General features: G+C 71.6%; 39 protein-coding genes and 2 pseudogenes (1 of these 41 running past the window's edge). 19 read left to right on the top strand and 22 right to left on the bottom strand.

The features are described 5' to 3' along the window. Positions 1 to 547, top strand: partial view of a sensor histidine kinase gene (locus tag ACIBD9_RS28310; RefSeq protein WP_396722198.1) — the 3' end only. The gene continues 572 nt to the left of window position 1, outside the view; the window shows 547 of its 1,119 coding nt (coding positions 573-1,119); its start codon lies off the left edge, out of view; it ends in the stop codon at positions 545 to 547. Continuing rightward, a complete protein-coding gene (locus ACIBD9_RS28315; protein ID WP_238669590.1) occupies positions 547 to 1,200 on the top strand; it encodes a response regulator transcription factor in 654 nt (217 codons plus the stop codon). The genes ACIBD9_RS28310 and ACIBD9_RS28315 overlap by 1 nt, the downstream gene beginning before the upstream one ends. Positions 1,201 to 1,254: 54 nt before the next feature. Here the strand turns inward: ACIBD9_RS28315 and htpG are convergent, their stop codons facing one another. Then, on the bottom strand, positions 1,255 to 3,183 hold the full coding sequence (htpG, locus tag ACIBD9_RS28320) for a molecular chaperone HtpG (protein WP_396722200.1): 1,929 nt from the start codon (positions 3,181 to 3,183) through the stop codon (positions 1,255 to 1,257). Positions 3,184 to 3,332: 149 nt separating this feature from the next. On the opposite strand from htpG, the gene ACIBD9_RS28325 reads away from it, so the two are divergent. After that, positions 3,333 to 4,031, top strand: a complete 699-nt coding sequence (locus ACIBD9_RS28325; RefSeq protein ID WP_396722202.1) for an SDR family oxidoreductase — start codon at positions 3,333 to 3,335, stop codon at positions 4,029 to 4,031. 60 nt (positions 4,032 to 4,091) lie between these two features. Here ACIBD9_RS28325 and ACIBD9_RS28330 read toward each other — a convergent pair whose 3' ends face one another. Next, positions 4,092 to 5,546, bottom strand: coding sequence for a M28 family peptidase (locus ACIBD9_RS28330; protein WP_396722204.1), 1,455 nt, complete (start codon positions 5,544 to 5,546; stop codon positions 4,092 to 4,094). Positions 5,547 to 5,748: 202 nt separating this feature from the next. Between ACIBD9_RS28330 and ACIBD9_RS28335 the strand changes: the two genes are divergently transcribed. Further along, on the top strand, positions 5,749 to 8,526 hold the full coding sequence (locus tag ACIBD9_RS28335; protein WP_396722206.1) for an ATP-binding protein: 2,778 nt from the start codon (positions 5,749 to 5,751) through the stop codon (positions 8,524 to 8,526). 13 nt (positions 8,527 to 8,539) lie between these two features. Here ACIBD9_RS28335 and ACIBD9_RS28340 read toward each other — a convergent pair whose 3' ends face one another. Together ACIBD9_RS28340 and ACIBD9_RS28345 are read right to left on the bottom strand one after the other, a co-directional pair. Beyond that, positions 8,540 to 9,301 carry a hypothetical protein gene (locus ACIBD9_RS28340; protein ID WP_396722208.1) on the bottom strand — a complete coding sequence of 254 codons (762 nt, stop codon included), beginning with the start codon at positions 9,299 to 9,301 and terminating at the stop codon, positions 8,540 to 8,542. After that, the gene (locus ACIBD9_RS28345) at positions 9,298 to 9,798 is read right to left on the bottom strand and encodes a SigE family RNA polymerase sigma factor (RefSeq protein WP_396722209.1); all 501 of its coding nucleotides are present in this window, start codon (positions 9,796 to 9,798) and stop codon (positions 9,298 to 9,300) included. Before ACIBD9_RS28345 ends, ACIBD9_RS28340 begins: the two co-directional genes overlap by 4 nt. A 137-nt stretch (positions 9,799 to 9,935) precedes the next feature. On the opposite strand from ACIBD9_RS28345, the gene ACIBD9_RS28350 reads away from it, so the two are divergent. Continuing rightward, positions 9,936 to 10,766 (top strand): DUF3152 domain-containing protein, encoded by an 831-nt coding sequence (locus tag ACIBD9_RS28350; protein WP_396722210.1) that lies wholly within the window; start codon positions 9,936 to 9,938, stop codon positions 10,764 to 10,766. A gap of 12 nt (positions 10,767 to 10,778) precedes the next feature. Here ACIBD9_RS28350 and ACIBD9_RS28355 read toward each other — a convergent pair whose 3' ends face one another. Beyond that, the gene (locus ACIBD9_RS28355; RefSeq protein ID WP_396722212.1) at positions 10,779 to 11,426 is read right to left on the bottom strand and encodes a hypothetical protein; all 648 of its coding nucleotides are present in this window, start codon (positions 11,424 to 11,426) and stop codon (positions 10,779 to 10,781) included. A 125-nt stretch (positions 11,427 to 11,551) separates the two neighbouring features. Next, the gene (locus ACIBD9_RS28360) at positions 11,552 to 12,733 is read right to left on the bottom strand and encodes a snapalysin family zinc-dependent metalloprotease (protein WP_396722259.1); all 1,182 of its coding nucleotides are present in this window, start codon (positions 12,731 to 12,733) and stop codon (positions 11,552 to 11,554) included. A gap of 241 nt (positions 12,734 to 12,974) precedes the next feature. Here ACIBD9_RS28360 and ACIBD9_RS28365 point away from each other — a divergent pair, with 241 nt between their 5' ends. Further along, a complete protein-coding gene (locus tag ACIBD9_RS28365) occupies positions 12,975 to 13,538 on the top strand; it encodes a hypothetical protein (RefSeq protein ID WP_396722213.1) in 564 nt (187 codons plus the stop codon). Positions 13,539 to 13,598: 60 nt separating this feature from the next. On the opposite strand, the gene ACIBD9_RS28370 is transcribed toward ACIBD9_RS28365, so the two are convergent. After that, positions 13,599 to 14,576 carry a GlxA family transcriptional regulator gene (locus ACIBD9_RS28370; protein WP_396722214.1) on the bottom strand — a complete coding sequence of 326 codons (978 nt, stop codon included), beginning with the start codon at positions 14,574 to 14,576 and terminating at the stop codon, positions 13,599 to 13,601. Between the two features lie 147 nt (positions 14,577 to 14,723). On the opposite strand from ACIBD9_RS28370, the gene ACIBD9_RS28375 reads away from it, so the two are divergent. The 3 genes from ACIBD9_RS28375 (at position 14,724) to ACIBD9_RS28385 (ending at position 17,703) form a co-directional block, all read left to right on the top strand. After that, on the top strand, positions 14,724 to 15,362 hold the full coding sequence (locus tag ACIBD9_RS28375) for an HD domain-containing protein (RefSeq protein ID WP_396722216.1): 639 nt from the start codon (positions 14,724 to 14,726) through the stop codon (positions 15,360 to 15,362). Between the two features lie 10 nt (positions 15,363 to 15,372). Continuing rightward, positions 15,373 to 16,323 (top strand): NADP-dependent oxidoreductase, encoded by a 951-nt coding sequence (locus ACIBD9_RS28380; RefSeq protein ID WP_396722217.1) that lies wholly within the window; start codon positions 15,373 to 15,375, stop codon positions 16,321 to 16,323. A 111-nt stretch (positions 16,324 to 16,434) separates the two neighbouring features. After that, positions 16,435 to 17,703, top strand: coding sequence for a nucleotide disphospho-sugar-binding domain-containing protein (locus tag ACIBD9_RS28385; protein ID WP_396722219.1), 1,269 nt, complete (start codon positions 16,435 to 16,437; stop codon positions 17,701 to 17,703). Positions 17,704 to 17,718: 15 nt separating this feature from the next. Here ACIBD9_RS28385 and ACIBD9_RS28390 read toward each other — a convergent pair whose 3' ends face one another. From ACIBD9_RS28390 to ACIBD9_RS28415, 6 genes are all read right to left on the bottom strand, one after another. Further along, complete coding sequence (locus tag ACIBD9_RS28390) at positions 17,719 to 18,297, bottom strand: dihydrofolate reductase family protein (RefSeq protein ID WP_396722221.1); 579 nt, start codon at positions 18,295 to 18,297, stop codon at positions 17,719 to 17,721. Next, complete coding sequence (locus tag ACIBD9_RS28395) at positions 18,294 to 19,493, bottom strand: RNA polymerase sigma factor (RefSeq protein ID WP_396722223.1); 1,200 nt, start codon at positions 19,491 to 19,493, stop codon at positions 18,294 to 18,296. The genes ACIBD9_RS28390 and ACIBD9_RS28395 overlap by 4 nt, the downstream gene beginning before the upstream one ends. 20 nt (positions 19,494 to 19,513) lie before the next feature. After that, positions 19,514 to 19,867 carry a YciI family protein gene (locus ACIBD9_RS28400; RefSeq protein ID WP_396722225.1) on the bottom strand — a complete coding sequence of 118 codons (354 nt, stop codon included), beginning with the start codon at positions 19,865 to 19,867 and terminating at the stop codon, positions 19,514 to 19,516. Between the two features lie 350 nt (positions 19,868 to 20,217). Then, a complete protein-coding gene (locus ACIBD9_RS28405; RefSeq protein WP_396722227.1) occupies positions 20,218 to 21,180 on the bottom strand; it encodes a hypothetical protein in 963 nt (320 codons plus the stop codon). Between the two features lie 55 nt (positions 21,181 to 21,235). Beyond that, the gene (locus ACIBD9_RS28410; protein ID WP_396722229.1) at positions 21,236 to 22,063 is read right to left on the bottom strand and encodes a peptidoglycan-binding protein; all 828 of its coding nucleotides are present in this window, start codon (positions 22,061 to 22,063) and stop codon (positions 21,236 to 21,238) included. Positions 22,064 to 22,163: 100 nt separating this feature from the next. Beyond that, positions 22,164 to 22,520 carry an L-rhamnose mutarotase gene (locus ACIBD9_RS28415; protein ID WP_396722231.1) on the bottom strand — a complete coding sequence of 119 codons (357 nt, stop codon included), beginning with the start codon at positions 22,518 to 22,520 and terminating at the stop codon, positions 22,164 to 22,166. Positions 22,521 to 22,686: 166 nt separating this feature from the next. Between ACIBD9_RS28415 and ACIBD9_RS28420 the strand changes: the two genes are divergently transcribed. From ACIBD9_RS28420 to ACIBD9_RS28445, 6 genes are all read left to right on the top strand, one after another. Then, on the top strand, positions 22,687 to 23,367 hold the full coding sequence (locus tag ACIBD9_RS28420; protein ID WP_396722232.1) for a response regulator: 681 nt from the start codon (positions 22,687 to 22,689) through the stop codon (positions 23,365 to 23,367). A 14-nt stretch (positions 23,368 to 23,381) separates the two neighbouring features. Further along, on the top strand, positions 23,382 to 24,851 hold the full coding sequence (locus tag ACIBD9_RS28425) for a sensor histidine kinase (protein WP_396722233.1): 1,470 nt from the start codon (positions 23,382 to 23,384) through the stop codon (positions 24,849 to 24,851). After that, positions 24,848 to 25,747 (top strand): Gmad2 immunoglobulin-like domain-containing protein, encoded by a 900-nt coding sequence (locus ACIBD9_RS28430; RefSeq protein ID WP_396722235.1) that lies wholly within the window; start codon positions 24,848 to 24,850, stop codon positions 25,745 to 25,747. The genes ACIBD9_RS28425 and ACIBD9_RS28430 overlap by 4 nt, the downstream gene beginning before the upstream one ends. Positions 25,748 to 25,883: 136 nt before the next feature. Further along, positions 25,884 to 26,513: a TetR/AcrR family transcriptional regulator gene (locus ACIBD9_RS28435; protein ID WP_396722237.1), complete on the top strand. Its 630-nt coding sequence runs from the start codon at positions 25,884 to 25,886 to the stop codon at positions 26,511 to 26,513. 33 nt (positions 26,514 to 26,546) lie between these two features. Beyond that, positions 26,547 to 28,040, top strand: coding sequence for a DHA2 family efflux MFS transporter permease subunit (locus ACIBD9_RS28440; RefSeq protein WP_396722238.1), 1,494 nt, complete (start codon positions 26,547 to 26,549; stop codon positions 28,038 to 28,040). A gap of 109 nt (positions 28,041 to 28,149) precedes the next feature. Next, a complete protein-coding gene (locus ACIBD9_RS28445; protein ID WP_396722240.1) occupies positions 28,150 to 28,941 on the top strand; it encodes a maleylpyruvate isomerase family mycothiol-dependent enzyme in 792 nt (263 codons plus the stop codon). A 42-nt stretch (positions 28,942 to 28,983) separates the two neighbouring features. Here the strand turns inward: ACIBD9_RS28445 and ACIBD9_RS28450 are convergent. Both ACIBD9_RS28450 and ACIBD9_RS28455 read right to left on the bottom strand, forming a co-directional pair. Further along, positions 28,984 to 30,182: pseudogene (locus ACIBD9_RS28450) on the bottom strand (RtcB family protein). Positions 30,183 to 30,537: 355 nt separating this feature from the next. Then, positions 30,538 to 31,146, bottom strand: coding sequence for a hypothetical protein (locus ACIBD9_RS28455; protein ID WP_396722242.1), 609 nt, complete (start codon positions 31,144 to 31,146; stop codon positions 30,538 to 30,540). A gap of 226 nt (positions 31,147 to 31,372) precedes the next feature. On the opposite strand from ACIBD9_RS28455, the gene ACIBD9_RS28460 reads away from it, so the two are divergent. Continuing rightward, positions 31,373 to 32,380 (top strand): helix-turn-helix transcriptional regulator, encoded by a 1,008-nt coding sequence (locus ACIBD9_RS28460; protein WP_396722243.1) that lies wholly within the window; start codon positions 31,373 to 31,375, stop codon positions 32,378 to 32,380. Here the strand turns inward: ACIBD9_RS28460 and ACIBD9_RS28465 are convergent. Next, positions 32,375 to 33,685 carry an RICIN domain-containing protein gene (locus tag ACIBD9_RS28465; protein WP_396722245.1) on the bottom strand — a complete coding sequence of 437 codons (1,311 nt, stop codon included), beginning with the start codon at positions 33,683 to 33,685 and terminating at the stop codon, positions 32,375 to 32,377. The two genes, ACIBD9_RS28460 and ACIBD9_RS28465, sit on opposite strands and share 6 nt — an antisense overlap. 158 nt (positions 33,686 to 33,843) lie before the next feature. Between ACIBD9_RS28465 and ACIBD9_RS28470 the strand changes: the two are divergent. Further along, positions 33,844 to 35,030, top strand: a pseudogene (locus tag ACIBD9_RS28470) (spore photoproduct lyase family protein). Between the two features lie 18 nt (positions 35,031 to 35,048). On the opposite strand, the gene ACIBD9_RS28475 reads toward ACIBD9_RS28470, so the two are convergent. Both ACIBD9_RS28475 and ACIBD9_RS28480 read right to left on the bottom strand, forming a co-directional pair. Further along, on the bottom strand, positions 35,049 to 35,555 hold the full coding sequence (locus ACIBD9_RS28475) for a DinB family protein (RefSeq protein WP_396722246.1): 507 nt from the start codon (positions 35,553 to 35,555) through the stop codon (positions 35,049 to 35,051). Between the two features lie 63 nt (positions 35,556 to 35,618). Beyond that, the gene (locus ACIBD9_RS28480; protein ID WP_396722247.1) at positions 35,619 to 36,461 is read right to left on the bottom strand and encodes a M15 family metallopeptidase; all 843 of its coding nucleotides are present in this window, start codon (positions 36,459 to 36,461) and stop codon (positions 35,619 to 35,621) included. A 240-nt stretch (positions 36,462 to 36,701) separates the two neighbouring features. Here ACIBD9_RS28480 and ACIBD9_RS28485 point away from each other — a divergent pair, with 240 nt between their 5' ends. Further along, the gene (locus ACIBD9_RS28485) at positions 36,702 to 37,739 is read left to right on the top strand and encodes a LacI family DNA-binding transcriptional regulator (RefSeq protein WP_396722249.1); all 1,038 of its coding nucleotides are present in this window, start codon (positions 36,702 to 36,704) and stop codon (positions 37,737 to 37,739) included. Positions 37,740 to 37,867: 128 nt separating this feature from the next. Here ACIBD9_RS28485 and ACIBD9_RS28490 read toward each other — a convergent pair whose 3' ends face one another. From ACIBD9_RS28490 to ACIBD9_RS28500, 3 genes are all read right to left on the bottom strand, one after another. Continuing rightward, a complete protein-coding gene (locus ACIBD9_RS28490) occupies positions 37,868 to 38,716 on the bottom strand; it encodes a peptidylprolyl isomerase (protein WP_396722251.1) in 849 nt (282 codons plus the stop codon). A gap of 70 nt (positions 38,717 to 38,786) precedes the next feature. Continuing rightward, a complete protein-coding gene (locus tag ACIBD9_RS28495) occupies positions 38,787 to 39,995 on the bottom strand; it encodes a D-alanyl-D-alanine carboxypeptidase family protein (RefSeq protein WP_396722253.1) in 1,209 nt (402 codons plus the stop codon). 47 nt (positions 39,996 to 40,042) lie between these two features. After that, positions 40,043 to 40,771 (bottom strand): MerR family transcriptional regulator, encoded by a 729-nt coding sequence (locus tag ACIBD9_RS28500; protein ID WP_396722255.1) that lies wholly within the window; start codon positions 40,769 to 40,771, stop codon positions 40,043 to 40,045. Positions 40,772 to 40,937: 166 nt separating this feature from the next. Here ACIBD9_RS28500 and ACIBD9_RS28505 point away from each other — a divergent pair, with 166 nt between their 5' ends. Then, positions 40,938 to 43,214, top strand: a complete 2,277-nt coding sequence (locus ACIBD9_RS28505; protein WP_396722256.1) for an ATP-binding cassette domain-containing protein — start codon at positions 40,938 to 40,940, stop codon at positions 43,212 to 43,214. Here ACIBD9_RS28505 and ACIBD9_RS28510 read toward each other — a convergent pair. Then, positions 43,207 to 43,626, bottom strand: a complete 420-nt coding sequence (locus ACIBD9_RS28510; protein WP_396722258.1) for a protein-tyrosine phosphatase family protein — start codon at positions 43,624 to 43,626, stop codon at positions 43,207 to 43,209. The genes ACIBD9_RS28505 and ACIBD9_RS28510 overlap by 8 nt on opposite strands. Positions 43,627 to 44,097: the final 471 nt, after the last annotated feature.

Here is a 44,097-nt window from a genome sequence, read left to right on the forward strand (position 1 = left end):
GGTCCGGCACCAGCCGGATCGCGCCGATGCCACGTTCGCCACGATCGCCGCCACCGGCAGGGACGCGGTCGTCCAGCTCCGCCGCGCGGTCGGCAGCCTGTACGAACCCGCCGACCAACCACTCGACCAGCCGGGTCTGGACCACCTTCCCGTCCTCGTCGAGCGGGTCCGCGCCGCCGGCCTCGATGCCGTGCTCACCGTCTCGCCCATCGGAGGTGCCGTCGAGCCGCCGCTCGCACCGCCCCCGGACGTCGGGGTGGCCGCCTACCGGATCGTGCAGGAGTCCCTGACCAACGTGGTGCGGCATGCCGGGGCACGATCGGTTCGCGTCCGACTGGACCAGACGGCGAACTCGCTGACCGTGTCGGTCAGCGATGACGGTCGCGGCTACCGGCCGTCCGACGCCGGCCTGCCCGGCTACGGGATCGTCGGCATGCGCGAGCGCGCCCACGCCTGCGGCGGCACCCTGCACACGGGCCCGGCCTCCGACGGTCACGGCTTCACGGTGACCGCTACCCTGCCGCTGTCGGCGCCGGCGGTGGTCTGATGCTGCGGGTCGTGCTGGCCGATGACCAGGATCTGTTCCGGGCGGGGTTCGCCACCATCCTCGGCGCCGAGCCGGACATCGAGGTGGTCGCCGAGGCCCCCGACGGCGCAGCCGCCGTGCGGGCCGCCCGCGAACACCGTCCCGACGTCGTCCTGATGGACATGCGGATGCCCGTCCTGGACGGTGTCGCCGCGACCCGCCAGGTCTGCGCGCTCACCCCGAGCCGGGTCCTCGCCCTGACCATGTTCGACACCGACGACTACCTGTACGCGGCCCTGCGGGCCGGGGCCAGCGGCTTCCTGCTCAAGGACGCTCCCCGAGCCGACCTGGTGAACGCGGTCCGCGTGGTGGCCGCCGGGGACGCGCTGCTCGCTCCCGCCGTCACCGCCCGGGTGATCGGCGAACTGCACCGGCGCGGCCATCCGGACCCCGCCCGGGCCGCCGCGGTGACCGCTCTGACCGCCCGTGAGACGGACGTGCTGCGCCTGATCGCGGCCGGTCTGTCCAACGCCGAGATCGCCGCCCACCACCACCTCAGCGAGCACACGGTGAAGACTCATGTCGGCAACCTGCTCACCAAACTGCACCTGCGCGACCGTGCCCAGGCGGTGATGATCGCGTACGAGTCGGGTCTGGTGATCCCCGGCCGGTGACGGGACCGGCCGGCGGGCCCGCTGCTCGGGCGGGCCGCCGGCCGGGGGGTACGCCTACAGGGTGCGCGCCAGCCGGTCGGCGAGCGTCCGGGTGAAGCGGGCCGGGTCGGTCAGTTCACCGCCCTCGGCGAGCACCGCCAGGCCGTAGAGCAGCTCGGCGGTCTCGGTCAGGGCGGCGGTGTCGCTGCCCTGCTCGTGGGCCTTGCGCAGCCCGGACACCAGCGGGTGACCGGGGTTGATCTCGAGGATCCGCTTGGTGGTGGGGATCTCGTGCCCCATCGCCCGGTACATCTTCTCCAGGGTCGGGGTGAGGTCGTGGGCGTCGCCGACGACGCAGGCCGGTGAGGTGGTCAGCCGCGACGACAGGCGGACCTCGCGGACGCTGTCGGCGAGGGTGGTCCCCAGCCAGTCCAGCAGCCCGGCGAACTCCTGTCGCTGCTGCTCGCGCTCGGCCTCGGCCTGCTGCTTCTCCTCGTCGGTGTCCAGGTCGATCTCGCCCTTGGCGATCGAGCGCAGCGGTCGACCGTCGTACTCGCCGACCCGCTCGACCCACACCTCGTCGACCTGGTCGGTGAGGAGCAGCACCTCGTGACCCTTGGCCCGGAACGCCTCCAGGTGCGGGGAGTTCTCGATGGCGGCCCGGGACTCGCCGGTGGCGTACCAGATGTCGCTCTGGCCGTCCTTCATCCGCGACACGTAGCCGGCCAGGTCGGTGGGCTCGGTCGGGTCGTTGGTGGAGGCCACCGACAGGATGCCCAGCAGGGTGTCCCGGTTGTCGGTGTCGTCGATCAGTCCTTCCTTGACCACCGCGCCGAACTCGGTCCAGAAGGTGCGGTAGCGCTCGGCGTGGTTGGCCTTGAGGTCCTTGACCGTGGCGAGGACCTTCTTGACCAGGCGGCGGCGGACGATCTGGATCTGCCGGTCCTGCTGGAGGATCTCCCGGGAGATGTTCAGCGACAGGTCGTGCGCGTCGACCACACCCTTGACGAAGCGCAGGTAGGTCGGGACCAGCGCCTCGCAGTCGTCCATGATGAAGACGCGCTTGACGTAGAGCTGGACGCCACGGCGGCCCTGCGGGGAGAACAGGTCCAGGGGGGCGTGGCTGGGCAGGAACAGCAGCGCCTCGTACTCGAAGGTGCCCTCGCCCTTCATGTGCACGACCTCGAGCGGGTCGGCCCAGTCGTGGCTGACGTGCTTGTAGAACTCGTTGTACTCGGCGGCGTCCACCTCGTCGCGGGGCCGCGCCCAGAGCGCCTTCATCGAGTTGAGGGTCTGCACCTCGCGGGTGGCGGCCTCGCCGTCGGCGCCGGGACGCTCGACGCTCATCCGGATCGGCCAGGCGATGAAGTCGGAGTACCGCTTGACGATCTCGCGGACGGTCCACTCGGCGGTGTAGTCGTGCAGGTTGTCCTCGGTGTCGGCCGGCTTGAGGTGCAGGGTCACCGTGGTGCCCTGCGGCGCCTCGTCGACCGCCTCGATCGAGTACGTGCCCTCGCCGGTGGACTCCCAGCGGGTGCCGCCGGTCTCGCCGGCCTTGCGGGTCAGCAGGGTGACCCGGTCGGCGACCATGAACGCGGCGTAGAAGCCGACGCCGAACTGGCCGATCAGGTCCTGCTTGGCGTGGGCGTCGGCGGACTCGCGCAGCTGGCGCAGCAGCTCGGCGGTGCCCGACTTGGCGATCGTGCCGATCAGTTGGACGACCTCGTCGCGGGTCATCCCGATGCCGTTGTCCCGCACGGTGAGGGTGCGGGCGTCCCGGTCGATCTCCAGGGCGACGTGCAGGTCGTCGGTGTCGGCGACGAGGTCCTTGTCGACGAGGGTGGCCAGCCGGAGCTTGTCCAGTGCGTCGGACGCGTTCGAGATGAGTTCCCGCAGGAAGACGTCCTTGTTCGAATAGATCGAGTGGACCACCAACTGGAGGAGCTGCCGCGCCTCGGCCTGGAATTCCAACGTTTCGGCCTGGTTGCTCACACCGTCTCCCATCTCGGCTCGTACGGAGGTTCGCGGAAAGGATACGAGTCGTCACCGGTCCGGCTGTGGCCGCGTCCGGGTCGTATTCCCGATCCGGCCGGTCGCCCCGGTGACATAGCTGACTTTGCTCAGCAGAAGCCAGGTCGGATAGCGTGGCGGCCATGAAGATCGCTGGAAGCACCGCCCTCGTCACCGGCGCCAACCGTGGCCTCGGCCGGCACCTGGCCGCCGAACTCCTCGCCCGGGGCGCCACCGTCTACGCCGGCGCCCGCAACCCCGACAGCGTCGACCTGCCCGGGGTCACGCCGGTCCGCCTCGACATCACCGACCCCGCCTCGGTGGCCGCCGCCGCCGAGCTGGCCGGCGGCGTGAACCTGCTGATCAACAACGCCGGCATCGACACCCGGACCGACCTCCTCGACGGCGACCTGGACCTCGTCCGGCTGGAGCTGGAGACCCACTACATCGGCACCCTGTCGACCATCCGGGCGTTCGCGCCGGTCATCGCCGCCAACGGCGGCGGAACGATCCTCAACGTGCTCTCCGTGCTGTCCTGGTTCGGGTCCCCGACCCACGCGGCCTACAGCGCCGCCAAGTCGGCCGAGTGGGCGATGACGAACGTCCTGCGCGTCCAGCTCGCCGAGCGGGGCGTCCGGGTCGCCGGCCTGCACGTCGGCTACCTGGACACCGACATGGCCGCCGATATCACCGGCCCGAAGTCCGACCCGGCGGCGGTCGCCCGGATCGGCGTGGACGGCATCGAGGCCGACGCGTACGAGATCCTCGCTGACGACCTCAGCCGCCAGGTGCAGGCCGGGCTGGCCGGCGGCGTCGCCGCGCTCTACCCACAGCTCCCCTGACCCACGACGCGACGGGCCGCCACCGGGAGAACCGGTGGCGGCCCTTTTCCGGGTACGCGGTCAGCTCGCCTGCAACGTCACGTCGTCGATCACGAAGGTGGTCTGCAACGACGAGTCCTCGGTGCCGGTGAACCGCAGCGTCACCGTCTGCCCGGCGAACCCGGCCACGTTGAGGCTGCGCTGCACGTAGCCGGTCGCGGCGTTGAGATTCGAGTACGTCGCCAGGGTGGTCGATCCCAGCTGCACGGTGAGCCGGTCGTACGCCGTGGAGCTGGTGGTCTCGGCGGTGTCGATGTGCAGCCAGAACGACAGTGTGTACGTGGCGCACCCGGCCGGCAGGGTCACCGACTGCGACAGACTCTCGGTGCGGGTGCTGCCGTACCCGTTGAGCCAGGCCTTGTACGACCCGGTCCGGGCGGGCTGGCCGCTGGCATTGGTGATCACGCCGGAGGACGCGGTCCACGGCGTGCTGCCGCTCTCGAAGCCACCGTTTCCGACCACCTGACCGCCGGTGCAGCTCGGGGTCCCGCCGCTCACGGCGAGCTGCCACAGCGCGTACGCGACACCGTCGGCCGCCCGGTTCAGCACGGTGGCGCTGACGTTGGCGGTGGTGTCACAGGACCGGTGATAGCAGGGGTCGTACGCGGAGTTGGCGGTGCCGCCCCACTTGGCCGCCTGGGAGCTGGTCTTGCGGGCGCTGGCGCCGGCGGCGTAACCCGAGGTGGGGATGCCGGCCTGCTGGAAGTAGTAGTCGTCGGAGCGGCCCTGGCCCTCGACGTTCTCCTCCGGCTGCAGGCCCAACGAGTCCCAGTACGCCTTCAGCGGCGCCGCCGTGGTCGAGGTGACCCGGTTGATGAAGTAGCCGCCGTTGATCGAGCCGACCATGTCGAAGTTGTAGTAACCCTTGATGTAGCCGCGCTGGGTGGCGCTGAGCGAGTTGACGTAGAACCGGGAGCCGTTGAGCCCCTGCTCCTCGTCGGTCCACCAGGCGAACCGCACCCGCTTGGTCATGGTCGGGTTCTGCGCGGCCAGGACCAGCGCGTTCTCCAGCAGGGTCGACGAACCGGTGGCGTTGTCGTTGATGCCCGGCCCGGCCGAGACGCCGTCCAGGTGCGCGCCGAACATGACCACCTGGTCGGCCGGGCCGCCGGGCCACTCGGCGATGAGGTTGTTCGAGGGGTACGTGCAGCTGGAGCAGTACTGCTCGCTGACGGTGTAGCCGGCCGACTGGAGCCTGGTCTTGACGTAGTTGAGCGAGGCGGTGTAGCCGGCCGAGCCGGCCCGTCGGTTGCCACCGTTGCTGGTGGCGATGGCGTTGAACTGGGTCAGGTGCGCCTGGACGTTGGTGACGGAGATGTCCGGTGCGGCCAACGCGGCGGCGGCCGCGGCGATCGGCCGGGTCACCGCCGTCGTCGCGGTCGAAGGTGACGCGGTCGCCGGCTGGGCGGCCAGCGTCACCGTCATCCCGGCGAACACGGCGAGCGCGATTCCCGCGCTCAGCGTTCTGCCTCTCATGGGGGCTCCTCGGGGTTGGAGAGATACCCGAGACACTTACAGATATCTATTTCTGGAGCATCGGTCGTTCGTCCCGAACCGCCGCCGGTTCGACGATGGGTACCGGCGTCGGCACAGGTGAGTAGAGGTGTCAGGATGGGTAGGTAACGCGGCAGGGGTCGTCGGGCCCGGAACGGGGGCTTGCGATGGGGTCGGATCGAGCGTGACGCGACCCGACAATGAGCTGTTTCTCGGCGGCGGCGACACCGGGCGGTTGATGGCGGAACTCGACTGGGCCCGCACCCCGCTCGGCCGGGTCGACGGATGGCCACAGAGCCTGCGCGCCGCCGTTCGCATGGTGCTCTCCTCCCGGTACCCCATGCTGCTGCTCTGGGGTGAGAGCTACTCCCAGCTCTACAACGACGCGTACTCCGCCCTGATCGGCGACAAGCACCCCGCCGCGCTCGGCGACGACGTGCGGGTGACCCTGGCCGAGGGCTGGGACGTGCTCGCCCCGCTGATCGAGGAGGCCATGGCGACCGGGGTGGCCAGCTGGGTCCCCGCGCTGCAACTGCTGCTGGAGCGGGCCGGCTACCGCGAGGAGGCGTACTTCAGCGTCTCGCACGCCCCGGCCCGAGACGACGACGGCCGCACCGTCGGCGTGCTGACCGTGTGCAGCGAGGTCACCCAGCAGGTGGTCGGCGAACGCCGGCTCCGTCTGCTGCGCGACCTGTCCGTGCTCGGCGACGGGCGCACCGTCGACGTGGACGCCACCAGCGCTCGGCTGATCGACGTCATCGACGGCCATCCCCTGGACGTACCGTTCGCCGCCATCTACCTGCGCGACGGCACGGCGCTGCGTCGGGTCGCCTGCACCGGCGGCGACAACGGGCACGCCGGGGCCCTGCCGGACGCCGTCGAGCTGACCAACCCGGGCCCGCCCGCGTTCGCCTGGGGGCTGGCGGACGCCGCCGAGGGCCGGGCGACCCAGGTGACCGACGTCGCCGACCGGCTGCCGCTGCCCGCCGGCCCGTGGGACGACCCGGTCCACACCGCGCTGGCGCTGCCGCTGCCCTCGGGCGACGAGGACCAACCACTCGGCGTCCTGCTCGCGGGGGTCAGCCCCAGCCGAGGGCTCGACGAGGCGTACCGCTCCTTCAACCAGCTCCTCGCCCAGCAGATCTCCGTGGCGGTGCGCAACGCCCAGGAGTACGAGGAGGAGCGGCGCCGGGTCGAGGCGATGGCGGAACTGGACCGGGTCAAGACCGACTTCTTCGCCAACGTCAGCCACGAGTTCCGTACCCCGTTGACCCTCATCCTCGGCCCGCTGACCGACGCCCTCACCGACGCCACCGCGCCGCTGGCGGCGGTGCAGCGGGAGCGGGTGGAGACCGGCTGGCGTAACGCCACCCGACTGTTGACGCTTGTCAACAGCCTGCTCACCTTCTCCAGCCTGGAGGCCGGGCGGGCGCGCAGCGACGCCCGGGTGGTCGATCTCGCCGCGCTGACCGCCGAGCTCGCCGGGGTGTTCCGGGCCGCCGTCGAGCGGGCCGGGCTGACCCTCGAGGTCAGCTGCCCACCGCTGCCCCGGCCGGTCGCCGTCGACCCGGTCAACTGGGAACGCATCGTCACGAACCTGCTCTCCAACGCGCTGAAGTACACGTTCATCGGCCGCATCCGGGTCACCCTCGACGCCGACGACGAGGAGGTGCGCCTCACCGTCGCGGACACCGGCATCGGCATCGCGGAACGGGACCTGCCGAAACTCTTCGAACGCTTCCACCGGGTGCGGGGCGCCCGCTCGCGCAGTCACGAGGGCACCGGCATCGGCCTGGCCCTGGTGCACGAGTTGGCGCGGCTGGAGGGCGGCGAGGTGCGAGTGACCAGCCAAGTGGGCGTGGGCAGCAGGTTCACCGTGACGCTGCCCTGGTCGGCGGCGTACCGCACCGCCGTCACCGGGCCGGCGGCGGACGTGCGGGGTGACGCGGCCCGCGCCGCCGTCGAGGAGGCGATGGGCTGGCTCACCGAACCGGGCGACGCGGTGACCGAGCCCGATCCGGCGTCCCGGCCGACGACGGACGAGCTGGTTGGTGCCCGGATCCTGCTCGCCGACGACAACGCCGACATGCGGGCGTACCTCACCCGGCTGCTCGTCGGGCAGGGCTGGCGGGTGCGGGCCGTCACCGACGGTCGGCAGGCCCTCGACGAGATCCACCGCGATCCACCGGACCTGGTCCTGACCGACGTGATGATGCCGGTGTTGGACGGTTTCGACCTGGTGCGCCGACTGCGCGCGGACCCGGCGACCCGGGCGTTGCCGGTGCTGGTGCTCTCCGCCCGTGCCGGCGGGGAGGCCAGCGTGGAGGGCCTGAGCCTGGGCGCCGACGACTACCTGGTGAAACCGTTCGCCGCGGCCGAGTTGATCGCCCGGATCCGGGCCAGCATCCGCCGAGCCCGCGACCGTACCCCCGGGGCGGCCATCGGCGGCGACGCGGCGACGGTCGCTGCCGCGGCGCCGTCGGCGCGATCCGCCCCGGTCAGCCCCGTTCCGCCGCTCCCGGCGGTCGAACCCGTCCGCGACGCGTCCGTGCTCCTGGAGGCGCCAACCGACCCGGACGGCCTGGGCGACCTCCTGGACGTCGGATGGACGTACCCGTCCGCACCCACCTCCGCCGCGGCGATGCGTCGGGACGTCCGGGGCGCGCTGGGCGAGCGGGACGTCGACCCGGACGTGCTGGAAGATCTCCTACTCGCCGCCTCCGAGGCCGTCAACAACGCCGTCGAGCACGCGCAGCGGCCCAGCCGTCCGGAGGTGCGGGTGCGGGTCCAGGTGGGTGGCGACCTGATCCGGATCTCGGTGCGCGACTTCGGCACCTGGCGGAACCGCCGGCCGGCGATGGACCGGGGACGCGGCGCGCTGCTGATGAACGCCTACGGCGACGTGCGGCTGGTCTCCACCGCCGAGGGGACGACGGTGACCATCGAGCGTCGACTGACCTGAGCGCCGGCAGGCGTCAGAGTCGGCCGCCGCTGGCGTCGCGGGCGATGATGCCGTCCAGCCGCTCCCCCGGCGTGAGCTTCGCCGGGTCGAACCAGAAGACCGCCACCTGCTTGTCGACACTCCATCGCACCACTCGGGCATCGACCTGTCGACCGCCGACCGTGCCGATGATCCGCTTGGCGGGGCCGACGAAGTAGCCGAAGGTGGGCACCGGCGCCGCAGCCGAGCGCTCGTCGTAGCCGATCTGGTGGAACCCGGCGCGGCGGTCGCTGCCTTCGACGTCGTTGACCAGGATGTCCGTGCTCAACGAGCCGTCCGAAGCCTGGCGACCGGCGGCCAGTCCGATGGACACCTTGGGCACGCCGGGCACGGACACCCGGACGAAGTAGTAGACCCGACGCTCGGCGCCGTGCCGCACCCCGCTGTCCACGATCTGGCCGAGGGGCTTCGGTGGCGGCTCGTCGCGGCCCACCGTCGGCGGTGGCGTGGAGTCCAGCGACTCCTCCGCCCACGGCGACGCACTCACCGACGGTGGAGCGACGGCGACCGGCGCTGGGTGCTCGGTCGGCGCCGGGTCGCCCGGCCCGGACGCGCCGACCACCACCACGGCGACCACGGCGGCCAGGCTGGTCGCGAGCGTCGCCGCCGCGGCTCCGGCGACGCGCCGACGGGTACGCAGCCGGCGTCCCTCGCGCATCACGGTGTCCAGGTCGAGCACGGGGTCGGGGCGCTCGGTCGCCCGCATCGCGTGGCGGAGCCGTTCCAGCTCGCTCATCTGCGCGCCTCCTCATCAGCCGTTCGGGGCGCGGCGCTGCGCAACTTCTCCAGCGCTCGGGAACTGGTGCTCTTGACCGTGCCGACGGATACGGAGAGTTCGCGGGCCACCTGCGCCTCCGGCAGGTCGAAGTAGTAGCGCAGGACGACGATGGCGCGCTCCCGGGGGCTGAGCGCACCGAGGATGGTGACCAACCAGCGCCGGGTGGCCACGTCGTCGGCCACGTCGCCACGCCGTTGTTCCGGCACCTCGTCGGTCGGGTACTCCCGCATCGGCCGTCGCCACCCGTCGACCAGGTGGTTGACCAGCGTGCGGCGGGCGTACCCGTAGGCGTCGTCGTCGTGGATCCGCGACCACGACGCGTAGGTGCGGACCAGGGCGGTCTGCGCGGCGTCCTCGGCCTGGTGGTGGTCGCCGGTCATCAGGAACGCGGCGTGCACCAGTCGCGCGGACGCCGCCCGCGCGAACTCGACGAAATCCGCGTCCCCCCGCGCCACCGCGAACCCTCCCCGTGCCACAGAGCCAGAGACGGGCGAGGCCGGCAAAAGGTTGAGCCTGAGTCACATCAACTTTTCGCCACGCTCACCCGTCTTCTCCTCCGCGCCGCCGCCGAGCGACGCGCGAGGGGAGAGACATGTCGACGAAGGTTACCCGCCGCTGGGGTCCCGCCCCGATGGCGTCGCTGCTGGTGGTGGCCCTGCTCACCGGATGCGGCCTGCCCGCGGCCGGGCAGCCCGCCACCGACCCGGTCGCCGCCGGACCGCTGCCCAGCCTGTCGACGACACCCACTGGTCGGCCGACCGTGACCACCGAGGTCCGACCCGGTTCCGCGCCCGTCGTCCCGGTGAGCTACCCCGCCACCGGCGGGAACCGCTGGTCGGTGGCGCCCGGCGAGACCACGCCCGGACGCGCGACGACCGGCCGGTTGCTGCGCTACCGGGTCGTCGTGGAGCGCGACATCCGGGGCCTGCCGGCGGCGGACGCCGCGACGGCGATCACCACCACGTTGAACGACCCACGCGGGTGGACGGCGGGCGGGGCGTGGCGGCTGCGCCGGGTCGGTGCCGGCGAGCCGAGCGACTTCACCATCTACCTGGCGACCCCCGGCACCCGCGACACCCTCTGCCAGGACGTGCCGGACGCCTACACCTCGTGCCGTAACGGCGGCCGGGTGGTGCTCAACGTGGCGCGCTGGGTCAAGGGGGTGCCGGGATACGGCGCGACCGTGGAGACCTACCGGCAGTACATGGTCAACCACGAGGTGGGGCACAAGCTCGGGTACGGCCACGAGCGGTGCCCCGGGCGGGGCCGACCGGCGCCGGTGATGCAGCAGCAGACGCTGGGCCTGCACGGCTGCACCGCGAACGCCTGGCCGTACCCGAAGGGCAAGGACCGCTACAGCGGCCCGGTCGGGGCGTACGACGACGAGATCCCCCGGCGCGAGGGTGCCTACTCGGCGTCGTGAGGCCGGGGTCGCTCAGGTTCGTCGGCGGCGTTCCTGTTCGAGTCGCTCGTCCTGCCGGCCCATCTCGTAGATGGCGTTGAGGCTGGTCGGCAACCGGCTGACGTTGTCCGGCACCGGGCCGAGATCCGGTGCCGGGCCGGATTCCGGTACCGGGCCGGGGTCCGGTGCGGCGGCGGGGACCGGGGCCCGGCGACGCACGAGCAGCAGCGCCAGCACCGCGAGGAGCGCCACGACCAGCAGGTACGACACGGGTGGCCAGGCATGCCGGGTGGGGTTGGCCAGCGCCGGCGGGAGGGTCGGCGTGGGGGTGTCGCCGTCGCGCCCGGGCACGGCGGCCTCGCGGCTGCCGGTGCCAGCGGTGTGGCGATCGGGGACGGCGGGTGCGGGGACACCGCCCGCCGAACCGGCGGGCACGGGGATCGCGATGGGGTCGGCCGGGCTGGGCTGATTGGCGACCGGTGGCCGACTCGGCGTGGACGCCCCGGTGGGGGCGACGCTCGGCGTCGGTGCGGCACTGGGCGTGCCGCCGCCGAGCAGGTCGTCGACGATCTGGCCGACGCCACCGATGATGTCACCGAGCGGGTCCGCGGTGGCCGACGGGGATGGCGCGGGCGCGGGCGCGAGGGCGAGGGTCAGCGCGAGGACGACGACGGTAGGCATGACGCCACCTCCGATGTGCCGATATGCCACGCACCGTACCGCATCGTGGGACCGGGTGGGTGCCCCCGGCACACCGGGGCGGGGGCACGCCTGGCACTCGCCCCCGCCCGCGACGTCCCTGATGGTCAGACGGGCAGGCCACCCACCTGAGTGGAGATCCACGATCGGATCGACGGCAGGTCGACGTAGATCGACGGGCCGGTGGCGCAGGTGGAGTTGTTGTTGCCGGCCCGACTCGTGGCGCCGATCAGGTTCCACACTCCGTTGACCCGGCGCACCTGCGGCCCGCCCGAGTCGCCGTAGCAGGCGCCGGAGTTGCCGTTGGTGTTGTTGGTGCAGATCTCGTACGGGCCGTTGATGCCGGAGCACCGAGTGTCGGCCACGATGGACGTGTCCAGTTCGTTGGCCACCGCCGGAGCCGACCCGCAGCCCCGCGGGGCGCAGGTCTGACCCCAGCCGATGATCCGGGTGGCGGTGCCGACCGCGCCGGAGGTGCTCGGGATCGGGGCCGGCGCGTACGTGACCGAGCTGGCCAGTTGCAGCAGCTTGACGTCGACGCTCGGGTGGTTGACCGCACGGGTCACCCGCACCACGGTCCCGCCGCTGGAGCGGTTGACGCTGCCCACCCGCACCGAGGACGGCGTCGAGCAGTGCTTGGCGGTGACCGCCCAGTTGCCCTTGATCAGCGTGCCGGTGCAGCCGGAGACGTAGACCATGAACGGGTAGTTCTCCGAGGCCGGCCGGCCGCCGACCACCATCGGCTCGACGTCCGAGGCGCCGGTCCAGGTGTATGTCGTGTTGGACGGCGCGGCCAGAGTGCCGGCGAACAGCGAGTTCACCCGGCTCGCCTCGGCCGCGCTGGGGTTCGCGTTGCGGCAGGAGACCGGGGCGCTGCTGCCGGACATCAGGTCGGAGCAGAGGCCGGTGCGCCGGTCCGGCAGGCCCAGGATGTGGCCGACTTCGTGGGTGGCGATGCGGGTGCGGTCGTAGCCCTGGTTGACGGCCGTGCGGCCCATCCAGATGCGGCCCGAGCCGAGGCCGGTCGGTTGCGCGCGGGGCCAGCCGTCGTCGACGTAGATGGTGATGCTGGCCGGGGTGCCGGCCAGCAGCCGGACGTTGCTGACCCGGCTGTTCCAGATCTGTGCCGCCTGGTCGAAGTTGGTACGGAACTCGCCGGTCCGGCTCGCGTCGTAGTAGACGGTCCGTACGGCGGCCGCCGGCGCACCGGTGGTGAGCTGCACCCCCGCCGCGGCCAGGATCGCCACCAGCATGGCCAGCGCCGCGCGTCTCAGTTGTCCTCGGAACATCCGGTACTCCCCTGCGGTCGTCCGGCGACCATCGGCCACCGGGTCATCGATACGCATAGATATTAATGTGACGGCGATCGGTGTTCGGCATAGCGGAAGCGTCATACCGACGATGTGGAGGCTGTTACGCAGCGGTTACGCCGCGGCGAAGTGGCTGTGCCAGGGCAGGACGACGGTGACGGCAGAGGGTCACCGGCAGCGCCGCCGCGACGTGACCCCGATACCGAACGGAGAAACCACCATGAGGATCAGGGGCGCACTGACCGCGTTGGCGGTCGTCCTCGCCGGGCTGGTCGCCAGCGCCGGCAGCAGCACCGCAGCCGGCACCACGACCGCGTCGGCGTACTGCGGGATCACCTGGGGCAGCGCGGAGAAGGCCGCCGGCACGCTGAGCGACGCCCCACTGGTCGACGTCCGCACCGGCCGGCACGACTGCTACGACCGGGTGGTGTTCGAGTTCGCCGGCCCGGTCGACGGGTACGCGATCGGCTACGGCGAGACGTGGACCGAGGGCGAAGGGCTGGCGCTGTCGCCGTACACCGCCGGGGGCGCACTGCTGCGGATCTCGCTGCGGGCCCCGGCGTACGACGACGACCACCTGGGCACCGTGCCCTACGCGGTCGGCGAGCACGTGGCGAACCTGCTGCGCTACCCGACGCTGCGCGACGTGGTCTTCGGCGGCAGCTTCGAGGGCTACAGCACCTTCGCGGTCGGCGTACGCGCGCGGTTGCCGTTCCGGGTGCTCGTGCTCGCCGGCCCCGGCACCCACAGCCGGGTGGTGCTCGACGTCGCCCACCAGTGGTGATCGGAGCCGACCGGTCCGCTTGGCTGTCCGCCCGCCTGCGGCGGATGGCCAAGCGAAGCACTAACCCGGCTCGGCGCGGCGAGCCGTACCGAACCGGCGTTGGTAGGCGGCCGGGCTGATCGACAGCTTCCTGGCGAAGACCCGTCGCATGCTCTCGTAGCTCGGGAACCCGGCGAGGGTCGCGGCCTGCGTCGCGGTGTGGCCCTGGTCGAGCAGCGCCCTCGCCAGGTCGAAGCGGATGTTCTCCACGTAGCGGGCCGGCGTGGTGGACAACTCGTCGTGGAAGAGCCGGGTGAGCTGCCGGGTGCTCACGTTGAGGTGCTTGGCGAGCGCGGTGAGCGAGTGGTCCCCACGGGGGTTCGCCGTCACCACGTCGGTGATTCTCCGCAGCTCCGCAGACCGGGGCGGCGGTCCCTGCAGCGGCGCGGAGAACTGGGACTGGCCGCCCGCACGCTGCATGTACACCACCAGGGCGCGTGCGACGTCACGCGCCAGGTCGGGCCCGTGGTTCTCTTCGACGAGCGCGAGCGCCAGGTCGATACCGGCCGTCACCCCCGCCGAGGTGTACGTGGTGCCGTCGCGGACGTAGATGGCGTCCGGCTCGACGCGGCACGCTGGATACCGGGTGGCGAGCTCGTGCGCGACCTGCCAGTGCGTCGTCGCACGCTTGCCGTCGAGGACACCGGCGGCGGCGAGGACGAACGCTCCGGTGCAGATCGAAGCGACCCTTCCCGCCACCGCCGCCGGTACGCGTACGGCGTCCGCCAGGTCGGCGGGCACCTGGGCGCGCGGATAGTGGTCGGACCCGGCCACCAGTAGCGTGTCGAAGGCGGGCTCGGCGGAGACGGCGCCGTCAACCGCCAGCCGAACCCCGAGACTCGACGTGACATCCGCACCGGTCGGCGACAGCAGCACGATCCGGTAGTCGGCGCCGAAGCGGTTCGCCTCCTTGAACACCTCCGCCGGACCGGCGACATCCAACAACGTCACCCCGTCGTAGACGAAGATCGCGACGCGATGCGGACCGGTGTTCAGCACCGCTCATTGGTAGCACGCCATTACCGGCCGTGAACCGTGTCCGGATATGAGGGATTCCTGGCCGGACGAGGGCGGCGGCGTACGACGATCGCTAGGCAGCATGGAGGACGTCAGCACGTCAGCACACTGCCGGAAAGGTCGGAGGACATGTCAGAGGTCATCGGGGGGCTGGAGATTCCTGAGACGGCGGCGGTAGCCGAAGCAACCAGGCATATCCAGGAAACGACCAGACCGGTCATCTACCACCACTCCCGCCGGGTTTTCCTCTTCGGTCTGATTCACGCTCACCGGCTCGGCGTGAAACCGGATCCGGAACTGCTCTATCTGGCGGCCATGTTCCACGACACCGGCCTCCTGACCCCGTTCTCCGACGTCGAGCAGCGCTTCGAGATCGACGGCGCCGACCACGCGCGCGCGTTCCTGCTGGGCCGGGGTTTCTCCTCTGCCGCCGCCGAGACCGTGTGGACGGCGATCGCGCTGCACACCTCGCCCGGCATTCCCGACCGGATGGGCCCGGAGATCGCGACCACGTACCTTGGCGTCCTGACCGACGTGCTCGGCCTCGGTCTGGACGGGCTGGAACATGATCAGCTGGGCGACATCCTCGCCGCCCATCCACGAGGGGACTTCAAGAACGAGTTCCTGCGAGCCCACGTCGACGGGCTGAAGAACCGCCCCGAGACCACCAACGGCACCGTGAACTCCGACATCCTCGAACACTTCATCCCCGGTTTCCAGCGCGTGACGACGGTCGAACGGATCGTCGGTTCGCCCTGGCCGAGTTGATCGGACGCCCATGCGAGCGATCACCGTACGCGACCGTGCGGCGGGTGTCGGCGGGCTCACCCTGACCGACGTGCCGTACCCCCATGCCGCGGAGAACGACGTCATCGTGCGCGTCCACGCCGCGGGTTTCACCCCGGGGGAACTCGACTGGCCGGGGACGTGGTCCGATCGCGCCGGCCGCGACCGGACACCCAGCATCCCCGGGCACGAGCTGTCCGGAGTCGTGGTCGAACTCGGCTACGGGACCACCGGCCTCACCGTGGGCCAGCGGGTGTTCGGACTGACCGACTGGGCGCGTGACGGTTCCCTGGCCGAATACACCGCGGTGGAGGCCCGCAACCTCGCCCCGCTCGCGGCCGACATCGACCACTCGGTGGCCGCGGCGCTGCCCATCTCGGGACTGACCGCATGGCAGGCACTGTTCGACCATGCCCACCTCGCGACGGGCCAGACCGTCCTCATCCACGGTGCCGCGGGCGGCGTCGGCTCGATCGCCGTCCAACTCGCGCGGGAGGTGGGCGCCAACGTGATCGGCACCGGCCGCGCCGACGACCGTGAACTCGCGCTCACCCTCGGCGCGCAGACCTTCGTCGACCTGGCCGCCGACGATCTGCACCAGGTCGGCGAGGTCGACGTGGTGCTCGACGTCATCGGCGGCGAGATCCTCCAGCGATCGACCGACCTGGTACGCCCGGGCGGCACGGTCGTCACCATCGCCGCGCCGCCGACCGTGCAGCCAAAGGACGGGCGAGCCATCTTCTTCGTCGTCGAGCCGGACCGCGCCCGGTTGATCGACCTCGCCCAGCGCCTCCGGTCCGGACGGCTCAAACCCATCGTCGGCGCCGTCCGGCCGCTGTCCGAAACGGCCTCGGCATTCGCCCGTCACCACCGTGCGCCGGGCAAGACGATCATCCAGATCGCGGACGGACAAGCACCGCGGCACCCGAACCCGGACAGCTGACTCACGAGGGTGCCGACGGGCCGGGCGGTGGTTCCGGTCGGGTGACCGCGTCGACAGGAGGAGACCTGCATGGCCAAGGTAATAGTTGGAGCGACCCCCTTTCAGGGGCACGTGAGCCCCGTCCTCACGGTCGCGGCGGACCTGGTCAGACGTGGTCACGAGGTGGTCGTGTACACCGGATCCCGGTTCGAGGAGCGCGCTCTGGCGATCGGAGCGCGGTTCCAGGCGCTACCTCCCGAAGCCGACCTCGACGACCGGAGGTTGGACATCCTCTTTCCGGTACGGGCCACACTGCCGCCAGGGCCGGCGCAGCTGTCGTTCGACTTCGAGAACTTCTTCCTGGGCCACCTGCCCGCGCAGCTGCAGGGTCTGCGGGCGCTGCTGGCCGACTTCCCCGCGGATGTGGTGCTGGGTGAGCTCGGGTTCTGGTCGATACCGGTGCTCAGCCTCTGCTCGGCGGCGGAGGAACGCCCGACGCTCGTGACGCTGGGCTCGATCCCCCTGTTAATCCAGAGCGACGACACCCCGGCGTTCGGCCCCGGAATACTGCCGACGTCGGGCGAGGAGGCACGCGCCCGCAACCGAGCGATGAACGCCGAGGTACGCCAGATCTTCGCCGCTCTGCAGACATTCGCCGAAGCAACGCTCGAGTCGTTGGGCGTGACGCTACCGGACTACCTCTTCGACGCGCCCTTCCGCCGTACGGACCACTACCTGCAGCTGACCGTGCCCGGCTTCGAGTACCCCCGCCGCGACCTTCCGGCGCACCTCCGCTTCGTCGGTACACTTCCTCCGGCACGCGATGGCGGCTACGAGGAGCCGGCCTGGTGGCCTGAGCTGTCGTCCGGCCGGCCGGTGGTTGTCGTCACCCAGGGAACTGTCGCCAACAGTGATCTGAACGACCTGGTCATCCCCACGGTGCTCGCCCTTGCCGATCTCGACGTCCTCGTGGTGGCCGCCACCGCACGGGAGGACGGTCCAGCCGTGGTACGCCAAGCCCTGCACGACGTGCCGGACAACGTGCGGCTGGCCAGCTTCGTACCGTTCGACCGGCTGCTCCCGCACGCCGACGCCCTGGTCACCAACGGCGGCTACGGCGGGGTGCAGACCGCCCTCTACCACGGAGTGCCGTTGGTGACCGCCGGTGCCAGCGAGGACAAGCCGGAGGTGGCCGCCCGCGTCGAGTGGACCGGCACCGGAGTCAATCTGCGCACCAGCACGCCGGGGACCACCGAGTTGCGCGCGGCGTTGCAGACGGTGCTGAACGACCCCGGCTACCGCTCCCAGGCGGAGGTCTTGGCCAAGGAGATGGGCCAGTACGACCCGTTCGACGCGATCGCCGACATCATCGACGGGGTCGCGTCTCCCAGGCAGAGGTAGCGGCGCGTGGACGGTTCAGACGTGCAGGGTCGGCCGGTAGATGAGCTCCTGGGTGCGGCCGTCGAGGGTCCGGCTCTCGACCAGTTCCAGGTCGAAGTCGGCCGCCCCCTCGAAGATCGGCTCGGTTCCGGTCTTCCCGGTGATCACCGGGAAGACCGTCACCTGGACGAGGTCGACCAGCCCGGCGGCCATCAGCGCCCGGTTCAACGACAGGCTGCCGTGCGATCGCAGGGGCACATCGGACTCCTCCTTGAGCCGGGCGACGACGTCCACGGCGTCACCGCGCAGGACTGTCGCGTCCGGCCAGTCGAGGGGGCCCTCCAACGTGTTCGACACCACGGTCGCCGGGAGGCTCCTCATCCGGGTCACCCAGGCGTCGCGGACATCGGACTCCTCGGTGCTCGCGGCCAGCATCTGCGCGAACACGCGGTACGTCTTGGCCCCGAACACCATGCGCTGCTCCGCGCCGTACAGGGCCAGGCGGTGGGCAAGCAGTTCGGGGCCCTGCTTGCCCCAGTAGCCGCCCCAGTTTCCGCTGGTGGTGCCGAAGCCGTCGAGGCTGGAAAAGACGTCGATGGTGTAGGTAGCGGTCATGATGCTCTCCATTCACGGGTGAGTTCGGTGCGGCGGGTCTGCAGGTAGGCCCGCTCGGTCTCATTTGTGGCAAGTGCCGCGGCCTGGTCGTAGGCGGCTCGGGCCTCGTCGTCGCGTCCGAGTCGGGCCAGCAGTTCGGCTCGGGTGGCGGGCAGCCGGTGGTAGCCCGGGAGGTCGACGCCCTCCAAGGCGGCGAGGGCCACCGCCGGCCCGTGCACCTCGGCGACGGCGACCGCGCGGTTGAGCGCCACGACCGGGCTTGGCGCGAGCGCGAGGAGCTGGTCGTACAGTGCCAGGACCTGTGGCCAGTCGGTGGCCGCGCCGTCGGTGTGCACCGCGCTGATCGCGGCCTGGATCTGGTACGGGCCGGGACGATTGCGGCGCAGGCAACGACGGACCAGGTCATGGCCCTCGGCGATGAGCGGCCGGTTCCACAGTGACCGGTCCTGGTCGGCCAGCAGCACCAGTTCGCCGTCCGGGTCGAGCCGGGCCGGGCGGCGCGCCTCGGTCAGCAGCAACAGGGCGAGCAGGCCCAGGACCTCGGGCTCGTCGGGCATCAACGTGGCGAGTTCGCGGGCGAGCCGGATCGCCTCGGCGCACAGGTCCGTTCTGATCAACGGGCCGGCGGTGGACGTGTAGCCCTCGTTGAACATCAGGTAGAGCACGGCGAGCACCGGCGGCAGCCGGTCCGGCAGCTCATGTTCGGCGGGCACCCGGTACGGGATGGCGGCATCGCGGATCTTCTTCTTGGCGCGCACGATCCGCTGGGCGACGGTCGCCTCCTGGACCAGGTAGGCGCGGGCGATCTCCGGCACCTCAAGTCCGCCGAGCAGGCGCAGCGTGAGCGCCGTTCGCGCCTCCGGAGCGAGCGCCGGGTGGCAACAGGTGAAGATGAGTCGCAACTGGTCGTCCTTCACCGGTCCCACCTCTCGTGGCTCGTCCTGGCGGTGCAGCAGCAGGGCCTGGGCGTGCCGGGCCTCACGGGTCGACTCCCGCCGGAGCCGGTCGACGGCCCGGTTGCGAGCGGTGGTCACGATCCAGGCGCCCGGGTTCGGCGGCGGGGTCTGCCACTTCTGCAGCGCCGTGGTGAAGGCGTCCTGGACGGCCTCCTCGGCGAGGTTGATGTCGCCGAGGAGGCGGGCCAGGGTGGCGACGCAGCGGCCGTACTCCGCGCGGTAGATGCTCGCCAGGTCCATGTCGGGAGACCGGCTCCTGGTCAGGCCTGGGACAGGTCGTCGAAGGGGCGCACCTCGACCGGGCCACAGGCCGCCGCGCACCTCTCGGCCCAGGCCAGCGCCGCGTCCAGGTCCGCGCACTTGATGACCCAGAAACCGGCGATGTGCTCCTTGGTCTCGGCGAACGGCCCGTCGCTCATGGTGGCGGTGCCGTTCTCGACCCGGACGACGGTGGCGCTGTCCGGTGCCGTGAGCCCTCCGGCGAAGACCCAGGCGCCGGCGGCCTGCATGTCGTCGTTGATACGGCCGGTCTCCCTGAACATGATCTGCGTCTCCTCGTCGGACGGCGTCGGCGCGCCCTCGACGTAGTGCACGGACAGCAGGTACTGCTTCATGACGATCCTCCGGTAACTCGATGGCTGGTTGGATGGCGACAGGTCACGCGGCCAGGCAGCGCGCCACAGCGGGGATCACGACGTGGTGGCGTGGGACGTGTTCGCGGTGGCGGTCATCGTGCCCTCCAGTGGGTGTACGGCCCGTTGCGATGCCGGGCTCTCACCAGGGCTACGAACTGAACCGGTCCCAATCGACAAGCACGCCCACATTTTTGTCGAAGATTTTTGACTTCGGTGTGAGACGAGGCATTCTCGGGACATAGCGGACGAGCCCGGACCACCGATTCTCGCAGCTCGGCCGGCCGGCGGCACCGCACGCCGCTCGGCCTGCGGTGCCGCCGGGTGGGTCGTCAGTAGTTCACGTAGGCGGTCACGGCGCGGTGCTCGGAGTACTCACCGCCGGTCATCGACGGCGTGACGGTCGCGGCGTTGCTGAAGCCGTTGCCGCTCTTGACCAGCAGGAAGTCGATCCGCCGACTGCCGTTGGTGTCGTACGCCGAGGAGCAGTCACGGCTGCCGCACTTCTCGGCGATCGGGTCGCGGTACCCGTCGGCCTTGCCGTCGTTCCACCAGCCCGCGTCCTCGGGCTCGGCGTTGGCATCACCCGCGACGATCTTCAGGGCGCCGCCGAGGCGGTCCATCGCCTCGTCGGCCTCCTTGATGTTCTCGGCGGCGCACAGCGGGCCGTGCCAGGTGTTGGTAGGCCAGTGGATCGAGGCGACCGACACGTCCTCGTTGCGGACGTTGTCGTGCAGCCGGACGGCGATGTTGTGGACGCGGTCCTGGCTGCTGCGCGTGGGTTCGAGGTTCTGGCACCCGCCGGTGCCGGCGTCGTAGTCCTCGGGGGCGTCGGATCGCCACCGGGTGGCGTCCTCGAACGTGAACCGGTCCGAGCGGTAGACGACCGCGTTGGTCTGCTGGTTCTTCAACTTGCCGCAGGTGCTGGTGTAACCCATCGAACCCGGGCTCGCGATCGCGATCTGTCCGGCGTATGTGCCGGGCAGTTCGTCGGAGAGGCGCTGCGTCAGGGTGTTGAGCTGCGCCTGGTTGGACACCTGCTGCACCGTGAAGATGTCCGGGCTCAACGGCCGGCCCTTCAGGTAGGTGATCAGACGGTCCCAGCTGTACCCGTCCGCACAGGAGGACGGCAGCCAGTTCTCGATGTTGTTGTTGTAGACCACCAGGTAACTCGTCGACGTGTTCACGGCCGCCTGGGCCCCGGTCGAACTGGCGACGCTGACCGCCGCGGTCGTCAGGACCGTGGTGAGCACGGCGACGGTGCCGCGCAGGAAACGGCTACTACGAATGGACAACTTCACTCCTCTGTACGCCGAACAGCCGGCATCAAGATGGGTGGACCGGTGGGCCTCAGAGCGTGCGCTGGTACTCCTCCCAGGTCCGCTTCGGGCTGACCGCCGGGCCATCATCGACGCCCCGGTTGGCCAGGCCGTTTCGACCGAGGTAATAGTCGCCGGCCTGGTTCTGCGCACCGGTCGACTGGTCGGTGTCGGAGAGCGCGATGGCGTGGATGTGGTAACCCCAGTCCCCCTGGGCCGGGGTCCGCAGCCACGCGGCAAAGCCCACCGTGCGCAGTCGACGCAGCAAGTCCGTCCGGACCGCCGAGGAGAGATTGCTGACCGAGAGGTCGAGCGCGCCGCCGCCGTCGTGCGTGCCGGCGGAGGCGCCCACACCGCTGCTGTACGAGCCCTGCGTGATGTCGAGCTGGCGGCCGAGCAGCCGTTCGGCCTCGAACAGCATCGACCTGGTGCGCGTGTTGACCTGCACACCGCGCAGGGTCACCACGCTGCCGGGCGAGATCTCCCTGGCCACTGTGTACCGCCCCTCGCCGAGCGACCGCAGCGATGACGGGCCGGGAAGACCTGTCGCGTCGAGACCGGTGTAGCCGAGGGACCGCTGGTACGCGGCGTACGCGGCGATCGTGCTGGTGCCGAAGTGACCGTCGACGTACGCCGACGAGAGCAGCCCTCTCGCCTGGAGCGCCCGCTCCACCAGCAGGACGCTGTCCTTGGCCCCCTCGGTCAGCGCGGTGTCCGGCCGACGCGGGTCGATCTGCGCCGCCTTGATCAGCGCCTCCATGTCCAGCTGCGGCAACGCGGCCGTGGCCGAGCCGGCCAGCGGTACGGCGCCGACCACGGCCGCACCGGCGGCGACGAGCAGGTTCCTTCTCGTGAGCACGCTTCCTCCGTAGGATATTGACCAATCCACATGATCGGATGAAGCTAGTCTTCAATGCGGGAGCTCAGTTGTCACCCCGCTGGGGCGTACGAACGTCGAGCTAGCCGTCCGCGCCCGGCCGGGTCGGGTCGGCTGCCTGCTCGGCCGCCTCGTCGGCGAGGTGCCAGACCTCGCGCATCGGGGCCCACCAGTCCCCCGAGCCGGGCTCGGCGATCGACTCCTGACAGGGGTCGGTCAGCTTCCACCACTCCTGCGTCTGCGGGTCCGCCGCGATCAGCCGCAGGTCAGCCTCGTAGTCGTCGCCGACGTACTCGTAGTAGCCGAAGAGCAGGTCGTCGTGGAGGAAGATGGTGTAGTTGCGGAAGTTCGCCTCGCGCAGAGTCTTCTCGACGCTCGGCCAGACCGCGGCGTGTAACCGCAGGTAGGTCTCTCGCTGCTCGGGGCGGAGTCGGATCACGCAGCCATGACGTTGCACGTCGTGCCCTTTCGTGTGAGCTGGTTTCAGGGGTGCCGAAGGCATTTGACCGTAGCGGTTGGACGGTGCCCGGAGAGGGCCAGCCGGCCGCCGATGTCGACCGTTCTACCAGGACTACGCACGGTGGCGCCGGGTCTACCCTCAGGTGATGAAGGGCCGCGTGCTGGTGGTCGAGGACGACTTCTCGATCCGGGAGGTCACCGCCCTCGGTCTGCGCCGCGCCGGTTTCCGGGTCGACACCGCCGTCGACGGGCGGCAGGCCCTGGCCGCGTTCCGCGCCCACCCGGTCGACCTCATCGTCCTCGACATCATGCTGCCGGGCCTGGACGGTCTGGAGGTCTGCCGGGAGATCCGGCGGACCAGTCAGGTGCCGATCCTGATGCTGACCGCGCGCACCGACACCATCGACGTGGTGGTCGGCCTGGAGTGCGGCGCGGACGACTACCTGCGCAAGCCCTTCGACCTGCCCGAGCTGGTGGCCCGGGTCCGCTCGGTGCTGCGCCGGGTGAGCGTGCCGGCCCCGTCGACGGTCATCGAGGTCGACGGCCTGGAGATCGACCCGGGCGGCTTCGTGGTCCGCCGGCACGGCCAAGAAGTGGCGCTCACCGCCACCGAGTTCCGCCTGTTGTTGGAGCTGGCCCGCCGACCCGGCCAGGTGTTCACCCGGGAGCTGCTGCTGGACCTGGTCTGGAACCACGACTTCCTCGGCGACTCCCGACTGGTCGACGTGGCGGTGCAGCGGCTACGCGCCAAGGTCGAGGACGACCCGGCGCAGCCGCGGCTGATCCGGACCGTGCGCGGCGCCGGCTACAAACTGTCGACGGGCTGACGGGGGGGGCGGCGATGGCCGGACGCGCGGTGTTCCCCGGCCGCCTGCGGCGTCGGCTGACGATCGCGTTCGTCCTGGTCGCCGGCGTCTCGGCCGGGTTGCTCGCCGGCGGGACCGGTCTGCTGCTGCGGCAGTCCTGGTTGGACGCGTCGCTGCACGAGGCCGCCGCCGACGCCCGCTACCAGCTCGTGCTCGCCGGGCAGTTCCTGCCACTGACCGAGCAGCGCAGCGCCGAACTGCTCACCAGCTTCGAGGCCAGCGGTCGGCACGTGGTGCTCGTCGACGGTCCGACCCGCGCCTCGCACCCCGCGTACGCCCCGGTGCCGGGCGCCCGGTTGCGGGCCGTTGTCGCGGACGGGCGGCTCGGCTACCAGCGTTCCGCACCGAAGGAGCGTCCTCGGCTGCTGGTGGTCGGTGGGCGCATTCCCGGCTCGACCGCCGAGCTGTACGTCCTCACCGTGGAGGACGACGTCGCCACCGACCTGGGTCAGCTACGGACCGCGCTGGTGGCCGGCTGGGTGCTCGTGGTGTTGCTCGCCGCCGCGGTGGGTCACACGTTGGCCCGCCGCACGTTGGAGCCGGTGGGCCGGGCCAGCCGGGCCGCGCGGGCCCTCACCGAGGGACTGCTCGCCACCCGCCTGCCGGTACGCGGCCGCGACGAGTTCAGCGTCTGGGCGGCGACGTTCAACGACATGGCCGAGGCACTGGAGTCGAAGATCGCGGCGCTGTCGGCGGCGCAGGCCCGCGAGCGGCGGTTCACCGCCGATGTGGCGCACGAGCTGCGTACCCCGGTGACCGCGTTGGTGGCCGCGGCGTCGCTGCTGCGCGAGCACCTCGACCAGTTGCCCGACGACGCCCGGCCGGCCGCCCGGCTGCTCGTCGGCGACGTGGTCCGGCTGCGCCGGCTGGTCGAGGACCTGATGGAGATCTCCCGGCTGGACGCCGGGCGGGAGCAGCTCCCCGTCGGGCCGGTCGACGCGGTGGCGCTGCTGCACGGCATCGTCGCGGCGCGCGGCTGGTCGTCGGGGGTGCGGGTCAGCGGTGATCCGGTCGCGTTGCGCACCGACGGTCGTCGGCTGGAGCGCGTGCTGGCCAACCTCATCGCCAACGCCGTCGAGCACGGCGGTGGCGAGATCACGGCCAGTGTGGCGGGCACGGGCCCCCTGGTCGTCTTCGAGGTCACCGACCAGGGGCCCGGCATCCCGGCCGAGCACCTGGCCCGCGTGTTCGACCGGTTCCACCAGGTCGACTCTTCCCGCTCCGCGCCGGGCAGTGGGCTCGGGTTGGCCATCGCGCACGAGCACGCCGAGCTGCTCGGCGGCGTGCTGAGCGTGCGCAGCCAGCCGGGCGAGGGCACCCGGTTCCGGCTGGAGCTGCCCGCTGACGGTCCCGCCGGCCCGCGGGGTGACGGGCCGCGCCCGGACGACCGCGCCGATCCGGGTCCGGCGGGGCGTATCGCCGGCACCACGGGCGGGGTGCGATGAGCCGCCGCGGCGCGCTCGGGCTGGGCGTACCGGTGCTCGTCGCGGCGCTCCTGCTCGGCGGCTGCGGCACTCCCCGCTCCGGTGACCTGGGCCCGGCGCCCACCGCGCCGCCGACGAGCGCCGCACCCACCGACGGTCCGGAACCCACCCCGACCCCGGCCGCGGAGCCGACGCCACCACCCACCACCCGGCCGCCGCGCCCGTCGGCGGCGGCGTCCGCCGGCACGCGCCGGCCGGAGCCGGTGACCATCGAGCTGTGGTACGTCCGCGCCGGGCAGCTCGTACCGACCCGGCGCACCCGGCCGGCCACGGTCGCGACGTCCCGGCTGGCGCTGACCGAACTGGCCGCCGGGCCGAGCGCCGTCGAGGCCGCCACCGGAATGACCACCCTGCTTCCGGCCGGCGTCGAGGTCACCCGCATCGCCGACGGCGTGGCGACGCTGCGGGTGCCCTCCCTCGGCGATCCGGCCACCCGGCGGCTGCGCGAGGCGCAGGTGGTGTGGACGCTCACCCAGTTCCCCACCGTGCGTCAGCTCCGCCTCGACGACGCGGCCCCGGTCGACCGGGCGGACTACGCGGACCTGCTGCCACCGATCGTGGTCACCGGCCCGATCCCCGGCGAACGGGTCTCCGCCCCGCTCGTCGTCACCGGCACCGCCACCGTGTTCGAGGCCACGGTGAGCGTCCGGGTGCTGGACGCCGCCGGCCGGGAGGTGGCCACCGGTTTCGGCACCGCCAGTTGCGGCAGCGGCTGCCGGGGTGGCTACCGGGTGGTGGTCGGCTGGCGCACGGTCCGCGAACAGCAGGGCACGGTCGAGGTGTACGAGGTGTCCGCCGACACCGGCGCGCGGATCAACACGATGGCCGTGCCGGTGGTCCTCGCCCCCGGCGGCTGACCACCCGTTCACCCGCCGGACCCCCGCTGGAAACGCACTCGTTTCGTCGCCTCAGTGCGAGGCAACTCACGAAAGCCTGCACGATCAGCCAACCGCGAACTAGGGTCAGTACGACATCGTTTCACGGGGGGTCGGGATGCTGGGTGGTCAGCAGGTGGGCGCGGGTGCCGGGGTACCGGCAGCCCGGGGTCCGCGCTGCACCGACAGCCACCTGTTCACCGTCGTCATCGACACCCTGCGCGAGGTCGGCTTCGACCGGATGACCATTGACGCCGTCGCCGCCCGCGCCCACGTCAGCAAGGCCACCATCTACCGGCGCTGGGACGGCAAGGCCGAGTTGGTCGTCGCCGCCCTGCGCGACCGCCAGGTGGGTGTGCACAACCCGCCCGACACGGGTTCCCTGCGCGGAGACCTCATCGAGTTGCTGCGGGCCACGGCCGCGATCTGCACGGCCGACTGCGACCTGATGCAGGCGTTGACCTTCGCCATGCGGACCAACCCCGAGCTGGAACGCCTGGTACGTCACCAGGTGCTGCCGGCCGGGCGGGTGGCCAGCACCGCCATCCTGGTCCGGGCCGCCGCCCGCGGGGAGATCCCCCCGGACGCCGGCGAACGGGAGTTGTTCCACGACCTCGCGCCCGCGCTCACCATGTCCCGCGTCGTCGCGCACGGCCTACCCGCCGATGACGCGTTCCTCACCCAGGTCGTCGACGAGGTGCTGATCCCGGTGCTCCGCTACCAGCACGACCGCCCGTCCCAGGCCTGATCCACCGATATTCGCAACACGGAAGGCTTCACCATGCCCGGAACCACCTCGACAGCGCCCGGCGCACCCGGCGCCGGGACGTCGACAGGAGCGCCGCACCCGCGGCGCTGGATCGCGCTGGCGGTCATCGCAGTCTCACAGCTGATGGTCGTCCTGGACGCCACCATCGTGAACATCGCGCTGCCGCAGGCCCAGGCCGACCTGGGGATCACCGACGCGAACCGGCAGTGGGTGATCACCGCGTACACGCTGGCCTTCGGTGGTCTGCTGCTGCTCGGCGGCCGGATCGCCGACTACTGGGGTCGCAAGCGCACGTTCATCGTCGGCATGATCGGCTTCGCGCTGGCGTCCGCGCTGGGCGGTCTGGCCACCAGCGGCGAGATGCTGTTCGCCGCCCGCGCACTGCAGGGCGCCTTCGGCGCGCTGCTCGCCCCGGCCGCGCTGGCCCTGCTCACCGTTCTCTTCACCGAGGCCACCGAGCGGGCCAAGGCCTTCGCGGTGTACGGCGCGATCGCCGGCGGTGGATCGGCCGTCGGCCTGCTGCTCGGCGGGGTGCTCACCGAGTACGCCGACTGGCGCTGGTGCCTGCTGGTCAACATCCCGGTCGCCGCCATCGCCATCGCGTTCGCGCTTCCGCTGGTGCCAGAGAGCCGGGCCCACGGCAACACCCGCTACGACGTACCCGGCGCGATCGTGGTGACCGCCGGCCTGGTCTCCCTGGTCTACGGCTTCACCAAGGCCGCCGAGGACGGCTGGGACGCCACCGCGACGCTCGGTTTCATCGCCGCGGGCCTGGTGCTGCTCGCCGCATTCGTGGTGATCGAGCTGCGCTCCAGCCACCCGCTGCTGCCGCTGCGGATCATCCTGGACCGCAACCGGGGTGGGGCGTTCCTCACCTCGACGCTGATCGGCGCCGGCCTGTTCGGGGCGTTCCTCTTCCTGACCTTCTACTTCCAGGTGGTGCTGCAGTACAAGCCCCTCGAAGCCGGTCTCGCGTCCCTGCCGGTCACCGCCGGTGTACTGATCGCCGCGGGTGGCGCCAGCCAGCTGATGCCCCGGTTGGGTGCCAAGCCGCTGATGGTGGCCGGTGCGGCGCTCGCCGCCCTGGGCATGCTGGTGCTGACCCAGATCGACGTGGACACCCCGTTCCTCACCCACCTGCTGCCCGCGCAGGTCATCCTGGGCCTGGGGTTGGGCTTCACCTTCGTCCCGCTGTCCAGCCTCGCCCTGGTCGGGGTGCCGGAGCACGACGCCGGCGCGGCCAGCGCGACGCTCAACGCGACCCAGCAGATCGGTGGCTCGCTGGGCACCGCGCTGCTGAACACCTTCTACACCAGCGCCGTCGCCGCCTTTCTGGTCGGCCGGGCGCCGAACCCGGTCACCCAGGTCGAGGCGCTGGTGCACGGCTACCGGGTGGCCTTCGCCTGGGGCGCCGCGCTGATCGTGCTCGCCGGACTGGCCACCCTGGTCCTGGTGAAGGTCCGCAAGGAGGACATCCCGACCGGCAACACCGTGCACATGGGCTGAGCCGACCGACGTGGCCGCCGGCCGGAGCGCCCCGACCTGGGGTTCGCCCGGCCGGCGGCCACGTCCGGTAACGTCCCGACCATCGTCGAAAATCCGTTTGAGGAGACCCATGTCGACCCCTGCTGACCAGATCATCACAGCTCTGCGCGCGGGCCACGAGGAGCTCGCCGCGCTCGTACGGGACCTCAAGGAAGACGACCTGCTCCGGCCGTCGGGGGCCAGCGAGTGGCAGGTCTCCCAGGTGCTGAGCCACCTGGGCAGCGGCGCCGAGATCAACCTGGCGACGCTGGACGCCGCCCGCACCGGCGCGCCCGGCCCGGACGGGGACTTCAACCGCGGCGTCTGGGCGCGCTGGGACGCGATGCCCCCGGCCGAGCACGCCGCCGGGTTCCTCGCCGCCAACGAGCGGCTGGTCGAGGCGTACGAGGCGCTGGACGCCGAGACCCGGGCCTCGATGCGGATCGACCTCGGCTTCCTGCCGGAGCCGGTCGACGTGGCCACCGCGGCCCGGTTCCGGCTCAGCGAGTTCGCCCTGCACCAGTGGGACACCGAGGTGGCGTTCAACCCGTTCGCGGCGGTGACGCCGGGGGCGGTGGCGCTGCTGCTCGACCAGATCGGCGGCATGCTGGCCTGGACCAGCCGACCGCAGGAGCTGGCCGGTCGGGAGGCCACCCTGCTGGTCCGGCTGCACGCGCCCGAGCGGACGTTCGGGTTGCGGCTGGGCGAGAAGGTCGAGGTCGTCGACGCGCCGGAACGTCCCGACGGGGAGCTGGTGGCCCCGGCCGAGGCGTGGCTGCGGCTGGCCACCGGACGGTTGGGCGCCCAGCACACCCCCGACGGGGTGCGGGTGACCGGCCCGGTGACCCTCGACGACCTGCGTCGGGTCTTCGTCGGCTTCTGACCAGCGGCCGTGCGGGCCGGTCTCCCCGGCCCGCACGGCCTCTCAGCCCTTCACGCAGACGACCTGCTTGAGGTGCGCGACCACCTCGACCAGGTCCTCCTGCTGGGCCATCACCTCGGTGATGTCCTTGTACGCGCCGGGGATCTCGTCGACCACTCCAGCGTCCTTGCGGCACTCCACCCCGGCGGTCTGCGCGGCCAGATCCTTCGTGCTGAACGTCCGCTTGGCCTGCGCCCGGGACATCCGACGCCCCGCCCCGTGCGACGCCGAGCAGTACGCGTCCGGGTTGCCCCGCCCCCGCACGATGTACGACCCGGTGCCCATCGATCCGGGGATGATGCCCAGTCACCCCGGCCGGCCCGGATGGCGCCCTTGCGGGTCACCAGCACCTCCACCCCGTCGTAGCTCTCCTCGGAGACGTAGTTGTGGTGGCAGCTGATGGGCTCGTCGTAGCCGACCTGTGGGAAGTGCTCACGCACCACGCCGCAGAGCAGGGCCAGCATGACCGCCCGGTTGCGCCGCGCGTACTCCTGCGCCCACCACAGGTCCCGCCGGTACGCGTCCATCTCCGGCGTCCCGGCGAGGAACACGGCCAGGTCCCGGTCCGGAAGGTCGGCGTTGTGCGGCAGCCCCCGGGCCACCCCGATGTGCCGCTCGGCCAGCTCCTTGCCGATGTTGCGGGACCCGGAGTGCAGCATCAGCCAGACCCGTCCCTCGTCGGCGCCGCCCTGCTCCAGGCAGACCTCGATGAAGTGGTTGCCCCCGCCGAGGGTGCCGATCTGCCGCTGCGCCCGCGTCTCCAGCTGCGCCACCCGCCGGTCCAGGCCGGCGAACCGGCCCCAGAAGTCGTCCCAGCCGGCCTGCTCCAGGCCCCGGATCCGACGCGTGTCGACCGAGTCCTTTCGCTGGGCGAAGCCGACCGGGATGGTGGCCTCGATCGCGGAGCGCAGGCCGGCCAGGTCGTCCGGCAGGTCGGCGGCGGTCAGCGAGGTACGGACCGCCGACATCCCACAGCCGATGTCGACGCCGACCGCGGCCGGCGAGACGGCCTGCTTCATCGCGATCACCGAGCCGACCGTGGCGCCCTTGCCGAAGTGCACGTCGGGCATGACGGCGACACCCTGCACCCAGGGCAGCGCGCCGATGTTGCGCAGTTGCTTGGCCGCCTGCGGCTCGATGGCGTACGGGTCGGTCCAGACCCGGACCGGTGCCCGGGTACCGGCGAGGGGGGTGAATCCCATCGTGGTCTCCTTCTGTCGTGCGGTGACCGTTAATGATCAGATTTGGTCGGCCAGCGGCGGTGCGCGGATACGAAAGAGCCGCCCGATCCCGGTGGGATGGGCGGCCGACGGACGCGTCAGCGTCGGCGTCAGTCGCGCCACCCCGGCTCGTTCCGCCGCGAGGGGCAGTAGGCACGGGCTTTGGCGGTGGTCTGCAGAGGGGTGCCGGCGGGGAGCAGGCACCAGCGGGCATCGGTGCGGACGCGTCGCGACATGGCGTACTCCCTCCGGGTTGGTCGGTTGACGGTGCACCGACGACAGTAGGAGAGGTGCGGTGCGTCCGCAATGGATATCGCGACCGATGCGACGGGCGTCCCTACCGCTTCGCGCCGTCGGCGCAGTTCGGGGCAGGATCCTCGCCGGCCACGACGAAGTCCTCACAGGTGACGAAGCGGTAATTGAAGTGCCCGACGAGGAAGCCGGTCAGCGCCACGATGGCGACGATCGCCACCACGGTGAGTTTGATGCGCCAACCCGGGAGGGTGAAGTAGTTGGGCGCGAGTAACCGGACGACGACGGCCGCACCGAACGGCGCCACGGCCAGTTGTGCGACGCTCAGGATCCGGTAGGCGACCTCCGCGACGGCACCGAGGGGCTGCGGCGCGCCCAGTCTCAGCAGCAGGAACGCAATGGGAGGCAGGAAGAAGAGCAGCACCCAGGGGTGGGTGTGCACCCGCCGGCGCAGAAGGAGCGCGCTCAGGAGCACGACGAGGGAGAGGACGAACAGTTCCTGTCGCCGGTAGTAGTAGATGGTCCGGTGCGTACCGAGAGCGAACGCGACGTCCCAGGCCCACAGTGAGGCACCGAACGCGATCGCGTAAAAGCCCCCCAGCTTCTGATCCGCCGTACCCCGTAGGAGATCGTCACCGTCGGTGAGTTCCCGCGACTTCCTGGCGGCTCGCTTGGCCGGACCTTCCTCGTGCATGCCTCTCCCCCACCGTGCTCGCCGCCGAGCCGTGGCGTCTTCAACGGACCCGGCCGGGGCACGGGGGCGTGAGGAGCGGACGGGCGGCTCGGTTCCCGCGACCTCTATGCCGTAACGACCGCAGGGCAGCTCGGGCTTCGGCCCAGACCGGTTCGGCGGGGCGCGTCCGACGAAACGGGCGACCGCGCAAGCGGCTCTGCCGCGATTCGCTGGCAGACTCGCCGACATGGTGGAGACCTCCGTGCGCCTGCTGCGGCTGTTGACTCTCCTACAGGTGCGCCGGGAGTGGTCCGGCGCCGAACTGGCCGAACGGCTCGCGGTCACCACCCGCACGGTACGCACGGATGTGGAGCGGCTGCGGGTGCTGGGCTACCAGATCGAGTCACACCCGGGGGTCGCCGGTGGCTACCGGCTCGGTGCCGGGTCGGCGCTGCCACCGCTGCTGCTCGACGACGACGAGGCCGTGGCGGTGGCCGTCGGGCTGCGGGCGGCGGCGGGTGGCTCGGTGACCGGCATCGAGGAGACCTCCCAGCGGGCGCTGGCCAAGCTGGAGCAGTCGTTGCCGTCCCGGCTGCGACACCGGGTGGACGCCCTGCGCTCGGCGACGGTCTCCGCCGCCGGCGGTGGCCCGACAGTGGACGCCGAGACGCTCACCGCCGTCTCCACGGCCGCGCACCGCCGGGAGCGGCTACGGTTCGACTACGCCGGGCATGACGGCACGGTCAGCGTGCGCGATGTCGAGCCGTACCGGCTGGTCTACACCGGGCGGCGGTGGTACCTGCTGGGGTGGGACACCGACCGGGGCGACTGGCGGACCTTCCGGGCCGACCGACTTCGACCCCGGGTGCCGACCGGCCCGCGCTTCGCGCCCCGGGACCCGCCCGGTGGCGACGCGGTCGCGCACGTGCTGCGCGGCGTCGGTTCCACGGCCTGGCCACACCCCGCCCGGGTACGCCTGCACGCGTCGGCCGAGACGATGGCGCAGCGGATCCCCACCACGGCGGGCCTGCTGGAGGCGATCGACGAGCGGGCCTGTCTGCTGCACACCGGTGGGGAGTCGCTGAGCAATCTGGCCGCGTTCCTCGGCACCCTGGCTGTCGACTTCGACGTGCTCGACCCCCCGGAGCTGCGTGCCGTCATCCGGGACGTCGCCGCCCGGTTCGCCCGCGCCGCCGGCCCCGCGCCGGGGCGGGTCGCGGTGCACCCCGGCGCGGACGTGGCGGTGGAGCTATGACTGCGGCACCAGCCGGAAGGACTGCGCCGCGGTGCCGTTGCAGGTGTACTGGACGAGCTGGACGCTGTCCGCCGTGGACGCTCCCGGCACGTCGAGACACTTGCCACTGTTGCGGTTGACCAGGCGGTAGTAGCCGCCACCCTCGGGCTCGGCCCGCCACTGCTGGTTGTTCCCGCCGCTGTAGGACCAGAGCTGGATGCGTGCCGAGTCGGCGGTCGACCGGTCAGTCACGTCGATCACCTGGGCGCTGTTGTTGCGGTTGTTGACCCGCAGGTACCCGCCGCTGGTCGGCACGAACTGGTACTGCTGGGCGGTGCTGCTGTTGCACGCGTACTGCTGGATGGCGGTGCCGTTCGCGCTGGCCGCGGCCCGCGCGTCCACGCACTTGCCGTTGCCCCGGTTGACCACGGTGTGCCAGGCGGTCGGCGAGATCGTGCCGTCGGACGGCGGGGGCGTGGTCGGGGGGACGGTGCCGACGCCGGCCAGCCAGTGCAGCCCGTCGATCAGCAGCTGGTTCTGCTGAGGGCTGTCGAAGGTGGAGGACAGCCCGGTGTTGGTGCTGTAGTCCATCGCGTTGTGGCCGAAGTTGGCGTAGAGCATCTTGTACTGCCGGTTGCTCCAGACGAGCGGGTAGTAGCCCCCGTACCAGGACTGGTTGGGATCGGTGCCGACCGGGAAGCTGGACGGGTCGACCGAGGCCAGGATGTCGATGTTGGGGTTCTGCCGCAGGTCGTTGCTCCAGGAGTACCACTCGCTGATCGACGACGGGAAGGTCGCCGGGAGGTTGCGGGTGGCGGCGTGGGTGCGGTTGTCGGCGCGCAGCGTGACGCGGGTGGGTCCCCAGGTGTTCGTCTGGAACGAGCCGGTGCCGAGGAAGGTGTTGTAGTACCAGTTCCAGCTCGACGGGTTGGTGGTGAACGCGCTGACGTGGAAGCCCATCCACGCGCCGCCGTTTCGCATGTACTGCTCGAACGCGGGGCGCTGCGCGGCGGGCGGCGCGTCGTCCAGGAACATGATGACCTTGTACTGGGCCAGGTTGGCGGTGTTCAGCAGGCCCCAGTTGGTGGTCGACTCCCAGGAGAAGCCGTACTGGGCGGCGGCCTGCGGGAACCAGGCCCGGGCGTCCCGGTCGAAGTCGATGTGCGCGGCGTCCCAGGTGCCGTTGTAGAAGGCCAGGACCTTGAACGTCGGCGCGGCCTGCGCGCTGCGCGAGGCGCTTACCGTTACGCCGGCGGTCAGCGCGACGACCAGTGCGACGAACAACGACAGGATCTGTCTGGTACGGGAGGAGAATTCTGCGATCACCTGATCGTCCCTTCGGTCGGGACGCGCGCCGCCGCGTCGATGTACATCTGTTCACAAGGTTTACAGATAGATGAAAGATTATGCGCTCCGGTTGGGCGGCGTCAATCGCGGCGTGACGGATCGGGTGGGATTCCTGCGGCAACGGGTACCCCGGCCGAATGACCAGCCCGGACGCCGTCGATGTCGACCAGCCGCTCGCCGTGGACGTACCCGCCGCGCCGCACGACGCCAGCGGCGAGCGGGTGCCGACCCGCGACCTGGCCGACCTCGCGCCGCCGGCCCGGTCGGCGCGGCGCTGGACCCCGAGCCGGGTGGTGGCCACCCCCGCCGCGCTCGACCACCCGCACGGCCAACGGATCGTCGAGCGGGTGCGGGCACTGGGCATCGAGGTGGAACACCTGCGCGCCAACCGACTCACCGGGGTACGCGGGCAGACCGACCGGGAGACGTACGCCCGGGCCAAGTCGACCATGGCGATCGTGGTGAGCCCACCCTCGCGGCGCGTCCTGCAACCCATCGCGCCCAGCGCCGACTGGCGGGTCGACCTGGCCGAGGGCTGCCCGGCGCACTGCCAGTACTGCTACCTCGCCGGATCCCTGTCCGGCCCACCGGTGACCCGGGTGTACGCGGACCTCGACGACATCCTCGCCGGGCTGGCCGCGTACGCCGGGCGGGGGACGGTGACCAGCCGCAACGCGCGGCGCGCCGACGAGGGCACGACCTTCGAGGCGTCCTGCTACACCGACCCGCTCGCCCTGGAACACCTGACCGGCAGTTGGCGGCGCGCGGTGCAGCACTTCGCCGACTGGGACGCCCCCGTGCAGTTGCGCTGGACCACCAAGTACGCCGATGTGGACACCTTCGTCGGGCTGCCGCACGCCGGCCGGACCCGGGTGCGCTTCAGCGTCAACTGCGCCCCGGTGAGCGAACGGTTCGAGGGCGGCACCGCCCGGGTGCCGGACCGGCTGGCCGCACTGCGCCGGCTCGCCCTCGACGGCTACCCGGTCGGGCTGACCATCGCGCCGATCATCGCGTTGCCGGACTGGCGGGACCGCTACGGCGGCCTGCTCGACCAGGTCCGCGCGGCTGTCGACGGGGTGCCGGACCTGGACCTGACCGCCGAGCTGATCACCCACCGGTTCACGCCGGCAGCAAGGAGGTGCTGCTCGGCTGGTACCCGCGTACCCGGCTGGAGATGGACGAGGAGTCGCGCACCCGCAAGCACGGCAAGTTCGGCGCGGTGAAGTACGTCTACCCGCGTGAGCAGATGGCCGAGCTGCGCCAGTGGTTCACCGCCGAGCTGACCGCTCGCGTGCCAGCCTGTCGGATCCTCTACTGGACCTGACCGCGTCCCTTTCGCGGACTAGACGCCGACGGTCCCGTCGATGCCCTCGCGCAGGAAGTCGGCGTGACCGTTGTGCCGGGCGTACTCGTGGATCAGGTGCAGCATCACCAGCCGCAGTGACACGGTCTCGCCGGAGCGGGCGTTGAGGCCGGTCACGTCGAGCGACGCGGCCGCCCGCTCGATCCGGCGGGCATGCGCGACCTCACGCTCCCAGGCGTCGAACGCCTCTGCCCGGGTGGCCGAGGTGGCGTCGTACGCCTGCTGGAAGTCGCCGGTCTCCGACCAGACCAACCCGATGTCCTCGCCGTCGATGACCCGCCGGAACCAGGCGCGCTCCACCTCGGCCATGTGTCGCACCAGACCGAGCAGGGACAGCGTGGAGGGCGGCATCGACTGCCGGCGCAGCTCCTCGTCGGAGAGACCCTCGCACTTGAGGGCCAGCGTCGCGCGGTGGAAGTCGAGGAAGGCGCGCAGGGTTTCCCGCTCGTCGCCGGTAACCGGGGGGCCGATCCGTTCGGTGCTCATTGAAACGATCATGCCGGATGGCACCGGCGGCGATGGTGCCGGGCCGCGGGGCAGGGCCGCGGGTCAGCCGACCGAGGAGCGAGCGACCGGGGCGGCGAAGAACGTGTCCGGGTACGGCTCGTCGCGCAGGCTGTAGTGCCACCACTCCCGGTCGTAGTTGACGAACCCGGCGTCGGCCATCAGCCGCTGCAACAACCGGCGGTTGTCCCGCGCCGTCCCGGTGACGCGGGGGTCGGCGGTGTGCGCCCGGGGGTCGAAACAGTCGAAGCCCGTACCCATGTCGATGCTGTTGTCGGGGAACCGTTGCTGGCGCGGCGCGGTGCAGGCGACCAACGGTTGCCCGACCCGGTACGGAGGTTGGCTGGCGGCGGGCTCGTCGACCAGGGTCAGGTCCAGGGTGCTGCCGCGGCTGTGCGCGGTGGGCGCGCCGATGTAACCGTCGGCGAAGAGCCGGCTCTTGGCCAGGTCCGGGTAGAACTCGGCCTTGGTCTGCTGCTCACCGGGGCGCTTCGACCAGGCGACGAAGTCGTCCACCGCCGGTCGCGGGCGGTAGCAGTCGTACACCTTGAGGCTGTGCCCACCGGCCAGCGCGGCATCCTGTACCCGGCGCAACGCCTGGGCCGCCTGCCGGGTGAGCAGGCACAGCGAGTCGCGGTAGCCGGTGATCGGCCGGCCGACGAAGTTGTGCGGCGAGGCGTAGCGGATGTCGGCGTGGATGCGCGGGTCGAGGTCGGTCAGCACCACGAACCCCGGCAGCGGCGCCGCGACGGAGGCGGACGGGGTCGGCGCGGGTGTGGGGCTCGCCGACGCCGGCTGCGACGTGGTGGGAGCGGGCCGGGGCTGCGGCCGCGAGCAGCCGCCGAGCAGCCCGGCGAGCGCGAACACGACGGCCAGGCGGTAGCGCACGAGTCCTGTCTATCAGCCCAGCCGGGGCCGCCATCCCAGGATCCAGGTGGCCCACCAGCCGAAAGTGACCGAAAAAGCTCCGGAACTTTTCCGCAAACACGGCGAAGCTTCGGTCGGCCTGGCATGTCGTCAACCCCCGTCGGTGAGGCAAGATGACGCGTGGAACGGGCACGCCGTTTCGGGACACACGGTGGGCGGCCGACTTGTGGTCGTTCCTCCGGCTCGGTGAAGGAGACGCGTGTGGGCGCGGACGACGGACGCAGGGTGACCATCACCGCGATCGCACGGGAGGCCGGGGTGTCGGTGCCGACCGTGTCACGGGTGCTCAACGGTCGCTCCGATGTGGCCCCGGACACCCGGGAGCGGGTCGAGGAGTTGTTGCGCCACCACGGCTACCGGCGTCGTACCAGCCGCAGCGTTCGCCGTGCCGGTCTCGTCGATCTGGTCTTCAACGACCTGGACAGCCCCTGGGCCGTGGAGATCATCCGGGGCGTGGAGGATGTCGGGCACGGCGCGGGCGTCGGCACGGTGGTCTCCGCGATCCACCGGCAGCCCACCGCGGCCCGGCAGTGGTTGCAGAACCTACGCACCCGGGCCACCGACGGCGTCATCTTCGTGACCTCGCACCTGAGCCCGCCGCTGCACGCGCAACTGCGTCGCCTCAACGTGCCGGTGGTGGTCGTCGACCCGGCCGGAGTGCCGGCCATGGACGTGCCGACGATCGGCGCCACCAACTGGGCCGGCGGGCTCGCCGCGACCGAACACCTGCTCGCGATCGGGCACCGGCGCATCGGTTTCGTGGCCGGGCCGACGCACCTGCTGTGCAGCCGTGCGCGGCTCGACGGTTACCGGGCCGGGTTGGAGGCCGCCGGGGTGCCGGTGGACGACAAGCTGGTCTACCCGGGCGACTTCTACCACGCCTCCGGGTTCGCCGGGGGGACCGCGCTGCTCGACCTCCCCGACCCGCCGACCGGCATCTTCGCCGCCAGCGACCAGATGGCCTTCGGCGTCTACGAGGCCATCCGGCGCCGCGGGCTGCGCGTCCCGGACGACGTGAGCGTGGTGGGTTTCGACGACCTGCCGGAAGCCCGCTGGGCCTCACCGCCCCTGACCACCGTGCGCCAACCGTTGGTCGAGATGGGACGGTTGGCGGCCCGGACGGTGCTGCGCCTGGCCCAGGGCGAGGGCATCGACTCACCCCGGGTGGAACTCGCCACCGAGTTGGTCGTTCGGGACAGCACCGCCGCCCCGCCGACCGGGTCGCCCGCCTCGGCGTGACGGCCGGTACTGCGCCGGAAACCGGTTGGACCGGTTCCGGTCCGTTCCGGAAAGTTCCGACCGGGCCGACGGGGGGTCGCCCGCGGCGGGCGCGGTGAGCGACGAGTGTCACCCACCGCGCCGCACGGTCAGTGGTGGTGGTGCCAGCGGACGGCCTTGCGGATGGTCACCGGCAGTGCGGGCGCGCCGTCGACCGGTGCCGGGTCCTCGGCGGTCGGCGCCACTCCCCCGGCGGCGATCCGGTCCAGGGTGGCCAGGCCGGCCCCGTCGACCTCGCCGAAGATCGTGTAGTTGGGGCGCAGCGCGGAGTTGGCGTAGACCAGGAAGAACTGGCTGCCGTTGGTGTCCGGCCCGGCGTTGGCCATGGCCAGCACGCCCCGGGCGTACACCCGGCGCTCCCCGGTCGGGTCGGTGGGCGCGGGCGGCAGGTCGGTCGGCAGCTCGTCGCGGTACCGGTAGCCCGGGCCGCCCTCACCGGTGCCGGACGGGTCACCGCACTGCAGCACGCTCAGCGTCGGGTACGCGGTGAGCCGGTGGCACGGGGTGCGGTCGTAGAACCTCTTGCTCACCAGGTGCAGGAAGCTCTGCACCGTGCACGGCGCGGCGGCCCGGTCCAGGGTCAACCCGATCGGCCCGTGGTTGGTCGCCAGGGTCACCCGGACGCTGCCCCGGGCCGGGGTGCGTCGCGGGTCGGGCGGTAGCGGCACCGGCCGGGCCGCGGGTTCGTCCGGGGTCTCGGTGTACGCGCACGGGCCGTGGGTGGTGCGCGGCGGTCGGGTGGCGGTGTCGACAACGGTGGGCGACGCGGCGGAGACGCGCTCCGCGTCGGCCGACGGGCCCGGCGCGGCGAGCGCGGCGGCGGACGCACCGACGACCAGCGCCCCGGCGAGCACGGTCACCCCCGCGAGGCGGGTCAGGGCGCGCAACGGCCGGCGGGGTGCCGCCACTGCGGGGCGCGGTTCGAGTTCACTCGACACAGGGATCCTCCTGGACTGGTGGTGCCAGAAAGACCGGAGTCTATGGAGGGCAGCGCCCGATGTCGATCCGTCAGGGCATCCGGCGGCGACGCCGCCACAGCAGGCCGCCCAGCAACGCCACCACAGTCGCGCCGCTCACCGCGGTCACCGACCAGAGCCACTCCGAGCCGGTACGCGTGGGTCCGCTGGCCGCCGCCGGCCGGGGCACGCCGGGTGCCGCCAGCGCGGACGGCGCCGCCGACGGGGTGGCGGTCAGCTCGCCGGGCTCGACCAGCCGGCCCACGGCGGCGTCCCGGGGCAGCGTGAAACCCCAGTCCAGGAGGGCCGCACCCTGCTCCCAGCCGCGTACCGGTGCCGATTCGGCGCCCAGCAGGGTCACCACCAGCCGCCGACCGCCGCGTTCCGCCGCCCCCACGTAGGTGTGCCGGGCCAGGTCGGTGAAGCCGGTCTTGCCACCGAGCGCCCCCGGGTACCGGTAGATGAGCTGGTTCTCGTTCTGGATCTCGAAGCCCTTGGTGCGTTGCGCCGGCTGGGCCGGAATCGACGTCTGCTCGGTCAGCGCGTACCGCCGGAAGGTGGGCTCGGCGAAGCAGGCCCGGGCGATCAGCGCCAGGTCGTACGCGCTGGTGAACTGCCCCCTGCCGTCCAGCCCGGACGGGGTGACCGCGTGCGTCTGGAGCGCGCCGAGCTGGTGCGCCCGCTCGTTCATGGCGCGTACGCCGGCGGCGCTGTCCGTTCCGCTGCCGAGCCGGGCCAGCGCGTTGGCGGCCTCGTTGCCGGAGTTGAGCAGCAACCCGAGCCAGATCGTCTCGATGGTGTACCGGCCGCCCGCGACCAGGCCCACGGCCGAGGAGCCGGGTTCGATGTTCATGTCCGCCTCGGTGACGGTGACCGTCTGCTTCGGGTCGAGCCTGGGCAGCATCGTGGCCGCCAGCAGGAGCTTCTGCACGCTCGCCGGTGTGCCGTACTCGTGGGGGCCGCAGCCGCCGAGCACCTGGCCGCTGTCCAGGTCGGCGACCAGCCACGACGTGGCGGTGACCTTCGGTGGCGCGGCGACGCCGGCCGGTACGACCAGGCCGGCCGTGTCGAGCGCCGCGCCGCCGACCATCCGCTGCTCGGGGACGGCGGGCGGGGGCGACGGCCGGGGTGGGCGGGACGCCGCCGGCGCCGGGACCCGGGGGCAGCGCACCGTCGGGGCGGCGGACGCTCCCGTCGCGCCGACCGGCACGGGAGCGAGCAGGACGGCGGACGTCGTGGCCGCCAGCAGCGCAGCTCTCATGTGCCCGACCCTAGTCACGACGATCGCCCGGCGGGACGGGATGCCGGTCAACTCGCATCGCCGCGACCGAGCAGGTAGTCGTGCAGGGCGGCACTCCCCCGCAGCCGACGCAGGCTGCGGGTGTGCAGCTCCTGCTCGCGGCGGCCCAGCTCGGCGCGGACCCGCTGAGCGCTCCCGGTGGTCCGCAGCTCGCCCAGCACCGCGGCGATGATCTCGAACGGGTACGCGCCTCGGCGCAGCAACGCGATGACCTGCGCGGCCCGTAGCTCCGCCTCGTCGTACACCCGGTAGTTGGTGCCCGGGGTGCGGCCCGGCCGCAGCAGCTCGCGCCCCTCCCACAGCCGCAGCTGCGAGGTCCGGACCCCGACCAGGGCGGCGACCTCGCCGATGCGGAGGCCGCGGCGTGGCGCGGGCCGGGCCGCCGGCGGGCTGGCCAGCACGGTCTCGAAGGCGCCGAGCACCCGGCGGATCTCGGCGCGTTCCCGGTCCAGTTCGGCATGGCCGCCGTCGAGCGCCGCCAGGGCCGCCGGCAGGTCACCCCGGTGCACCGCCGCCATGATCTCCCGGGTACGGCTCCAGCCGTGCCCCTCGGCCAACCGCCGCGCCACGCCCAGCGCCCGGGCGTGCTCGGCGGTGAAGATCCGGTAGCCGCTCGCGGTGCGGCGCACCGGCGGCAGCACCCCCAACTCGACGTAGTTGCGCACCTGCTGCACCGAGATCCCGACGGTGGCCGCCAGGTCCACGGCCCGTAGCCGATCCTTCGAGGCGACGTTCACGCGAGCCACCGTACCGCTTACCGCGTGATTTGAGACTTTCCTGGACGTGCTGCTGGAACCAGCGCTTGGAGTTCGGCAAAAGCCTCTACGTGGGGATGAATGAGACAATGGAACCCGCCAGTGCTCGGCGGGGCAAAGTCCCGCCACGATTCCGTGAAGGGTTCGTATGTCGCAGCCAGCATGGTCCGCCGCCGACAGCCACGACATGATCCAGGTACGCGGGGCGCGGGAGAACAATCTCGCCAGCGTCTCGGTCGACATCCCCAAGCGCCGGTTGACCGTCTTCACAGGTGTCTCCGGGTCAGGCAAGTCGTCGCTGGTCTTCGGCACCATCGCCGCCGAGTCCCAGCGCATGATCAACGAGACCTACAGCACGTTCCTCCAGTCGTTCATGCCGAACCTCAACCGGCCGGACGTCGACTCGCTGCGCAACCTCAGCGCGGCCATCGTCGTCGACCAGGAACGGATGGGGGTCAACTCCCGTTCCACCGTCGGCACCGCCACCGACGCGTACGCCATGCTGCGGATCCTCTTCAGCCGGCTCGGCCAGCCGTCCATCGGCGGCGCCGGGGCGTTCAGCTTCAACCTGCCCGAGGGCATGTGCCCCACCTGTGAGGGGCTGGGCCGGGTCTCCGACCTCGACATCAACGAGTTGGTGGACGTCGAGCGCTCCCTCAACGACGGCGCGATCACCGTGCCCAACTTCGCGGTCGGCTCCTGGTACTGGCAGACCATCGTCGGCTCCGGCCTGTTCGACCCGGACGTCAAACTCCAGGACTTCACCCCGCAACAGTGGGAGGACTTCCTGCACAAGCCGCCCACAAAGTTCAAGATGGGCAGCAACAACTGGACGTACGAGGGTCTGGCGGTCAAGGTCAAGCGGCTCCTCCTGGCCAAGGACCGCGAGTCGATGCAACCGCACATCCGCGCCTTCGTCGACCGGGCGGTCACCTTCACCAGCTGCGGCGACTGCGGCGGCACCCGACTCAACGCGGCGGCCCTGTCCTCGCGGATCGCCGGACACAACATCGCCGCCTGCTCGGCCATGCAGATCAGCGACCTGGCGACCTTCGTGCAGGGCATCCACGACCCGGGGACCGCGCCACTCGTCGCCAACCTTCGCGACCTGCTGGACTCCCTCGTCGAGATCGGCCTGGGCTACCTCAGCCTGGACCGCGAGTCGGCGACCCTCTCCGGCGGTGAGGCCCAACGGGTGAAGATGGTCCGACACCTCGGCTCCAGCCTCTCCGACGTCACGTACGTCTTCGACGAACCCACCGTCGGCCTGCACCCGCACGACATCGCCCGGATGAACGACCTGCTGCTGCGGCTGCGCGACAAGGGCAACACCGTGCTGGTGGTGGAACACAAACCGGAGACCATCGCCATCGCCGACCACGTGGTCGACCTCGGGCCGGGCGCCGGCACCGACGGTGGCCGGATCTGCTTCACCGGCGACGTCCCCGGCCTGCGCCGCTCCGACACGCTCACCGGGCGGCACCTGGACCACCGGGTGACCCTGCGCGAGGCGGTACGCCAACCCACCGGGCACCTCACCATCCGCCAGGCCGACCTGCACAACCTGCGCGACGTGGACGTCGACATCCCGCTCGGGGTCCTCACCGTGGTCACCGGCGTGGCCGGCTCCGGCAAGAGCTCACTGATCCACGGGTCGCTGCGCGGCCGGTCCGGGGTCGTCATCGTCGACCAGTCCCCGATCCGTGGCTCACGACGCAGCAACCCGGCCACCTACAGCGGGCTTCTCGACCCGATCCGCACCGCCTTCGCCAAGGCCAACGGGGTCAAGGCCGCGCTGTTCAGCGCCAACTCCGAGGGCGCCTGCCCAGCCTGCAAGGGGATCGGGCTCATCTACACCGACCTGGCGATGATGGCCGGCGTCGCGAGCGTCTGCGAACGCTGCGAGGGTCGACGCTTCACCGACGAGGTGCTCACGTACACGCTGCGCGGCAAGAACATTCACGAGGTGCTGACCATGTCCGTCACCGAGGCGTACGCGTTCTTCCCGCACCCCATCCTCGGTCGGCTGGCCGACGTCGGGCTGGGCTACCTCAGCCTCGGCCAGCCACTGACCACCCTGTCCGGCGGGGAGCGGCAACGACTCAAGCTCGCCATCCACCTGGCCGAGAAGACCACCACGTACGTCCTCGACGAGCCGACCACCGGCCTACACCTGGCCGACGTGGACCAACTGCTGGCCCTGCTCGACCGAATGGTCGACGCCGGAAACACGGTGATCGTCATCGAGCACCACCAGGCGGTCATGGCACACGCCGACTGGCTCATCGACCTCGGCCCCGGCGCCGGCCACGACGGCGGCCGCATCGTCTTCACCGGCACACCGGCCGAACTGGTCGCCACCGGCGACACCCTCACCGCCAAGCACCTCCGCGAGTACGTCGGCGACCCGGCGGTGGTCAGGTGACGCGGCGCAGCCAGCGCCGCTGCCAGGGGGTCTCCACCGCCTTCGGGTGGTAGCCGGCGCGAACCCACGGCACCGCCCGCTCGACCGGCAGGCCGTCGAGGATCGCCATCGCGGCCAGGGCCGTTCCGGTACGACCCACCCCACCCCGACAGGCCACCTCGACGCGTTCACCGTCGTGTGCCCGGCGCAGCGCCTCCCGCAGGACGTCGAGGGCTTCGGCGCGGTCGAGCGGCACCCAGAAATCGGGCCACCGGATCCGCCGATGCGCCCAGGTCGGCTCCGGACCAGGGGCCAGCAGCACGGCGAAGTCGGCAGGCGATGTCACCGCAGCGACGCGGCGCCCGCGCACCCTCGCCCCACTGGGAAGTACGAGTACGCCCGACTGCTCGGACCATGGCTGCGCGTCAGTCACCCGCACATTGTGCCGCTGTTTCGCGTGCGGATGAGCACAGACAGCGCCGCCCCCGGCCGGTGGGCCGGGGGCGGCGCTGGTGTCGGTGTGCAGGTCGCCTCTCGGCGAGTGGCACGACGCGGCTCCAGCCGAACGGTATTCCGCGAAGGCGATATTAGGTGAGGCCCGGGGACACTGAGTCACACCGACACTGTCCACAACCAGCCCGGTCCCCGCGTTGTTCCCGCGCCCCGCCGGGCCGTTCCGCCGCCGGGCCGTTCCGCCGCCGGGTCCCCTCGCTCGCTGCACGCCGGTCGCCTCGCGACCACGACACCGGCCATCGCGCCGCGCTTCGGCCACAACCCACGAGATCTTGGACAGTTTCCGTTCCGCGTGAACTATTGAGTCCCATGACATCTGTCAGTGTTGAAGTCCCGATACATGTGTCAGTTGGTTGGGATCTTGGGTGTGCTGGTAGATGGTGCCTGGCAT

The sequence above is a fragment of the Micromonospora sp. NPDC050784 genome (genome assembly GCF_044456765.1).
Classification (GTDB): Bacteria; Actinomycetota; Actinomycetes; order Mycobacteriales; family Micromonosporaceae; genus Micromonospora; species Micromonospora foliorum.

Bases quoted from the DNA above. Each gene is read 5' to 3' on its own strand.
- ACIBD9_RS28315 (WP_238669590.1), top strand. From the start codon at position 547: ATGCTGCGGGTCGTGCTGGCCGATGACCAGGATCTGTTCCGGGCGGGG.
- htpG (WP_396722200.1), bottom strand. From the start codon at position 3,183: ATGGGAGACGGTGTGAGCAACCAGGCCGAAACGTTGGAATTCCAGGCC.
- ACIBD9_RS28325 (WP_396722202.1), top strand. From the start codon at position 3,333: ATGAAGATCGCTGGAAGCACCGCCCTCGTCACCGGCGCCAACCGTGGC.
- ACIBD9_RS28330 (WP_396722204.1), bottom strand. From the start codon at position 5,546: ATGAGAGGCAGAACGCTGAGCGCGGGAATCGCGCTCGCCGTGTTCGCC.
- ACIBD9_RS28340 (WP_396722208.1), bottom strand. From the start codon at position 9,301: ATGAGCGAGCTGGAACGGCTCCGCCACGCGATGCGGGCGACCGAGCGC.
- ACIBD9_RS28350 (WP_396722210.1), top strand. From the start codon at position 9,936: ATGTCGACGAAGGTTACCCGCCGCTGGGGTCCCGCCCCGATGGCGTCG.
- ACIBD9_RS28355 (WP_396722212.1), bottom strand. From the start codon at position 11,426: ATGCCTACCGTCGTCGTCCTCGCGCTGACCCTCGCCCTCGCGCCCGCG.
- ACIBD9_RS28360 (WP_396722259.1), bottom strand. From the start codon at position 12,733: ATGTTCCGAGGACAACTGAGACGCGCGGCGCTGGCCATGCTGGTGGCG.
- ACIBD9_RS28365 (WP_396722213.1), top strand. From the start codon at position 12,975: ATGAGGATCAGGGGCGCACTGACCGCGTTGGCGGTCGTCCTCGCCGGG.
- ACIBD9_RS28375 (WP_396722216.1), top strand. From the start codon at position 14,724: ATGTCAGAGGTCATCGGGGGGCTGGAGATTCCTGAGACGGCGGCGGTA.
- ACIBD9_RS28380 (WP_396722217.1), top strand. From the start codon at position 15,373: ATGCGAGCGATCACCGTACGCGACCGTGCGGCGGGTGTCGGCGGGCTC.
- ACIBD9_RS28390 (WP_396722221.1), bottom strand. From the start codon at position 18,297: ATGACCGCTACCTACACCATCGACGTCTTTTCCAGCCTCGACGGCTTC.
- ACIBD9_RS28395 (WP_396722223.1), bottom strand. From the start codon at position 19,493: ATGGACCTGGCGAGCATCTACCGCGCGGAGTACGGCCGCTGCGTCGCC.
- ACIBD9_RS28400 (WP_396722225.1), bottom strand. From the start codon at position 19,867: ATGAAGCAGTACCTGCTGTCCGTGCACTACGTCGAGGGCGCGCCGACG.
- ACIBD9_RS28420 (WP_396722232.1), top strand. From the start codon at position 22,687: ATGAAGGGCCGCGTGCTGGTGGTCGAGGACGACTTCTCGATCCGGGAG.
- ACIBD9_RS28425 (WP_396722233.1), top strand. From the start codon at position 23,382: ATGGCCGGACGCGCGGTGTTCCCCGGCCGCCTGCGGCGTCGGCTGACG.
- ACIBD9_RS28430 (WP_396722235.1), top strand. From the start codon at position 24,848: ATGAGCCGCCGCGGCGCGCTCGGGCTGGGCGTACCGGTGCTCGTCGCG.
- ACIBD9_RS28435 (WP_396722237.1), top strand. From the start codon at position 25,884: ATGCTGGGTGGTCAGCAGGTGGGCGCGGGTGCCGGGGTACCGGCAGCC.
- ACIBD9_RS28440 (WP_396722238.1), top strand. From the start codon at position 26,547: ATGCCCGGAACCACCTCGACAGCGCCCGGCGCACCCGGCGCCGGGACG.
- ACIBD9_RS28445 (WP_396722240.1), top strand. From the start codon at position 28,150: ATGTCGACCCCTGCTGACCAGATCATCACAGCTCTGCGCGCGGGCCAC.
- ACIBD9_RS28455 (WP_396722242.1), bottom strand. From the start codon at position 31,146: ATGCACGAGGAAGGTCCGGCCAAGCGAGCCGCCAGGAAGTCGCGGGAA.
- ACIBD9_RS28460 (WP_396722243.1), top strand. From the start codon at position 31,373: ATGGTGGAGACCTCCGTGCGCCTGCTGCGGCTGTTGACTCTCCTACAG.
- ACIBD9_RS28475 (WP_396722246.1), bottom strand. From the start codon at position 35,555: ATGAGCACCGAACGGATCGGCCCCCCGGTTACCGGCGACGAGCGGGAA.
- ACIBD9_RS28495 (WP_396722253.1), bottom strand. From the start codon at position 39,995: ATGAGAGCTGCGCTGCTGGCGGCCACGACGTCCGCCGTCCTGCTCGCT.
- ACIBD9_RS28505 (WP_396722256.1), top strand. From the start codon at position 40,938: ATGTCGCAGCCAGCATGGTCCGCCGCCGACAGCCACGACATGATCCAG.